At 39.4% G+C, this 41,752-nt stretch carries 40 protein-coding genes (2 of these 40 only partly in view); 15 read left to right on the top strand and 25 right to left on the bottom strand.

Annotated elements, in window-relative coordinates; translation table 11 throughout:
* Positions 1 to 55: 55 nt before the first annotated feature.
* From secF to queA, 5 genes are all read right to left on the bottom strand, one after another.
* On the bottom strand, positions 56 to 1,003 hold the full coding sequence (secF, locus tag GQR39_RS16175) for a protein translocase subunit SecF (RefSeq protein WP_024590595.1): 948 nt from the start codon (positions 1,001 to 1,003) through the stop codon (positions 56 to 58).
* 9 nt (positions 1,004 to 1,012) lie between these two features.
* Positions 1,013 to 2,872, bottom strand: a complete 1,860-nt coding sequence (secD, locus tag GQR39_RS16170) for a protein translocase subunit SecD (RefSeq protein WP_010554381.1) — start codon at positions 2,870 to 2,872, stop codon at positions 1,013 to 1,015.
* A 19-nt stretch (positions 2,873 to 2,891) separates the two neighbouring features.
* Entirely contained in the window at positions 2,892 to 3,227 is a 336-nt protein-coding gene (yajC, locus tag GQR39_RS16165) for a preprotein translocase subunit YajC (RefSeq protein ID WP_007586472.1), read from the bottom strand.
* A gap of 25 nt (positions 3,228 to 3,252) precedes the next feature.
* Positions 3,253 to 4,380, bottom strand: coding sequence for a tRNA guanosine(34) transglycosylase Tgt (tgt, locus tag GQR39_RS16160; protein WP_165736128.1), 1,128 nt, complete (start codon positions 4,378 to 4,380; stop codon positions 3,253 to 3,255).
* 183 nt (positions 4,381 to 4,563) lie between these two features.
* Complete coding sequence (gene queA, locus GQR39_RS16155; protein WP_010554380.1) at positions 4,564 to 5,595, bottom strand: tRNA preQ1(34) S-adenosylmethionine ribosyltransferase-isomerase QueA; 1,032 nt, start codon at positions 5,593 to 5,595, stop codon at positions 4,564 to 4,566.
* 187 nt (positions 5,596 to 5,782) lie between these two features.
* On the opposite strand from queA, the gene GQR39_RS16150 reads away from it, so the two are divergent.
* On the top strand, positions 5,783 to 8,314 hold the full coding sequence (locus tag GQR39_RS16150; protein WP_165722424.1) for a GGDEF domain-containing protein: 2,532 nt from the start codon (positions 5,783 to 5,785) through the stop codon (positions 8,312 to 8,314).
* A 181-nt stretch (positions 8,315 to 8,495) separates the two neighbouring features.
* A complete protein-coding gene (locus GQR39_RS16145) occupies positions 8,496 to 8,708 on the top strand; it encodes a hypothetical protein (protein WP_121953757.1) in 213 nt (70 codons plus the stop codon).
* Between the two features lie 24 nt (positions 8,709 to 8,732).
* Here the strand turns inward: GQR39_RS16145 and GQR39_RS16140 are convergent, their stop codons facing one another.
* The 7 genes from GQR39_RS16140 to GQR39_RS16110 form a co-directional block, all read right to left on the bottom strand.
* The gene (locus tag GQR39_RS16140) at positions 8,733 to 9,653 is read right to left on the bottom strand and encodes a hydrogen peroxide-inducible genes activator (RefSeq protein ID WP_007586467.1); all 921 of its coding nucleotides are present in this window, start codon (positions 9,651 to 9,653) and stop codon (positions 8,733 to 8,735) included.
* Positions 9,654 to 9,735: 82 nt separating this feature from the next.
* On the bottom strand, positions 9,736 to 11,004 hold the full coding sequence (locus tag GQR39_RS16135) for an inorganic phosphate transporter (RefSeq protein ID WP_007586466.1): 1,269 nt from the start codon (positions 11,002 to 11,004) through the stop codon (positions 9,736 to 9,738).
* A 39-nt stretch (positions 11,005 to 11,043) separates the two neighbouring features.
* Positions 11,044 to 11,721, bottom strand: a complete 678-nt coding sequence (locus tag GQR39_RS16130) for a TIGR00153 family protein (protein WP_024600191.1) — start codon at positions 11,719 to 11,721, stop codon at positions 11,044 to 11,046.
* Positions 11,722 to 11,871: 150 nt separating this feature from the next.
* Complete coding sequence (gene phoU, locus GQR39_RS16125; RefSeq protein ID WP_007586465.1) at positions 11,872 to 12,573, bottom strand: phosphate signaling complex protein PhoU; 702 nt, start codon at positions 12,571 to 12,573, stop codon at positions 11,872 to 11,874.
* 46 nt (positions 12,574 to 12,619) lie between these two features.
* Positions 12,620 to 13,447 (bottom strand): phosphate ABC transporter ATP-binding protein PstB, encoded by an 828-nt coding sequence (gene pstB / locus GQR39_RS16120; protein ID WP_007586464.1) that lies wholly within the window; start codon positions 13,445 to 13,447, stop codon positions 12,620 to 12,622.
* 27 nt (positions 13,448 to 13,474) lie between these two features.
* A complete protein-coding gene (gene pstA, locus GQR39_RS16115; RefSeq protein WP_024600192.1) occupies positions 13,475 to 15,124 on the bottom strand; it encodes a phosphate ABC transporter permease PstA in 1,650 nt (549 codons plus the stop codon).
* Between the two features lie 15 nt (positions 15,125 to 15,139).
* On the bottom strand, positions 15,140 to 17,374 hold the full coding sequence (locus GQR39_RS16110) for an ABC transporter permease subunit (RefSeq protein ID WP_165736127.1): 2,235 nt from the start codon (positions 17,372 to 17,374) through the stop codon (positions 15,140 to 15,142).
* A 361-nt stretch (positions 17,375 to 17,735) separates the two neighbouring features.
* On the opposite strand from GQR39_RS16110, the gene GQR39_RS16105 reads away from it, so the two are divergent.
* Positions 17,736 to 18,242: an ACT domain-containing protein gene (locus tag GQR39_RS16105; RefSeq protein WP_007586460.1), complete on the top strand. Its 507-nt coding sequence runs from the start codon at positions 17,736 to 17,738 to the stop codon at positions 18,240 to 18,242.
* Positions 18,243 to 18,431: 189 nt separating this feature from the next.
* Here GQR39_RS16105 and GQR39_RS16100 read toward each other — a convergent pair whose 3' ends face one another.
* The 7 genes from GQR39_RS16100 to GQR39_RS16070 all read right to left on the bottom strand — a co-directional run bounded on the left by GQR39_RS16100 (position 18,432) and on the right by GQR39_RS16070 (position 27,727).
* Positions 18,432 to 18,887 (bottom strand): hypothetical protein, encoded by a 456-nt coding sequence (locus GQR39_RS16100; RefSeq protein ID WP_007586459.1) that lies wholly within the window; start codon positions 18,885 to 18,887, stop codon positions 18,432 to 18,434.
* Positions 18,888 to 19,087: 200 nt separating this feature from the next.
* Positions 19,088 to 22,207: an efflux RND transporter permease subunit gene (locus GQR39_RS16095; protein WP_165736126.1), complete on the bottom strand. Its 3,120-nt coding sequence runs from the start codon at positions 22,205 to 22,207 to the stop codon at positions 19,088 to 19,090.
* 8 nt (positions 22,208 to 22,215) lie between these two features.
* Complete coding sequence (locus GQR39_RS16090) at positions 22,216 to 23,763, bottom strand: efflux RND transporter periplasmic adaptor subunit (RefSeq protein WP_165736125.1); 1,548 nt, start codon at positions 23,761 to 23,763, stop codon at positions 22,216 to 22,218.
* Positions 23,753 to 25,129 carry a TolC family protein gene (locus GQR39_RS16085; protein ID WP_165736124.1) on the bottom strand — a complete coding sequence of 459 codons (1,377 nt, stop codon included), beginning with the start codon at positions 25,127 to 25,129 and terminating at the stop codon, positions 23,753 to 23,755. The genes GQR39_RS16090 and GQR39_RS16085 overlap by 11 nt, the downstream gene beginning before the upstream one ends.
* A 258-nt stretch (positions 25,130 to 25,387) precedes the next feature.
* On the bottom strand, positions 25,388 to 25,750 hold the full coding sequence (locus GQR39_RS16080) for a hypothetical protein (protein WP_240918219.1): 363 nt from the start codon (positions 25,748 to 25,750) through the stop codon (positions 25,388 to 25,390).
* Positions 25,751 to 25,844: 94 nt separating this feature from the next.
* On the bottom strand, positions 25,845 to 26,459 hold the full coding sequence (locus GQR39_RS16075) for a paraquat-inducible protein A (protein WP_165736123.1): 615 nt from the start codon (positions 26,457 to 26,459) through the stop codon (positions 25,845 to 25,847).
* Between the two features lie 2 nt (positions 26,460 to 26,461).
* The gene (locus GQR39_RS16070) at positions 26,462 to 27,727 is read right to left on the bottom strand and encodes an EAL domain-containing protein (RefSeq protein WP_165736122.1); all 1,266 of its coding nucleotides are present in this window, start codon (positions 27,725 to 27,727) and stop codon (positions 26,462 to 26,464) included.
* A gap of 150 nt (positions 27,728 to 27,877) precedes the next feature.
* Between GQR39_RS16070 and GQR39_RS16065 the strand changes: the two genes are divergently transcribed.
* From GQR39_RS16065 to GQR39_RS16055, 3 genes are all read left to right on the top strand, one after another.
* Positions 27,878 to 28,627: a transporter substrate-binding domain-containing protein gene (locus GQR39_RS16065; protein ID WP_165736121.1), complete on the top strand. Its 750-nt coding sequence runs from the start codon at positions 27,878 to 27,880 to the stop codon at positions 28,625 to 28,627.
* 78 nt (positions 28,628 to 28,705) lie between these two features.
* Entirely contained in the window at positions 28,706 to 29,272 is a 567-nt protein-coding gene (locus GQR39_RS16060) for a PhnA domain-containing protein (protein ID WP_007586451.1), read from the top strand.
* 121 nt (positions 29,273 to 29,393) lie between these two features.
* On the top strand, positions 29,394 to 30,212 hold the full coding sequence (locus GQR39_RS16055) for an META domain-containing protein (RefSeq protein WP_101164326.1): 819 nt from the start codon (positions 29,394 to 29,396) through the stop codon (positions 30,210 to 30,212).
* Positions 30,213 to 30,319: 107 nt separating this feature from the next.
* Here GQR39_RS16055 and rlmJ read toward each other — a convergent pair whose 3' ends face one another.
* Positions 30,320 to 31,159 (bottom strand): 23S rRNA (adenine(2030)-N(6))-methyltransferase RlmJ, encoded by an 840-nt coding sequence (gene rlmJ, locus GQR39_RS16050; protein ID WP_024607886.1) that lies wholly within the window; start codon positions 31,157 to 31,159, stop codon positions 30,320 to 30,322.
* A gap of 238 nt (positions 31,160 to 31,397) precedes the next feature.
* Between rlmJ and GQR39_RS16045 the strand changes: the two genes are divergently transcribed.
* The 8 genes from GQR39_RS16045 to GQR39_RS16010 all read left to right on the top strand — a co-directional run bounded on the left by GQR39_RS16045 (position 31,398) and on the right by GQR39_RS16010 (position 37,134).
* A complete protein-coding gene (locus GQR39_RS16045; protein ID WP_007586448.1) occupies positions 31,398 to 31,628 on the top strand; it encodes a hypothetical protein in 231 nt (76 codons plus the stop codon).
* The gene (locus tag GQR39_RS16040) at positions 31,628 to 31,933 is read left to right on the top strand and encodes a cell division protein ZapA (RefSeq protein WP_007586447.1); all 306 of its coding nucleotides are present in this window, start codon (positions 31,628 to 31,630) and stop codon (positions 31,931 to 31,933) included. Before GQR39_RS16045 ends, GQR39_RS16040 begins: the two co-directional genes overlap by 1 nt.
* Positions 31,934 to 31,996: 63 nt before the next feature.
* Positions 31,997 to 33,019, top strand: a complete 1,023-nt coding sequence (locus tag GQR39_RS16035; RefSeq protein WP_165736120.1) for an MBL fold metallo-hydrolase — start codon at positions 31,997 to 31,999, stop codon at positions 33,017 to 33,019.
* A 55-nt stretch (positions 33,020 to 33,074) separates the two neighbouring features.
* Positions 33,075 to 34,544 (top strand): LysM peptidoglycan-binding domain-containing protein, encoded by a 1,470-nt coding sequence (locus GQR39_RS16030; protein WP_101164327.1) that lies wholly within the window; start codon positions 33,075 to 33,077, stop codon positions 34,542 to 34,544.
* Between the two features lie 66 nt (positions 34,545 to 34,610).
* Positions 34,611 to 35,099, top strand: coding sequence for a peptidylprolyl isomerase (locus tag GQR39_RS16025; RefSeq protein ID WP_007586440.1), 489 nt, complete (start codon positions 34,611 to 34,613; stop codon positions 35,097 to 35,099).
* A gap of 21 nt (positions 35,100 to 35,120) precedes the next feature.
* The gene (locus GQR39_RS16020) at positions 35,121 to 35,849 is read left to right on the top strand and encodes an SDR family oxidoreductase (protein WP_165736119.1); all 729 of its coding nucleotides are present in this window, start codon (positions 35,121 to 35,123) and stop codon (positions 35,847 to 35,849) included.
* 24 nt (positions 35,850 to 35,873) lie between these two features.
* The gene (locus GQR39_RS16015) at positions 35,874 to 36,713 is read left to right on the top strand and encodes an amidohydrolase family protein (protein WP_165736118.1); all 840 of its coding nucleotides are present in this window, start codon (positions 35,874 to 35,876) and stop codon (positions 36,711 to 36,713) included.
* A 49-nt stretch (positions 36,714 to 36,762) separates the two neighbouring features.
* Positions 36,763 to 37,134, top strand: coding sequence for a hypothetical protein (locus GQR39_RS16010; protein ID WP_165736117.1), 372 nt, complete (start codon positions 36,763 to 36,765; stop codon positions 37,132 to 37,134).
* Between the two features lie 94 nt (positions 37,135 to 37,228).
* On the opposite strand, the gene GQR39_RS16005 is transcribed toward GQR39_RS16010, so the two are convergent.
* The 4 genes from GQR39_RS16005 to GQR39_RS15990 form a co-directional block, all read right to left on the bottom strand.
* Complete coding sequence (locus GQR39_RS16005; RefSeq protein ID WP_007375956.1) at positions 37,229 to 38,404, bottom strand: mandelate racemase/muconate lactonizing enzyme family protein; 1,176 nt, start codon at positions 38,402 to 38,404, stop codon at positions 37,229 to 37,231.
* Between the two features lie 26 nt (positions 38,405 to 38,430).
* Positions 38,431 to 39,198, bottom strand: a complete 768-nt coding sequence (locus GQR39_RS16000; RefSeq protein ID WP_165736116.1) for a class II aldolase/adducin family protein — start codon at positions 39,196 to 39,198, stop codon at positions 38,431 to 38,433.
* A gap of 165 nt (positions 39,199 to 39,363) precedes the next feature.
* Positions 39,364 to 39,687 (bottom strand): c-type cytochrome, encoded by a 324-nt coding sequence (locus GQR39_RS15995; RefSeq protein ID WP_002957866.1) that lies wholly within the window; start codon positions 39,685 to 39,687, stop codon positions 39,364 to 39,366.
* 183 nt (positions 39,688 to 39,870) lie between these two features.
* Positions 39,871 to 40,410, bottom strand: a complete 540-nt coding sequence (locus GQR39_RS15990; protein WP_165736115.1) for a DUF2058 domain-containing protein — start codon at positions 40,408 to 40,410, stop codon at positions 39,871 to 39,873.
* A 198-nt stretch (positions 40,411 to 40,608) separates the two neighbouring features.
* Here GQR39_RS15990 and GQR39_RS15985 point away from each other — a divergent pair, with 198 nt between their 5' ends.
* A protein-coding gene (locus GQR39_RS15985) for an MFS transporter (protein ID WP_165736114.1) crosses the window boundary here: on the top strand, positions 40,609 to 41,752 show its 5' portion. 5 nt of this gene lie beyond the right edge of the window; the window shows 1,144 of its 1,149 coding nt (coding positions 1-1,144); the start codon lies at positions 40,609 to 40,611; its stop codon lies beyond the right edge, outside the window.
* Positions 41,724 to 41,752 carry the 3' end of a prolyl-tRNA synthetase associated domain-containing protein gene (locus GQR39_RS15980; RefSeq protein WP_165736113.1) on the bottom strand. 472 nt of this gene lie beyond the right edge of the window, so 29 of the gene's 501 nt are visible here — the last part of the coding sequence; its start codon lies off the right edge, out of view — the gene reads right to left on this strand; the stop codon is at positions 41,724 to 41,726. The two genes, GQR39_RS15985 and GQR39_RS15980, sit on opposite strands and share 34 nt — an antisense overlap.

Here is a 41,752-nt window from a genome sequence, read left to right as displayed (position 1 = left end):
CTTAACTGAATGGTGTTAGCTCAATGAGCGGTTTTTTAAAGTAGTTACAAAACCATTACGGCATTGCGTCTAGGTCTGCACCTTCTTTTTCAATTACTTCTGGTATTAAGTCTTCTTTGCTTACGCCCATTGCTATAGCAACAGAGCTCGCAACATAAATCGAAGAATAAGTACCAATAAACACACCAAATAGCAATGCAGTTGCAAAGCCATGAATGGTTTGTCCGCCCCATGCAAACAAAGCAATCAATACTAAAATAGTCGTGATTGATGTTACAAGTGTACGATTAAGTGTTTGCGTAAGTGAAATATCAATAATTTCTACAGTATCGTCAATGCGCACTTTGCGGAAGTTTTCACGTATACGGTCAGATACAACAATTGTATCGTTAAGTGAATAACCTATTACCGCAAGAATTGCCGCTAATATAGTTAAATCAAACTCTAAACCTAATATCGAAAATAAACCCACAGTAATAATAACATCGTGTAGTAGTGCACCTACCGCACCCACAGCAAAGCGCCATTCAAAGCGAAACGCAACGTAGATTAAGATACAAATAAGTGCAGTTAACATGGCAAGGCCACCCTGCTCTTTTAAGTCTTCACCTACACTTGGGCCTACAAACTCAATACGGCGCATTACTACGCTGTCGTCTGCTTTTTTAAGCGCATCAATTACTTGGTTACCAATCACTTCAGCTTTTACATCGCTACCGCGTGGTGCTAAGCGAACTAAAATCTCTTGGCTTGAACCAAATAGCTGCACTGATGCATCAGCAAAACCATTATCAGCTAGTGCATCACGTACTTTTTTAAGATCAGCCGGTTGTGAAAAACCCACTTCTACCGCCGTACCGCCGGTAAAATCTAAACCAAAGTTTAGGCCCTTAACAAAAATTGATGCAAACGACGCTAAAATTAATAACGTCGAAAAACCCATAGCCACTTTTCGAAGAGACATGAAACGAAGGGTTCTACTACCCAAACTTAAAATTTGCATGTCAGCTCCTTAAATCGAAAGTTTATCAATACGTTTACCACCAACAAATAAGTTGATTACCGCACGGGTACCAACGATGGCTGTAAACATTGAAGTTAAAATACCAATCGCAAGTGTTACTGCAAAGCCCGCTATTGGGCCGGTACCTACTGCAAACAGTATAATGGCAGCAATTAGCGTGGTGATGTTGGCATCGAATATAGTGCTAAATGCGCTATCGTAGCCAAAATGAATTGCTTGTTGAGGGCTTCGGCCATCGGCTAGCTCTTCACGGATACGTTCAAAAATAAGTACGTTAGCATCAACCGCCATACCTACCGTTAATACAATACCGGCAATACCAGGTAGCGTAAGTGTAGCGCCTGGAATTAAAGACATAACACCAACAATCAGTACTAAGTTAGCCGCAAGAGCAAGGTTTGCAACCATACCAAAGCCTTTGTAGTACACAAGCATAAACACAAGTACAAACGCAAAACCAAGTGCAACCGCAGTCATACCCGCTTCAATATTTTCTTGACCTAAACTTGGACCTACAGTGCGCTCTTCAACAATTTGAATTGGTGCTACAAGCGCACCTGCACGAAGTAGCAAACTTAAGTTATGTGCTTCAGCTGGGTTATCGATACCTGTAATACGGAACGAGCGATCAAGACGTGCTTGAATTGTTGCTACGTTAATAACTTCTTCAACCTTAATAGGCGGAAGCGCTTTACCGTCTGCATCTTTTTTACCTGATGGCTTATATTCAATAAATACCGTTGCCATACGCTTACCAATAGCACGTTTGGTAAAGGCATTCATTTTTGCCCCACCTTTGCTATCGAGCGTAATACTCACTTGCGGGCGTTGGTATTCATCAGCGCCAGATTGCGCGCCAGTAATATGACTGCCTTCTAGAATAATACGCTTTTTAAGTACAACAGGGTAACCGTCGCGGCTCATGATCATTTCAGTACCCGCTGGGATACGACCTTGAGCAGCAGCGCTGATATCAGCGTTTTCGTCTACTTCGCGAAATTCAAGTGTTGCTGTTGCGCCTAAAATTTCTTTAGCGCGTGCTGTGTCTTGAATACCTGGTAGTTGAACAATAATACGCTCAGCGCCTTGGCGTTGTACGTTAGGTTCTGCAACACCAATTTGGTTGATACGGTTACGAATAATCGTTTCATTTTGCTTGATAGCGTAGTCACGAATTTCTTTGAGTTTTTGCTCACTCATTGTCGCAAAAAATGCTTTATCGTTACTGCTGTCATCAATGTAGACATTTAGCGGGTAGCGAGTTTCTAAGAAGCTCTCTGCTGCGTCTTTATCTGCTTCGGTACGCATTTCTACACGCATACGATCGGAGCCTGCTACGCGGCGAACACTACGGTAACGTAGTTTTTCTTCGCGCAGGTCGCTACGAAAATCTTGTTCCATTTGCTCAAGCTGGTTATCAACCGCTGTTGCCATGTCGATTTCCATGGTGAAATGTACGCCACCACTTAAATCAAGACCTAGCTTCATAGGGTTACCACCAACCGCTTTTAACCAAGCTGGTTGAGCAGGTGCCATATTAATAGCAGAAATGTAATCGTCGCTCAGCGAATCACGCAGTAAGTCATGCGCTTTAAGCTGTTCTTCAACATTTTTTAAACGAACTAAAATTTGCCCATCTTCAAGTATTGTCGATTTAGCGGTTACATTATTTTTTTCAAGGATTGCGTTTACTTTGTCTACAACACTGAGATCGACATCAGCGCCTTTAGCACCTGAAACTTGTATAGCCGGATCACGACCATACAAGTTTGGAGAGGCATATAAAAGGCCAATGGCTACCACAGCTAAAACAAGTAAATACTTCCAAACTGGAAACTTGTTTAACACGGGGTCGTCCTTATTATTTTTATAGCGACTTCATTGTGCCTTTTGGCAATACTGCAGATACTGCAGATTTTTGTACTGTTACTTCTGCCTGCTCGTTTAAAGAGATAACGATGAAATCTTTCTCTTCAGAAATCTTCACAATTTTACCCACTAAACCGCCTTGGGTAAGTACTTCATCGCCTTTAGCCATCATACTCATTAAGCTTTTGTGCTCTTTAACGCGCTTAGCTTGCGGGCGGTAGATTAAAAAGTAAAAAACCAAACCGAAAATAGCTAACATTATTAGCATTTCCCAACCACCGCTTGCCGCAGGTTGACCAGCTGCTGCGTGTGCATTTGAAATAAATAAACTCATGATACTTCCTCTTTAATTTTAAAGTTTAATTTTTTATATCTACTAGCTCTGGCACGTCTTGGCCTCGGCGAGCATAAAAATCTTGTACAAATTCTTCTAATTTACCTTCGCTAATTGCATTACGTAAACCTTCCATAACACGTTGATAGTAACGTAAGTTATGAATTGTGTTTAGTCGCGCACCTAAAATTTCGTTACATTTATCAAGGTGATGCAAATAAGCTCGTGAATAGTTTCCACACGTATGGCAATCACACTCAGGATCAAGTGGCCCTGTGTCTGTTTTATGTACTGCGTTACGTATTTTAACTACACCTGTGGTAATGAATAAATGGCCGTTACGCGCATTACGTGTTGGCATAACACAGTCAAACATATCAATACCACGGCGAACAGACTCAACTAAATCCTCTGGCTTGCCTACACCCATAAGGTAGCGTGGTTTGTCTTCTGGCATTTTAAACGCACAATGATCAAGAATATTCATCATTTCGTTTTTAGGCTCGCCTACTGATAGACCACCTAATGCATAGCCATCAAAGCCAACTTCTTCTAAGCCTGCTTGCGATTGTGCACGTAATTCTGGGTACATACCACCTTGAATAATACCAAACAAAGCAGATGGATTGTCGCCATGCCCTTCTTTTGAACGCTTAGCCCAACGAAGAGATAACTCCATAGAATCTTTAGCTTCTTTTTCAGTTGCTGGGTATGGCGTACACTCGTCAAAAATCATAACGATGTCTGAGCCTAAGTCGCGCTGTACTTCCATCGACTTTTCAGGCGACATCATAATTTCATCACCATTTACTGGAGATTGAAATAACACGCCTTCTTCAGTGATTTTACGCATTGCGCCTAAGCTAAATACTTGGAAACCGCCTGAGTCAGTTAAAATTGGGAAATCCCAATTCATAAAGTCGTGTAAATCACCATGTTGCTTAATGATTTCAGTACCTGGGCGAAGCATTAAATGAAAGGTATTACCTAAACATATTTGCGCACCAGTGGCTTTTACTTCATCTGGCGTCATACCTTTTACAGTACCGTAAGTACCAACAGGCATAAATGCAGGTGTTTCTATTACACCACGGTCAAAAATTAAGCGGCCGCGGCGCGCTTTTCCGTCAGTACAATCTAATTCAAATTTCATATCATCCTCAATGTCGGAAAAACAGTCCAACAAGCTATAATTTAACCGCTCGATTCTACCCTTTTTGCCTCATTAATACTATTAGCTGCGATAAATTCAATCTTGCTTATTACGCTAAACAAAAACCCCAGCAACGAAGCTGGGGTTTTTAATGTTTTTTACTGAGTATTAAATAACAAGCTGTTACTTGCGTGTTAAAAACATCGCATCACCGTAACTAAAAAAGCGGTATTTTTGTTCAATTGCGGTATTGTATGCGCCCATAATATTGTCTTGTCCGCTAAAAGCACTTACTAACATAATGAGTGTTGACTCAGGTAAGTGAAAATTAGTGACCATGGCATCAACAACATTAAATTGGTAACCCGGAAAAATAAATATATCGGTATCACCAAAATACGTATCTAACTTGCCGCCGTGAACTTTAGCTGCCGACTCTAATGAGCGTACTGAAGTTGTGCCAACCGCAATTACACGCCCGCCACTTGCTTTGGTTTGTGCAACGGCAGCAACTACATCATCGGGCACTTCTATGTACTCGGAATGCATTACATGCTCATCAACACTATCCACTCGTACTGGCTGAAAAGTACCGGCGCCAACGTGCAAAGTAACAAAAGCCATGTTTACACCTTTATCTTTTAGTGCCGTCATTAACTTATCGTCAAAATGTAAGCCCGCTGTTGGCGCAGCAACTGCACCTGGCTTTTCTCCATAAACAGTTTGGTAACGCTCGCGATCAGCTTCGGTATCAGGTCGGTCAATATAAGGAGGCAGTGGCATATGACCAATATCATTAAGTATATCTAGCACGTTTTGGCTATGATCAAACTCAAGCTCAAATAATGTATCGTGGCGTGCAACCATTATTGCTTTAGCTTTGCCTTCAAGAATAACTTCGTTACCAACCTTAAGCGACTTGCTCGCGCGTACGTGCGCAAGTACGCGATGTTCATCTAGCACTCGCTCTACAAGCACTTCAACTTTGCCGCCAGAGGCTTTTTGACCAAACATACGTGCTGGAATAACGCGTGTATTGTTAAAGACTAACAAATCGCCTTCGTTTACTAAATCAAGTATGTCGCTAAACACTTTATGTTCTAGAGTTCCGCTTGGGCCATCTAAAGTAAGTAAACGGCTGCTAGTTCTGTCCGCTTTAGGAAAACGAGCTATTAATTCATCAGGTAAGTCAAAGCTAAAGTCAGCCACGCGCATAATTAGTAATCCACATCATTTAAAATCGCGCCAAGTGTATATGTATCGGATATTAAGCTCAAGAAATCAGCCAAACTTATAATATCTTGTTTGCGTGTTTATCATTAAATTTTCTTGTTCTTATGGTTAAATGTCACTATTCTTGTTCGGCTGAATTATTATAAGTTACATTAGGGGTGTTCAACACGTGCCAAACCAGCTTAAATTGCTAATATTAAACGCAAGTAGTGCTGAACGCCGCGCGATTAAAGGCACTTTAGATAGCTTAAATGTATTTACCTTTATTGATGCGCAAGATAGCCAACAAGCTTTAAAGCTTTTAAAACAACACCCTGTTGATATTATAATAACGGGCATTAATGTTGGGAAAATTGACGGCTGGCGCTTTTCGAGGATGATCCGCTCAGGATTATTAAAAACACCGAAAAACACCCCAATTTTACTTATTCCGCCAATTTACTGTGAGCGTATTGCAGAAACAACAGCCCGAAGCTACGGGATAGATGCTGTACTGCCGTTTGAACATAAAGACATGCTCCCTCAAGTACTTGCGAATGTTTTATCTACTCACTTAGAAAAAAGTAGCCGGCTAAACTTATTATTATTAGAGCCACTTCAAAATACGGCCGACAAAATAAGTGAACAGTTAAAGTTAAACTTTGCTATTACTCACGTTACCTCAGCCAAAGCAGCACTAAACGCTTACAACCAACAGCAGTTTTCAATTGTGCTACTCGATGCCACTACATCAAGTGCAGAGAGCTCGAGTGTACTCGTTGAAGAAATCCTACAGCACAATTCTAAACAAGCTATTGTTACAATTATAGAAAGTGATGATGCTGATTACGCTGAGCAGCTTTTGCTGTCTGGTGTTACCGATTTTATTAGAGCCCCATACGACCCTTCATTTTTAAATAAAGTGTGTGACCATGCCGCACGACGTGAAGATTTTATGGTGAGTTATGCTGAGTTTGCTTACAAAGTAGAGCAGCTAAGCGTGAGCGAAGTGCGTTACAAAGAGTTATTTTCGGCTCATCAGCGTATTTTATTGCATTTGAATACGGTTGTTTTAGAGCTTGATCAGCAAGGGCATATTCGTTTTATTAACCCTGCATGGGAGACATTAAGCGGTTTTGGTGTTAAATCATCACTACAAACCCCATTAAGCGCTTATTGTAATAACGAAGATAAAGGAAGACTAAATTATACTATTAATGACATTTTACATGGTGGCGAGCAACAGCAACAAATAGAAGTAAAGCTCACCCATAAAAATGGCAATTTAATCTGGGTCGAATGCAGATTACAGCTAATCAAAAATAGTCGTAATAACGCGACCATAACCGCCACTATCGACAACATACACGAACGTAAACAAGCAGAAATTCAACTACGTCATTTAGCACACCATGACCCATTAACTGGTTTACATAACCGTTATTACTTTGATCAACAGCTTAATAAAATATGCCAAGATAAATACACGTATGATGGCATAGAGCATGCTGTTATTTATATTGACCTCGATCACTTTAAAATAATAAACGACAGCAAAGGTCACCACCAAGGTGACATAGTATTAAAAGAAGTGGCGCAATTATTTAAAACAAATATTGGCGAAGACCATTTGGTGTGCCGAATAGGCGGCGATGAGTTTGCAGTCATACTTACCGATATGAATTTACTGGATGCACACCTTATTGCAGAAGGTGTGTGTAGTGCGATAGAAAAACATGCTTTTAAATCAGAAGATCAGATATACACTATTAGCTGCTCTATTGGTTTAACTCAAATCACGACACAAAATAACGACCCTAATGAGTGTTTAAAACAAGCCGATATTGCTTTGTATATTGCCAAAAATTTAGGGCGTAACTTAGTACATTGCTACTCAAAAGAGGACGCTCAAAACAATACGCTTCAAACTGGGCTTGAATGGGGTCACGAAATTCGACAAGCACTGCAGCAAGATAATATTGAACTGCATTACCAACCTATTTGGGATTTTAAAGAGTGTAAAGTTGCTTATTTTGAAGCGCTCTTACGCTTAAAACTCAAAGGTAAACTTGTGTACCCAAATCAATTTATTCCCTCTTTAGAGATGCTTAACGACACATTTTTGATGGATCAATGCGTTATACGTAATGCCGTTGCTTGTGTGTCTAAGCACCCAGAGTTAAACCAAGTTGCTATTAATTTGTCAGCACAATCATTCTTAGATGAACGCTTATTGCCATTAATTGAATCAAATCTTGAAAAGTATAACGTGCCCCCTTCGCGGATAATTTTTGAAATAACTGAATCAGCAAGTATTAACAACTTAAAAGCGACTCGTAAAATGATTGAGAAGCTTAATAGCTTAGGCTGTCATTTTTCTATTGACGATTTTGGAACTGGCTTTAGTACATTTAACTATTTAAAGCAGCTTCCAGCACAACATGTAAAAATTGATGGCTCATTTGTAAGCGACATGCTTAATGACCCTATAGACTTAGCGTTAGTAAAAGCAATAAATGATATTAGTCGGTCTCTCGATAAGCGCTCTGTAGCTGAGTACGTTGAAAACGAAGAGATATTTTTTGCACTAAAAGAGATAGGTGTTGATTATGGACAAGGCTACTTTATTGCACGCCCAGTACCTGTTGAAAAAGTAAAAGATGAGCTTGAAAAAATTTCAAAAAATAAAACGTTTTACCAACAACAAGCTAGCCCAAAATAAACAAAATTAAACAATTTGTTACTACCAATATTACCTTTCTTGCCTATACTTTCAGTATCAAATAAAAAATGTCGTGCATTTTAATGCATTTCACTTTAAAAACATGACATTACCTTTTCGCGACGTAGTACTGATATTTATAGTGGGTTTCAAAGCTATTTAAGCTTTTAAGGAGAAAGGTATGACACAGCTAGTTATGTTATTACTGATTATACATTTTGCAATCGCGTATCAGTGTTATCGTTACGCAAATATTAAAGGCTACCCAGTTAAGGTTTTTACTGTATTAGGTTGCGTGCCTTACTTTAACTTGGTGGTATGGATTTATTTACTATTTTTACCCGAACTTGAGCCTTTTGAAAGCCATTTTAAAAATCAAAAGCAGCCTTTATAGGCTGCTTTCATTCATTTACTATTCTTATTTAGAAAAATCTAAACTACATTGGCGCTTTAAAAATATCTCAAGCTGTTGACTAAATAACTTAAAGTCGCGGATCCGCCCCGTAGTTTTCCGCCACAATATGCCAATATCTCTATATGCATCGCTTTGTGATGGTGTTGCCACCATATTTTTATTATCTAAAATTCCGGCGTTAATCGCCATTTGTGGTAAAAAAGTCACCCCGAGCTGATGCTCAACCATACTCAATAATGTATGCAAGCTTGCTGCTTCAAATGGGTTAATACAACTAGCACGGTTTAAATGACATGCACTAAGCGCATGGCCTGTCATACAGTGCTCACGCTCGAGTAAGAATACGCTAGCCTCTGGTAATAGATTAAAGTCGACTACGCCCTTTGCAGCGCTGTAGTCCTTATGGTGCACTAAACTAAACTGATCTTTTGCCAATACTTGTGTATGAAATTTATCGGTTTCGTATGGCAGTGCAAGTAGCGCTAAATCAATATGCCCATGCTCAAGTTTATCCAGTAGCTTATCACTCGTATCTTCTATTAATACCAGCTCTAAATCACAAAAGGTTTCTTTACAAAAGTGATACAGAGGAGCCGCTATAAAGCTAGCAATTGTAGGTATAACACCCACCGTTAATTTACCACTCAGTGGTGTTAAAAAGCTTTTAGTGAGCTCTTTTAAACTAATTGTATCGTTAATTATTTTACGAGAGCGCTCAACAACCTCTTCACCAATACTGGTAAACATAAGGCTGCGATTTTCGCGTTCAATAAGCTGGCAACCCAACGTTTCTTCAAGATTTTGAATAGCACTGCTTAAAGTAGATTGCCCAATAAAACAGGCACTGGCAGCTCTGCCAAAGTGCTGATGTTGATGAACAGCTAATAAATACTGTAGCTGTTTGATACTTGGAAGATTGGTCATTTTTTCTTTCCACAAATAAAAAGACCCCAACACCTAGGGCATTGAGATCTTTTCAAGCTAAAAGTCTTTGAGTACTTTTTTGTTAAACCCCAAATGCGGTTCTTAGTACGTAGAAAATAACAATAGCAAGGGCAGCGCCAACTGGCAATGTAATTACCCAAGAAACTACAATGTTTCTGATAACACCCATGTTAAGTGCACCAATTCCACGTGCCATACCTACACCTAATACCGCACCTACTAAGGTTTGAGTAGTAGAGATTGGCATACCAGTACCTGATGCAATAACAACGGTAGAAGCAGCGGCTAGTTCAGCAGCAAAACCACGGCTAGGCGTTAAATGTGTAATGCCTTCACCAATCGTTTTAATTACTTTTTTGCCCAAAATAGCAAGACCCGCAACAATACCAAAACCACCTAGAGGTAGAATCCACCAAGCAATAGCCGCTTTTTTAGCAATTTCACCATTGTTTTCAACAATATTTACAACAGCAGCTAGTGGACCGATTGCATTAGCAACATCGTTAGAACCATGTGCAAAGGCCATACAACATGCTGTTAATACCATAAGAACAGCAAACACTTTTTCAACATTGTTGAATTGCATTTGTTTATCTGCTTTTGGATCGATATTTAAACGAGAAATAGCAATTTTACCAATTATAGCAACGACAACTGCTACAGCTATTGCTAAGGCGTACCCTTCGGCTGCACCTAAATCAACACCAACATGCTTTAAGCCTTTTTTAATTGTAACCAAGGCCATTATAAAACCTGCTAAACCCATATAAAGTGGTACATAGCGTTTAGCATTTTTTAGTGGTGCATCTGTATTAAAAATAAGTTTTTGTGCACTCATAAATATTAAGTATGCAATAAAGCCTGATATGGCGGGCGTTATAATCCAACTACCAACAATACCACCTACTTTATCCCATTGAATCGCCTCAGTACCAACAGCAACTAACGCAAAACCAATGATTGCACCAATGATTGAGTGAGTCGTTGATACTGGCCAACCCAAGAACGAGGCCATTAATAACCAAGCACCCGCTGCAAATAAAGACGAAATCATACCCAGAACCATAAGTTCAGGAATGTCTGCAAATGGTGCGGCATCGATAATTCCTTTACGAATTGTTGATGTAACCTCACCACCTGCTAAGTAAGCGCCTGCAAATTCAAAAATCATCGCTATAAAAATAGCTTGTTTGATTGTTAGCGCTTTTGAACCTACAGATGTGCCCATGGCGTTCGCTACGTCGTTCGCGCCAATACCATAAGCCATAAAAAAGCCGACTGCTGCGGCAATTAAAATTAATACCGTGCCGTAAGATGCAATGATATCCATTGTAAAACCTTAATCTTTCGTGTTTGAACTGATTTTAAATTAACGAGCTAACATCAGCTCAAGACGTGATCCTACGCGCTCTGCAATATCTGCAAGCTCGCCAACCCATTCAATGATTTTGTACAAAAACATAACATCAATTGGATTTAACTCACCCTCTACATCACGTAGCTGGCGGCGTACTTTTATCTGCATTTCGTCCGTGTCTTGTTCTATGGCATCCAATTCAACTAACATTTTTTCTACTAAGGTGACTTCTCGACCTTTAAAACCCGTTTCTAGCAATTCTTCTAACTCGTTAATTGCCTTTGATGCTTGTTTAGTCGCATCTACACAACGTGTTAAATAAGCTAAAAAGTCAGTTTGCATAACTTTTGGAATGGTCATTTCACGACCAATCACTCGCCCAGCTATGTCTTTCGCTTTATTGGCAATTTTATCTTGTTGAGTTACTAATTCGAGAAGATCTGTACGCTCTACCGGCATGAATAAACCACGCGGTAACTGTAAACGTATATCTCTTTTCATATCATCAGCTTCACGTTCTAAATTGCGAATAGTGATGCGAAGCTCTTCTGCCTGTACCCACTCTTCTTTAAATACGTGATTAAAAAAAGGTATCAAAGCTTTACTTGCTTGATGAACCTTCTTGATGTGTTCTTCCATTGGTTTGATAGGAGATTTTGCAAATACTCCTAAAAACGCGTTTGTAGGCATAACTGACCCTTTAATCAAATTGATATGCTTTGCAGCATGAATTTTACAGTATTAACCAAGATTGTGAACGCTTTTTATTACTTCACTAAAGCTTGCAATACACAAAGCGGCACTAAGCCGCTTTAATAGAAATACATGATGGATGAAAAATCATAGTGATTTTTCTATATCTTCTTGAGATGTATGGCGAATATCTTTGCCATTAACAAAATAAATAATGTATTCAGCAATGTTCTGACAGCGATCACCAATACGCTCTAATGAGCGAACAGACCAAACTAAGTCCATGATTTTAGGGATTGAGCGTGGATCTTCCATCATGTAAGTCATTATTTGACGTGTGATAGCTTCATATTCGCGGTCAACTTTTGCATCTTCTTTATGTACTTGAAATGCGCGTTGCACATCCATACGCGCAAATGCATCTAGTACGTCGTGTAGCATTTTTAAAACTTGACGGCCCATATTTTCAATATTTACTAATAAATCTTGCTGATCTTTAGTAAATGAGTCTAGTGCAACTTTAGCAATTCGCTCAGCTTCATCGCCAATACGCTCTAAATCAGCAATTGTTTTTGCAATTGCAATCACTAAACGTAAGTCGCTTGCTGCAGGCTGGCGACGCGCAATAATACGCGTACATTCTTCATCAATGCTTACTTCCATAGCATTCACTTTATAATCGTTCTGACGTACCTTTTGTGCAAGCTCTGCATCGTTACGACTCACCGCATCAAGCGCACTATTTAATTGCTGCTCAACTAAGCCACCCATACTTAATACATGATTACGTACATTTTCTAGTTCTTGGTTAAAACGCCCAGAAATATGTTTATTAATATTATGTTCCATAGTTACCTTCTCTCTTAATCTTGCACAACACGCTACAACGAGCTAATTAACCGTAACGACCGGTAATATAATCTTCGGTCTTTTTCTTCGTTGGTGTAGTAAATAAGGTATTTGTGTCTGAGTACTCAATCAATTCGCCCATATACATAAAGGCTGTTTGATCAGATACACGTGCTGCTTGTTGCATGTTATGTGTAACAATAACAACGGTAAATTGGTTTTTTAAATCGTTTATTAGCTCTTCAATTACCAAAGTAGAAATAGGGTCAAGTGCTGATGTAGGTTCATCTAATAAAAGAACTTCTGGCTCAATTGCAATTGAGCGAGCAATAACTAAACGCTGTTGCTGACCACCCGATAAGCCAAACGCGCTATCGTGTAATCTATCTTTTACTTCATCCCATAAAGCAGCACCACGAAGTGATTGCTCTACCACTTCGTCTAACTTACGCTTCTCTTTAATGCCTTGTAAGCGTAGGCCATAAACCACATTTTCATAAATTGATTTAGGAAATGGGTTAGGACGCTGAAACACCATACCTACATTACGACGAAGTGCTGCTACATCTACGCTCTTATCGTAAATATTTTGACCGTGAAGTAATATTTCACCTTCAATACGACAAATATCAACCAAATCGTTCATGCGGTTAATACAACGTAATAACGTTGATTTACCACAACCTGATGGTCCAATAAACGCAGTTACTTGGCCTTTTGGAATGTTCATATTTACTTTATTAAGCGCTTGCTTATCACCGTAGTAAAGATCGAGATCTTTAATCTCTAGCGCTTTTTGGTCATCCGTTAAATTTTCTAGGTCTAACTTCTGGCCTATATTAGCTTGGTTTACTTTTGGAGCGACTGTAATCATTTTTGTTACCTATAAAATCTTTACTAATTAGTGTTCAAGCGATCTGAATTTTTCACGTAAATGGTTACGTATACCAATGGCCGTTATGTTTAGGGTAATAATCACCGACACCAATAAAAAGGCCGTTGCGTATACCAGCGGGCGTGCCGCTTCAACATTAGGGCTTTGGAAGCCAACATCGTATATATGAAAGCCTAAGTGCATGAACTTTCTATCTAAGTGAAAATACGGGAAGTTGCCATCAAGTGGTAATGTAGGGGCCATTTTTACGACACCTACCAGCATTAACGGTGCAACTTCACCTGCAGCACGCGCAACTGCCAGTATTAAACCTGTCATAATTGCAGGGCTTGCCATTGGAATAATTATGCGCCATAACGTTTCTACTTTTGTTGCGCCAAGCGCTAGTGAACCATCACGTACGGTACTTGGAATACGAGATAAACCTTCTTCAGTCGATACAATAACAACTGGCAGCGTTAGTATAGCGAGCGTTAATGCCGACCACATTACACCTGGCGTACCAAATACTGGCGTTGGCGACGATTCTGGATAAAATAGTTGGTCTAAGCTACCACCTAACATGTATACAAAAAAGCCAAGGCCAAATACACCATATACAATTGAAGGAACACCAGCCAAGTTAATCACCGCGATACGAATCATTTTAGTGATTGCATTTTTAGCGGCGTACTCGTGTAAGTAAATCGCAGCAACAACGCCAAACGGTGTCACTATCACAGCCATCAACATAACCATAAACACAGTACCAAATATAGCAGGGAACACACCGCCCTCTGTATTTGCTTCACGTGGATCATCAGATACAAACTTACCTAGCTGTACAAAATAGTGACCTAGCTTTGCAAAAAAGCCCATATCGTTTGGAAACCAAACATCAAGTACTTGATACATTGGTATCGTTACAACCTCACCGCGCATATCTTTTACAGTTACGTGGTCACGTTTAGCTTGTTTGCGTAGTGCAAATAAATCTTTTTCAAGTACACCATACTGTGCACGTAATTCAGCACGCTCTTGAGCAAGCTCAGCAACACGCTCATCAGTAAGTGCATTATCGAGTAAGTAGCCCTTTTCTTTTAAACGTAAGCGTTCAAGTGCGTAGTTAATATGCCCAATGTCACCATTTTGCAAATCAAGTGCTTCGTCATTTAAGTCCACTGCACGCTCTACAAGCTCATGTAGCGCTTCAATCTTATCGCCTTCGACTGGTTTACCATCTTTAATTACACTTTCAACATAACCATAAAAATTACCGTTTTTACTACGCTCAAATACAGCAAGCGCCGCTGGTGCTGTTTTATTTTTTATGTCGGTTTCTAATATCCAACGAAAATCTAAATCTACATATTCGCGGTTACCTGTTTTAATAAGCAAGCGCTCTATTTCTTCTTTTTCAAATTCGCTAACATCAATACCTGTCGCGGCTAAACGCGTTTTTGGTACTAATTCACGGTCGTAAACTTCGCCAATCACGGTTTGCTTTGCAATCGACCCTTCAAGTTCAAATTGCACAACTTCCGAAGGCCAAAAAAAACTTAATCCCTTCCAGGCTATCATTGCTAATAAGCCTAAAACTGAAATCAAACTGATGCTCACTGCACCACCGGTCATCCAAATCCAAGGAGAACCAGACTTAAACCACTGCTTTACCATGTCATGTCTCTCCGCTTACATCGAGCTGTATTTTTCACGCAGTTGCTGGCGAACAAACTCAGCTACTGTGTTAAAAATGAATGTGAATATGAATAGTACAAAGGCCGCTAAGAACAGTATTCTATAATGTGAACTACCTACTTCAGACTCTGGCATTTCAACTGCAATATTTGCCGCAAGCGTTCGCATACCTTGGAAAATGCTCCAATCCATAATAGGTGTATTACCCGTGGCCATAAGTACAATCATGGTTTCGCCAACTGCTCGGCCAAGTCCCATCATTACCGCTGAGAAAATACCTGGGCTTGCTGTTAGTAATACAACACGTATTAGTGTTTGCCACTGCGTTGCACCTAATGCTAATGAGCCGTTTGATAAATGCTTTGGAACACTAAATACAGCATCTTCTGCAATTGAGAATATGGTAGGAATAACCGCAAAACCCATCGCAATACCTACAACAAGTGAGTTACGTTGATCGAATGTCATACCCAGCTCATTTGTTAAGTACTGACGTACATTGCCGTCAAACATCCAAAGTTCAACAAATTCGCTCATAGCAAACGAAAACCAACCAATAAGTAAAACGACCGGAATAAGGATGATTGAATGCGAACCATCAGGAATTCTATGGCGTATTTTTGTTGGTAATTTAGTCCAGGCTAAACCTGTCGCTAACATACCTAAAGGTAATAATATGAGTAACCCAACAATGGCAGGTAAGTGCTCTTCTATTAATGGGGCTAACCAAAGACCCGCTAAAAAACCTAAAATAACGGTTGGTAATGCTTCCATTATTTCAACGGTAGGCTTAACCACTTTACGTAATTTGCTCGACATAAAGTATGCCGTGTAAATAGCCGCCGAAAGCGCGATTGGTACGGCAAACAACATCGCATAAAGTGCTGCTTTTAATGTACCGAACGAAATTGGCACAAGTGAAAACTTAGATTCAAAGTCGTCACTGGCTGATGTTGACTGCCAAATATAACCTGGCTCTGGGTAACCTTCGTACCACACTTCTTGCCAAAGTGCTGACCAAGTAACTTCTGGGTGCTCGTTATGAATGTCTAATACTGTTAGCTTATTATCCGCTAAAATTAACGCAGCATTTGAACGTGGTGCAATTGCAAAGTTCTCTATTGCGCCTTCACTTACTTTCCCCTGCCATAATTTTGCTTCACTCGTTGTGTAATAAACACCTAGCTCACCATTATTGCCAGTAGTAAAAAAAGTACGACGGTAAAACTCAGTAAATATATTTAATTTACTTTGCTTAGTTGTTTCAAATGAGCGAATTTTTTGATATTCACGGCCTGTGTCAGTGTTTACTTCAAACCACTGCGAAATCTCGCCGTTATCATTAGCAAGCATGAGTGAGTTTGCGCCCGCTAGCAGTTGTGCAGATACAATATTTGCATTTTCTTCGTTAGCCGAAAGCAACTGAATTTGCTCTACATCACTTGGGTCACGCGTATCGTATACATACACTTGATTAGCAGAACGTACAAAAGTACGTGTTGTATCAGGCGACATTAATAACTCGTCTACACGTCCATCAACATCAAGTTCTGTGCGCTCAACAACCCACTCTACTTCACCGGTAAACATATTCTCTTCAGCAATAAAGCTGCTAAATAATACACGCTTATCTTCTGTAAGAGCTACAACCGCTGTTTTGTCTTCATAGTGACTAAATGCAAAGCGTTTAATAGCTGCACCTTGTTCATCTACTTCTAAAGCCATTTCCCCTAGAGGAAAACCTAAGCGAGGTGTTAATTTACGCTCGTTGTTTGGAAAGGTAACTAAAAATTTAGGTGCAACAACCATTACGGTGCCATCTTCTAAACCAAACGCATAATGCCCTTGAAAAGGCGCGCTTGTTGCAAAGCTTGTTGCATCACTTGGTAAATCTGCATTAAGTGTTTTGAGTTTTTTACCAAAACTACCTGACTCAACACTGTAAAAATCAACCTGACCTTGCTGACTTAGTAAATAAGCAACTTCAGTTTGCTCTTCTACACCTAAGCCTACTATTTGCTGTGAATTAGCAACATGAAAGCTATCGCGTTTTTCTACTTTTGCTGATTCAAAAATTGGCTGTACTACATAAAGAAGGTAAAAGAATATTAATAGCAGCGCTACCAATACCATTATCCCACCTGCGGTTATCCCAAATTTAGCAAACCGATCTTTAAATAGACGGCTTCGATCCGTATTAAAAGTCGGCTTATTCGGATTTGAAGTCATCAAAACACCCTTAAATCTTAACGTTGCATAAATTATATTTCATCAAGATGACAGTATTGTTACAACGGTAACAATAAGCACTTTAAAACGGTTTTAAATAATACTAGGGAGATAAATGTCTAAATTAACTTCAAATCGATGATTTATAAGTGAACTAAATTATAAAATAATTGGACAAAGTATTTATCGAGGTCAATACTAAAAGAGTACTTAGTAAATAATAATGACGATTAATACTGCGTAGAAGAAACACAACCACATCCACTTTTATTAATTTAAAATCAAATATTTACAAAAAAGTACAACAACATACTTAATGCCTATGCATTTACTTTCTTTGGGCTTAAAAAGAGAATTATTTATGAAGCAGTTGGTTATAACTATTTTAGGGAAAGATCGTCCGGGTTTAGTAGAGAGCATCTCATCAGTCGTATTACAAAATCATGGCAACTGGCTTAGTAGTAACTTAAGCCATTTATTAGGTCATTTTGCAGGTATTATTCAACTTGAAGTTGCTGAGGAGCATTTTCAATCATTACAAAGTGCTTTAAATAAGTTACCTAAGTTAGACGTTCGTATTGAAACTGGAAACACAGAGATTGAACCATCAACACTAGAGCAAATTAATCTAGTTATAACAGGTAACGACCGTCCTGGTATTGTTCAAGAGCTGGCAAGTGTAATACGTCATAAAGGCGCTAATATTACTCACTTAAATTCAAGACAACAAAGTGCACCTAATTGGGGAGTGCCTATTTTTAGCGCTGTTGCTACCGTTACTTTGCCAAATGGTATGGATAAAGACGAAGTTATTGAAGCATTGGAATCAATTACAAGTGATTTAATTGTAGATACGGAAGAAGTTTAACCTCCATTTATGCGTGCCATACAACTGACACGCATAACTGACACGCATACCATTTTAGTCCATCAAAATGCTCTGCAGATTATTTAACGCAGACATAAAATAAGCCGATGCAAGCATCAGCTATTTTAAATAATCACCTTAAAGCTAATAAGAGCGAGATAAACTCAGTAATCCCGCTCTTTTATAAAGCTACATATCCATATGACGATTAGTACTTTGCATCATTTGCTTTATACCTTGCTTTTCAAGCTCTAATATTTGTTGAAGCTTTTCTTGCCCACTTTCGGTTTCGGCGCGTTCAAGTAAGTATTCATATAACTCAATCACTTTTTGATGTTGCTGTGCTAAATAGCCTTGAATGACTTCTTCATCGAATTGCTGATCTTTACTAATGTCTTCAAAAGTAATTAGCTCAGGATTTTTAGCAAAGTATTCATAACTGTACGTATCGAGCGTATTTATTTCAGTTATCGCTTTAAACCCGACTAAATCTTCGGCGAGTTTTTTTTCGTAATTTAGGTAGTAGTCCACCAGCATTGCATTATGTTCATCGAGTAAATCCTTTACGCTATAAAAATTAGCCGCCATTTGCGTATGAAACAAAACGGTCCAATCGTATACCTCTTTAATTGTTTTAACTTGCATGTGCATTCCTTACTTAGTTGACTGTATAGGTAATACACTGCGTAAAGCGTGCCAATTAAAAAGCTATTTAAAAACAGTTAGTTAATTTAAATATGAGTAATAACTAGCTATTTAATAGAACAACTTACAAATTATAGGTAATTTTTATAGAGCAATGCGTGAGTAGTAACCGCACTGCTCTATAGTCTTGTTGTTTTATATTATTTAAGTCCTTGTTTGCGCCACAGCAAGTAAACAGCAGGAATAACAAGTAAGGTGAGTACAATTGCACTGCCCATACCGCCAACCATAGGCGCTGCTATTCGGCTCATTACTTCGCTTCCGGTGCCTGTACCATAAAGTACAGGTAATAAACCGATAATAATTGTCGCGACAGTCATCATAACCGGGCGTACTCGAAGCCCTGCTCCTTCAATGATAGCTTGCTGTAATTGCACTAAGCTAAGCGGTTTTCCGGCTTGCTCTGCTTCGAGGCATTTTTCTTGATAGGCTTGGTTTAAATACACCAACATAATGACCCCTATTTCTACCGCAACACCGGCTAAGGCAATAAAGCCTACACCTACTGCAACTGAAAAGTTAAAGCCCTCTAAATACATCAGCCATACGCCACCAATCATTGCCAGTGGCAACGTAGCCATAATAATAGTGACCTCAGCAAAGCTTCTAAAATTAAGGTAAAGCAATACAATAATAATCGCTAATGTAAGTGGTAATACATAAGTCAGTTTGTCTTTAGCGCGCTGCATGTATTCATACTGCCCAGCCCACGTAATTGAGTAACCAGCAGGTAGTATTAGGTCTTTATCGAGCACTTGCTGAGCGTGCTCAACGTAAGTACCAATATCAACGCCATCTATATCAATAAAACTCCAACCGTTTAAACGTGCATTTTCGCTTTTTATACCAGGCGGTCCATCTTCAATAAATACATCGGCTACATCACCAAGTGCTATACGCTGCCCTGTAGGCGTTACAATAGGTAACAACATTAACTCTTCTGGCGAGTCTCTGTATGCTTGCGGATAACGTAAATTAACAGGGTAACGCTCTTGCCCTTCTACCGTTTGTGTTACGTTTGTACCACCTATTGCAGTAGATACAACTTGCTGTACGTCGCTAATGTTTAAGCTATAACGCGCGGCTTTTTCACGATTTATATCTACTTTTATATAACGTCCACCGGCTACTCGCTCTGAGTAAACCGATGCGGTGCCTTGCACATCTTTTAATAGTACTTCTATTTGTTGACCAATTTTTTGAATTTCGCTCAACTTTGGTCCCGCAACTTTAATACCCACGGGAGTTTTAATACCGGTTGCGAGCATATCAATACGTGTTTTAATTGGCATTACCCACGCATTTGTTAGCCCCGGAAACTTAACCAAACCGTCGAGTTCTTTTTTAAGTTTTTCAAGAGTCATCCCTTCGCGCCATTCGTCTTTTGGTTTTAACTGAATAAACGTCTCTATCATTGTAAGCGGCGCAGGATCTGTTGCAGTTTCTGCTCGCCCAACTTTACCAAATACTGTTTTAACCTCGGGCACTGTGGCAATTAGCTTGTCGGTTTGCTGTAATATTTCGCGCGCTTTACCTACCGATAAACCAGGATACGTTGTGGGCATATACATTAAGTCGCCCTCATCAAGTGGCGGAATAAATTCACTGCCTATTTTGTTTACCGGGTAAAAGCCAATAACAGAAACAACCACCGCGAGGACCAGTGTCATTTTTGGAAATTTAAGCACCCAGTTAAGTAGTGGACGATACGCTGCGACGAGTAATCGGTTAACTGGATTTTTTTGCTCCGAAATGACTTTACCTCTAATAAAGTAACCCATTAATACCGGCACTAAAGTAATAGCAAGCCCAGCAGACGCAGCCATAGCGTAGGTTTTAGTGTAAGCCAGTGGCGCAAACATACGCCCTTCTTGCGCTTCTAAAATAAATACCGGCATAAAACTGACAGTAATAATTAATAAACTAAAAAATAATGCAGGCCCTACTTCACTTGCCGATTTAGCAACTACTTCCCAGCGGTTTTCGTCGGTGAGTGGTGTTTTTTCCATATGCTTATGCATATTTTCAATCATCACTATAGCACCGTCAGTCATTGCACCTATGGCTATTGCAATTCCTCCTAAAGACATAATATTGGCGTTAATCCCCTGCCAATACATAATTATAAATGCTGTTAAAATTCCAAGCGGTAATGTAATAATCGCCACCAGCGATGAGCGCACATGAAACAAAAACACCACACACACTAAGGCAACTACAATAAGCTCTTCAATTAGCTTACTTGTTAGGTTATCTACCGCGTTATTTATTAAGTTGGAGCGATCGTACACAGGGACTATTTCAACACCCTCTGGTAATCCCTTTTTAAGCGATTCTAATTTTGCTTTTACAAGCTCAATGGTTTTTTGTGCATTTTCGCCATAGCGCATAATAACAATGCCGCCGGTTACCTCGCCTTCACCATTCAGTTCTGCAATACCACGGCGCATTTGCGGTCCGACTCTAATATCGGCTACATCACGTAATTGCAGCGCAGTACCGTTGGCGTTTACACCAAGCGGAATAGCTTCCAAGTCGGCAACACTCTTAATGTAGCCTGTGCTTGTTACCATGTATTCTGCTTCAGCCATTTCAACTACTGAGGCGCCCATCTCTTGGTTGCCTTGTTGAATAGCGGTTTGAATGAGGCTAAGCGGAATACCATATGCGCGTAATTTATCGGGCTCTACATTGACTTGGTATTGCTTAACCATGCCACCAACAGCAGCCACTTCAGATACACCGGGCACAGTTTGTAGCTCAAACTTTAAAAACCAATCTTGTAAGCTTCGTAGCTGACTAATATCGTGTTTATTTGTTTTATCAATTAGTGCGTATAAGTAAATCCAACCTACGCCTGTTGCATCAGGGCCAAGCTCTGGCGTAGCGCTATCGGGTAATCTACTCGCTACTTGGCTTAGGTATTCTTGTACTCGGCTACGCGCCCAATACAAATCGGTTTTTTCGTCAAAAATAACGTAAACGTACGAGTCTCCAAAAAACGAAAAACCCCTTACAGTTTGTGCACCCGGCACAGAAAGCATTGCTGTGGTGAGCGGAAATGTAACTTGGTCTTGCACTACTTGCGGCGCTTGCCCCGGGTAAGTGGTTTTTATAATGACCTGAACATCAGATAAGTCAGGCAAGGCATCCACGGGAGTATTTTTTACAGCAAACAACCCTCCACCCAGTAAAATTAATGTAAGCAACAACACAAAAAAGCGATTGCTAACAGACCAGCGAATAATGGCAGTTATCATAATGGCTCCTAGTGAGAACTATGTTGCATAGTAGAATGATCAATCGGCTCTGCGTTTTGCGCTTTAGTAATTACAAATTCATCGTTAATAATGCTAAAAGTAAAATTAATATACTGGGCATTTTCAAACTGACTAATATCAATATCTGGCGCTAATACAAAGTCCATTGTGGCGGGTTCTCGATTCCATTTTTCAATGGCTTCTCGGCTAATATTAATAATGCGATTTTGTGTATCTATGGCATTAATAGTGCCGTTAACCGTGGCGTTTTGTGGCTGCATATCCATGTTCATATTCGAGCCTGAAACAGAACTCATACCTGAGCTAATACTAGAACTAGGCATTTCCATTCGTTTAAAGTCGGAGCTTTTACTCGATTCAGAGTCTATTAAAAATTGCGCTGAAGTAACTACCGTGTCACCTGTCATTACACCTGACAAAATGACCGCTTCATTACTATTAATTTGCCCAACTTCAACTTCTACCGATTTAAAACGCCCCTCACCTAATGCAATAACCACACGGTTTTGATGCTGCGTGCGGATTACCGCTTCTTTAGGGACTGTAAATTGCGCCTTACTCGCTTTAGCGTGAATGCTCACTTGTGCAAACATATTTGGTTTTAACCGATGATCTACATTTTCAAACCTAAGCCTTACACGCAGAGTCCGGTTTTTAGCATCAAGCGCGGGGTAAATATAATCAACCTTACCTTCCCACTTTTGACCTTTTAAGTAATCAAGCGTCATTGTAACGGGTAAACCAACGCTCACTTGTTCTGATTGGCGCTCGAACACTTCTGCCTCTACCCAAATTTCATCAAGCTGGGCAATACTCATCATTGATGTGCCTGGTTTAACGTAAAAGCCTTCTCGTACTGTTAGCTCATCTACCACACCACTTTGCTTTGCGTAAAAAGTAATATTTTGCATTATCTTTTTATTTTTTTGTAAGCGCTCGATAAATCCATCAGACACATTTAAAGACTCTAAACGCGCCTTTGCAGCGCGAATTAACACGGTATTATTACGATTAACCGCCAATAAAAGCTCTTCCTGTGCGTTCACCAATTGTGGTGAATACAATGTATATAAAGGCTCACCGGCTTTAACTTCTGCGCCTTGTGCTTTAACGTATAAACTTTCAATCCAGCCTTCTACACGCGGATGAATGTGAATAAGTTGGTCTTGGTTATATTGCACATAACCCACAGTATTTATATCTCTGTGAAGTGTTTTAAGCTGCACTTTGGCAGTTCTTACACCAAAGTTATTAACGACTGCAGGCGAAATAGTTACAGCACCTGGTCCATCCTGAGCCTTGCTAGCGTTTTCATACACAGGTACTAAATCCATTCCCATTGGCGAAAGCCCTGGCGCGTCACGCCTGTAATTACTATCCATAGGGGCTACCCAATATAAGGGCTGTTTTTCAGCGCTTTGCTGTTCATTCATTGCCGAGTTGCTAGGTAAAAACTGCATTACTAAGCCGCCTATTAACCCAAAGGCGCCTGCGCCAACTAAGGCGGCAACAAGTAACTTTAAATTAGTATTCATTGTGTAATTCTCCAGTTTGCTCGCTCATTACTTGGGTGTCTAAGCTACTTGCATAATAATTAAGGCGGGCGGTAATAATATGTTGATCTACTTGAATATTCAGTGCATCAATTTTGGCGTTAAGTTCACCAATGCGCGCGCGCATCACGTCAGAAAAATCCCCGTCGTCGCGTGTATAAGCATTTAGTGTTGCCTGAGATTGCTCTGACATTTGCGGTAATAACGTATTTTGATAAAGCGCATCGCGTTTTTGCAAACGAGCGAGTTGGCTAAACTCCTTAAAGTACATGCCTTTGAGTTTTTGAAGCGCCACCAGCTTTTGTGTTTTAGTAGCTTCTGCACTAGCAATAGCCGATTTAACCTGTTGATCTTGTCTGTTATCAGTAAACAATGGCAAATCAATACTAAACCCTACAGAGAGTAAATCAGCTCGCGACTCACCCATCGGGGTATCATCTCGGTAACCATAACCCACATTAACGCCCATTTGAGGTTTGTAGCTTTGCTTAGCGAGCGCAACTTCGGTTTGCTTTGCCGTTACGGTTTTATCTATCGCAATAATTGCGGGATGCGCCATAAGCAACTGTATTAGCTCATCAAATTCAAGGCTCGCAAAATCAACCAGCCCTGTGGTTTTAGTAAACTCAGTATTTAAAGGCTGCATAAGCATATTCATAGGTAACCACTGTGCTAAACGGTTTTTAGCACTTTCAAATTGCTGCTCAAGCATAACCAGCTTATCTTCAAGACGGGTGAGTTCTAATTGCGCACGAATAATATCTTGCTGACGTGTTTTACCTAAGGTGCTTGCGTAGCTTGCTTCGGTAATGTCAATAAGTTGAGTAAATAGCCCTTTATCTTGCTCAATTAAAGCAATACTTCGCTGAGCACGATACGCGTTTAACCACGACTCAATCACAATTGCTTTTACTTGTGCTAAGCGATCGGCGCGCTGCCAAGGGTATTGTTGAGCAGACTGTGCTAATGCTTTTTTTCTAAGCGCTAAACTATTCCCTCGGCTAAACTTTTGGCTCAAATCAACTTTAAGCTGCGTCATCCCTTCTTGGTCAAACGCATAACCGTTAGTAGGTAAGTTGAGTAAGCCAACCGTTAAAACAGGATCGGGTAAGGTGCCTGCGGCAATGCTTTGCGCTATTGCTGCATCTTCTTGGTAGCCACTCGCTTTTAGCCATGGCTCATACGTTAGCGCATAATTAAGCGCTTGCGTTAAGCTAAGCGTTTGCTCATTACTAGTTTGCTTTAGTATTTCGGTATTTAGGTTATTTTGATTGTTTTGCGCATTAACAGCTGTGCTAAATAACACAACACTACATAATACGACTTTAATACTTACAGCGTGGTTCATCACCTGCTCCATCTAAAAATAAAAGAAAATCTTAAATTAGGAAGCAAAAAAGGTGTTTAGGAGTTTTACAAAAACCTTTTATATCAATTGCATTGAATTAATGATCTATTATTGCGGTAGGGAAATAGCTCTATAACAAGGAAAAAATTACGCAGTATAGTTGCTTTATATAAGTAATTTTTAACGCAGTTAGAGAGTTATTTAACTCGCTAGAATGAGCATGTTTTCAATAAAATTGATATTACACCTATCCTGCTATTAAGCAGACATAGGAGGGCGGTAGAGTGAACGAGGTATATTAATTTGTGTAGTAAATACACGTACATTTACTTTTTCAGATTCAAGTAAAGTAACGCTAAATAAAGTATCAACATTAAGCATTGAGTTAGCAGCGCAGCCACTCATAGGGCATTTACAGTCATTTTGTGGCGTACTTTCGTCGTCGCAACAATCCATCTGCATCATATTTTCAGACATGCTAACGACAGCTGTTACATCACTACTTTGTGTCATTGGCATTTGGGCATGCGTTGCTGTCTTAGTTGGCATATGTGGCATTTCGCATACCATAGCTACAGACGCAACTGCCTGACCCACAAAAGTGAGCAGTAAAGTTATCATGAGTAAACTAGAGTAAAAACGTTGCAACATTATGCCTTTTAATAAACTTTAAAATGATTGTAAGGCAACCTAACGGCAACCACAAATACTTTAATTATGTAGACTGCGGTTTATCAGGTGTTTTAATTAAGTTACTCACGATAATTGCAAATATACAATATGCGCTAAAATACCAAAACCCTTCACCAAATTGTGCATTCATAACAAGTAGCTCACCACTTTTACCATGGGCGTTACCTGCTAAGTAAGTCACTATTAATGCAATAACAAATACATCAACCATGCTCCACTTACTTAATGCACAAATAACCAGACCGAGCTTTTGCTTAAACCCATTCAAAGGTAGGCAACAATAAAGCAACTGTAATAATAGCTTTAAGCTTGGAATAACAATAGAAAACAACCCCACTAAAGCGGCTACAAATAAATTATTATTGCTAGCAAGCTCTTTAACTGTGCCTAAAATACTTTGTGTTTTGTTATAGGCGCTAATCTCACCTTCTAACTTATCAAGCCCTAGCATGTTCGAGAACATTATTAGCATACTGCGAGTTCGACCATCGCCCTCTTCAGCCAGCATTTCAATACCCGCTTGCGCTAGTTTTGATTTATCTATGTTGCCCTCTATTGTTAATACTGGTTTTGTAATACCAGGAAACAATAAACAAAGAGCAACCACTACACTTATAACCGACAACCAATTACGCATATTTATTCTGCTATTGCCTCAATAATATCGTCACTGTATAAAACAGCATCCAGTAAAAAATTAAATATATCGCCAATGTGTAGCTCTGAGTTTATGTTGGCCAAATGGACCATAGCTTCATCTACATTATCTAATTCAAATTCTTTTATAAGCGATAAACAGCTCCCTAAAATGCCGCTCTCTAATAGTAACGCATCAGATATAGCTGCATCTAAGGTAAACTCTTTAACTATGTCTTTTAAATCAGCATCTAAAATAGCATCAAGCACCGAGAACAAACCCACTAGATACCCTTGCTCGGTCAGCTCTTTATTATTTTGCTCTAAAATAAGCGACATAAATTGAGCCCGCGTTAAAGCAAGCTTAGTTAATTCGGTTGGTTTTTCGACCCCCAACTCACTAATTGCTAATACACGAACAAATTGCCTTATTGTATCTTCACCTAAATAAATAACCGCTTGTGAAATAGAAGTAATAACTAAATTTGCTTTTCCTGAACGCGCGTTTGCCAGCTTTAAAACCCTGGCTGTTATGGCTACATCTCTGGCCACTCGTTGATAAACTTCTTTAAAGCAAAGTTTTTGTTTTGCTGTAAAACGCAATAGATCAAAAACAGTTAACTTTGAAGGCTCTACACCTTTATACGTAATCATTTCTGGGCGAGAAAAAAAGAACCCCTGAAATAAATCACAGCCTGCCAATTTTAATATATTAAATTGTTCATGCGTCTCTATTCGTTCAACAATTATTTTTGCATGTGGATTTGCGCGTTTTATTTTTTTAATGCGCATATTGGTTTTAATAACCGGATCATCTATCTCAATTTTTATGTAATCAACATGTGCTAATAGTGGCTCCCATTTTGGATCGCCATCGTAATCATCAAGTGCAAAAACATACCCTTCTTTTTTAAGTTCTTGCACACGCTCAGCAACCGCAGGAATATTGCCCGTGCGCTCTACTATTTCAATAACACTATTTTCTGGCAATAAAAGTTTGGGAAAGTTATCGAGAATAGTTTCTGATGACAAGTTTATAAAAGCTAAATGATGCGCGGTAAGTCTATCTAAACCTACCAACATTAATGCATTAAAAAACAGGCGGCTTGTCGCATGCACATCAGAAGTGCCCACAGGAAACGCATTGTTGGCTGAGTCTCGATAAAGCAGTTCGTAAGAGAAAACATTCTGCTCTATATCAAAAATAGGTTGCCGCGCGACAAACTGAGTTATTTTTTGTACCTCATCAGGTATGTTATTTAATTTCACTTGGCTCTAAACCTATAAATAAGAGATGGCAAAACAGCCAATAATATGTGTACTTTAATGCAACTCGCATAAGATAAACATAGTCGTCATTGCAAAAATGTTAAAATTACATAACACTAATATAAAAATATTAATATAAAAGGTGGAGATTTGGCTAACTTTATTCGGTTATTAGTACTGAGCCCTCTGCTATTTGTATTTTTTAGCTATGCCAGCATTAACCCTACTCCTCTCAAATACAATGTTAGCGCGTCAGGTAGTCATTATCCATATTATACAAATGATCCAGAAAAGCCTGGTGTATTACCCGAAATTATTGAAAAAGCACTCGATGATGCAAATATTGCAGCTTCTCATATCGACCTACCCACAAAGCGTATTACCAAATATTTACAAGATGAAATAATCGATTTTGATGTTATTTCATTAGAATGGCTTCCAAAGGATGAGAGAAATGACTCTCGTTATGTTTTTTCAGAGCCCCTTATTTATGCCACAGAAATGATTGTTACCTTGCCTAAAAATGCCCGGAACTGGCAAAGCGCTGATAGCTTAAAGGGCAAAAATATAGGAACGGTACTAGGTTACTATTACTTTAATGACAACACCTTTGAGCGTGTTGACTTTCCATCCGAGAAAGAACTTATGACCGCTCTATCAAGAAACCGTGTAGAAGCAGCACTAATAGGTAAGTTAACTGCGCTCTATTGGGCAGAGCAGTTAGAGATAAACATTGCCTTTGGCGCACAGCATTCCCATGGGTTTTTAAGAATTCGTTTATTGAGCAAACATAAAAAATTATTGCCACAAATAAACCTAGCAATTAAAAACCTTCATACTCAAGGTTATATAAAAAGTATTGAAGATAAGTATATGAGTAATATACCCACACAAAATTAAGGGACTAATGGCGCAGAGCTCGTGTTTTGGAGTATAATAGCAGCAAATGTTAACTCGACCAGAACCAGAAAGAGCCCCATGAGTATTGAAAAAGCCTTAATCGAACGTAGTAATAATCAATGTGAATTGTGTGCAGCCACCGAGAACTTATCTGTTTATGAAGTACCACCGGTAACTGAAACCCACTCAGATAAATGTATTTACACGTGTCAAACATGTAAAGATCAAATCGAGAATAACAGCGAAATAACGCCTACACATTGGCACTGTTTAAACGATAGCATGTGGAGTCAAACTCCTGCAGTACAAGTTGTAGCTTACAGAATGCTTTCGCGTTTAGCGCCTGATAATGGCTGGGCACAAGATGCGCTAGACATGATTTACCTTGAAGAAGACACGCTAACCTGGGCTAAAAAAGCACTTGCCGAAGATGACGATTTAAAGCATGTAGATAGCAACGGTGTAGTACTTCAAGCAGGCGATACTGTTACCCTAATTAAAGACTTAGACGTTAAAGGCAGTAGCCTTACCGCTAAACGTGGAACAGCTGTTCGTAATATTGGCCTAACCAGCAACCCTGAACATATTGAAGGGCGAGTTGACGGCCAGCGCATTGTTATTTTAACTAAGTTTGTTAAAAAATAATCGTTTGTTTTTAATTATTAAAGGCGCTAATGCGCCTTTTTTTATGTTTAAAATAAGTTAAGGAATGATTAAGTAACTAGGTAATACACTAAGGACATAATATTGAGTAAGGATAACCAACATGGAAAAGCATCAAGCAGTATCTTCGCGTAAAAAGGCAGTTGCAGGGATTGGCTTATTGGCGCTTAGCGCTTTTGCAGTAACTGGCTGCGGTGAGCAAACTAAATCGACTGAAAACACAGAAATTGCAGAAGCAATAACCAGCCTAACTATCCAAGCTAGCTACAAAGATCGCAGTATGCTTCGCCCTGGCTCGCAATTAATAGTTACGCTTTCCAATGTATCTAAAATGGATGTAAAAGCCGATATAATCACACAAGAAGTGATTGATGTAACCCAAGCCCCGCCATTTACCGTTGAGCTAATTTATGATGCCAGCAAAATTAGCGATAAACATCGCTATAGCCTAAGCGCCAGAATTATAAATAAAGACAAAGTGCTTTACACAAGTACAACAAATCATGACCCGTTTGCAGAATCACAGTTAACTACCCCCTATAAAATTGAGCTTTCAAAAGTGTCGACTCAAAAACCCGATGTAACACTCACAAATACTTACTGGAAAGCAATAACAATAAATGCTCAAACTGTGAATGTTACAACTAAAGAACCATTCATTCAGTTCAATAAAGACCACCGCGTTAATGGCTTTTTAGGCTGTAATAATTTTAGCGGAAGCTATAGTACCGAGCAGCAAACAATTACACTTAGTCAGCTAGCAAGTACAAAAAAGATGTGCTCGGATAATATGAGCCAAGAAGCGGCTATGTCTGACGTACTTAGCAAAACTTCAAAGTGGGAAATAACAGGTGAATCACTAAAACTTAAAAACAGTCGCGGTAATACACTTGCTACTTTTAGTGCGGTTTATTTTAATTAATATTTAGCTCCCTTATATAAATATTACCTAACACATTCGTATTGATTTTAAATAAAATGCCCAGCAAAGCCGGGCATTTTATTATTCGTTATAAGCGCTATTTAAAGTTACTCATCAACGAGTTGTTCACTTCGGTAAAAACCACTTGGCTCACTTAACAAACCAACAAGCTCAGGCATTATTGCATCCATTGTTTGCTTTAGCTTCCATGGAGGATTAATTACAATCATGCCCGATGCTGTCATACCGTGTACGTCAGTATCCGCTTCAGTGCCTAATTCAAATAACTGAATGTTGCGCATTCCTGAATCAATTAAGCCCTGCTCCATATTATCAATGCGTTCTCTATCAACAACCGGATACCAAATCATGTAAGTACCTGTAGCAAAACGCTGATAAGCTTTAACTAAGGTTTTTACAACCGTTTCGTAGTCATCTTTAATTTCGTATGGAGGGTCAATTAACACACACGCTCTGCGAGATGCTGGTGGTAATAAACCAACTAAACCTGCAAAACCATCCTCTCCACGTACACGAATAGATCGCTTACCTTGCATGTTTTCTTCAAGTAATAATAAATCGCGCGGGTGCAGTTCAAAAAACCAACCCTTATCTTGGCGGCGTAAGTAGTGCTCTGCAATTTTTGGTGAACCTGGATAAAACGCAAGTTCGTCAGTGTCGTTAAATGACTTAATTAATTCAATGTATTCATTAAGCTCAGCATGCTCACTTTTATGATGCCAAAGTTTTTCAATACCATCTTGATACTCTTGCGTTTTTTGCGCATCGGCAGCTGCAAGTTCAAAAAAGCCAGCACCTGAATGTGTGTCTATATAATCAAGCGGTTTATCTTTAATTGTTTGATAATTTAGCACTTGTGCCAGTACTAAGTGTTTAAGTACATCGGCAGGATTACCCGCATGAAATGAGTGTCTGTAACTAAGCATTATTTATTTTCGCCATACGCAATTTAATATCGTAAGTGAACCATAAGCACTAGGCTTTGGCAACTTACACCAAGATAAGAGAGTGTTTAAGTGAACCATTTCTGAATGAAAAAGCCCATATGCTGAATTATCCCTTAACGCAAAAGAAAAATCAGCTAAAACCACCGTAAATGCTGGCAAATCAACACACTTTGCTTTACATTTGCATGACATTAATTACAGTTATATGAGCGCCTTTATGAATAACACTACTCTTCAACAACTCGAACAACTGATCGATTCTTTAATCGAACGTAATAACCAATTACAAACAGATGTTGTTACTTTAAAAGAACAGAACACTAAACTAAGCGATGACAACGAATTGCTACAACTTGAAGCTTTAGAAAATGAAGAAAAGCAAAAAGATGCCAGCACTACTTTATCTGGTCTTCTTGATAAGTTACAAAGCGCACAACAGGCTAGCTAATGTCTGAGCTGCAAAACCAGCGGGTCACTGTTGAGTTGCTAGGTAAAGAGCAGCAATTTGCTTGCCCTGAAGGGCAGGAAGATGCATTAATAGCAGCAGCTAAAAATCTAAATGACTTAGTTGAGCAAATGAAGCAACGCTCAACCGTTAGAAACGATCAAAAAGCCCTACTAATGGCAGCATTAAACTTAAGCCACGAATTGCTAGAAGCAAAAACACAGGCTACAGTTGAGCAACAGCATCAAGACCAAATGATTGATAAACTCAGTCAGCATTTGGCAAATGACCCCAAACACCAAAAATAAAAAGCGCATACTGCGCTTTTTGTTTATTATTAAAGTAATTAAACATCAGCGTAGAGATAATAAATGAAGTTAAAACTTTCAAACATAGCCTCTTCATGTAAGCACTTACTATTAGCATGCACTTTATTATCAATAGTACCTAACACCTATGCTGCCGTCACTTGGAATACAATAAACCCTCATATTCAGTTTTTAAAGCAACAAGACAAGCTTCGCTTTTACGACTCTAACCAAGTATTAATTGAAGGCGAGAAATGTGCCCTACTTGTTGATACGAGCGCCAATTTTGCTGCAGTTGAACAACTTGCTGAAGATTTAAAGAACCGCCTTAAAACACCCTTATGCTATTTAGTGGCTACCCACTACCATGACGATCACTTGCTGGGCATGGCGGTTATGCAAAATTTTTACCCTGATGCTAAGCTCATTGTTCATCAGCAGGTAAATAAAAATTTTAACCTTTATCAAACAGCATATACCGACAAACTAGACACGTATGAAAAGAGCATTGAGCTGAGCTACCAACGATTAGCGAATGTGCCCAAAGAAGAGCAAGCTAAATGGCGAAATAAGTTAGAGCTTGCAAAAAAACGACTTTTTCGCTGGCAGGAGTATCAGCTTAGCAAACCAGAAATAGTAATTGATAGTCGTAAAGTTATCGACCTTGGTGATTTTGAGGTAACGCTTGAGCCGCAACAAGCCCATACTAACGGCGATTTAACTATTACTACTAATGATGGCAGTGTGCTGATTGGTGGCGATATCGTTGACTGGCTTCCTTACCCTGGACACGGTGAACTTAAAAGTTGGCAAACGTTGCTTAAGCAATATATTAACGACGAAAAGCTCACTATTATTTTACCTGGGCACGGCGGCACATTAACAAAAGAGCAGCTGAAACAGCCTCTATCATTTTTAACAGCCATAATAGAGCACGTTAAAAACAATAAAGATCAAAGTATTGAGCAGTTAATGCTATCGTTTCCTGAATCAGTTATTGAGCCTTATAAACAAGAAGCGCTTAATATAAAATCGAGTAACTTCTTTTTACAAGCTGGCCTAAATCGCGCAAAAAGCGCAGAATAACTCAACACAACGGATTGTGTTAAAATAATAAAAGGAATTTACAAAAGTGATCACTATGCGCAGTTTGGTTTTATGTTGTTTGGGTATTTTGTTATTTGGTTGTCAATCAACGGAGCAAGAACCACAAGAGGCTCCACAAATATTTACTCATTTTGAGCCTGACTATACTTATGATATTGATGATGAAGTAGCTCAAACGCCCCAAGTTAGTGAGCACGTTACACCACTTCAATTCAAAAAAACAATCGTAAAAAAGCGCCCACCAAAAACCACTGATCTGTGGGTGCATATAGCCAACAATCTACACTTTACGGTTTATCAAAATCGCGCGTTAAAAAAGCGTATCAGCTGGTACGCAAAGCAACCTAACTACTTACAAACTGTGAGCAAACGCGCAGCGCCTTACCTGTATCATATCGTAAAAAAAATTGAGCAAAAGCAATTGCCTATGGAGCTCGCTTTACTACCATTTGTAGAAAGCGATTTTAGACCAACGATAGCCTCATCACAGCAAGCTGTTGGTGTTTGGCAGTTAGTTGGCGCAACAGCGCATCACTTTGGAGTTAAGTCAGACCAATGGTACGACGGTCGCCAAGACGTACTTGCTTCAACCGATGCTGCACTTGATTACTTAAGCTACTTACATAAACGCTTTGATGGTAATTGGCTACATGCTTTGGCTGCTTATAACAGTGGTGAGGGCCGTGTTAAACGCGCAATCGAAAAAAACAAAAAACGCGGTAAAAGCACCGATTACTGGTCACTCAGTCTGCCAAAAGAAACTGCTGACTATGTCCCCAAGTTACTCGCTTTAAGCTATTTAGTTAAGCACCCACAAAAGGGCATTAAACGCCCAAAGCTTGCATATAAGCCATTTACAACACAGATGAATATAGGCCAGCAGTTCGACTTTTCAGTCATCGCCAAGCTCTCTGGTATAGGTTCAAAGCAGTTACACGCAATTAATCAGGGATATTTAAAAAATCAAAGCTCACCTAACGGGCCGCATACTTTACTGCTTCCTATAGGGCAAGAGGCTCTATTAAAAAGTCAATTTTTTAAATCAAACTTTGCTGGAGAGTACATCGTTAAACAAAACGACACGCTTTACGGTATTGCTAGACGTTTTAGTATGTCGGTAAAAGCTTTAAAACAACTTAATAACAAAAATAATAATTTAATAGGCGTTGGAGAAAAGTTATTAGTTGGACAACCTAAAACCCTGCCAAGCACATTAACTGTTGATTACAAAATCAGCCCTTATTTAGAACACCAAGAGATTGCGATTCCCACCATTGAAATAGATTACGAAGTTAAGTCGGGCGATAGCCTTTGGAGTATAAGTCAGCTTTACGATGTACCTCATAGCGACTTGGCAAAATGGAATAAGTTATCTGCATCGAGCATTTTAAAGCCAGGTACTCAATTAGTACTGTTTATACCACAGGCTGAAAAGCAAAAAGCAGCCCCAACAAAAAAAGATTTTCTGCTAAATTTACAAAAAACACTAAATCAGCCACGTTAAGTTTATAAACAAGTATATTTCGCGTAAAATTGCGCCCTAACATAGTTATTATTTGAAGAGACAAGCATGCAAATTAGCAAAAATTCAGCAGTTGAATTTCATTACACCCTTAGCGAAGCGGGCGAGCAAATTGAAAGTAGCACAAACGAAGCGCCACTTACTTACATTCATGGCAGCGAAGGCATGCTTCCTGGTTTAGAAAAAGCACTTGAAGGCAAAGAAGCTGGCGAAAAATTTAGTGTAACTCTAGAGCCAAGTGAATCATACGGCGAGCGTGTTGATGACTTAATTCAACGTATTCCGCTTAAGCATCTACAAGGTGATGTTAAAGTATGGAAACCAGGTATGACAGCAATGGTTAGCTCTAACCAAGGTCGTCATCAGGTTACTATTGTTAAGGTTGGTCGTTTTAACGCAGATTGTGATTTAAACCACCCATTTGCTGGTAAAACGCTAACGTTTGACGTTGAAGTTATATCGGTACGTGAAGCAACAAGTGAAGAAGTTTCTCACGGACACGTGCACGCTGAAGGCGGCTGTGGTCACTCTCACTAGTTAGCAATAAAGGAAGTAAGTATGTCTAAAGTTGCAGTTGTTACAGGTGGTACAAAAGGTATTGGCTTAGCCGTAGCTAAGCGTTTGCTAAACAACGGCTATGAAGTACATAACCTTGATATAGAGCTGAGCGAAATAGGTATATTTCATCAGTGTGATGTAAGTGATGTATCGGCGGTACAAAGCTGTATCAACGCTATCTGTAAACAAAGCAAACGTATTGATGTACTTGTTTCTAATGCTGGAAAACACTTAAGCGCAAATATAGAAAGCACCGACGAGCAAACTCTCGATGCACTTTTTGCGCTTAATGTTAAAGGCGCTTATGCCGCAATACAAAGCGTATTGCCAAGCATGAAAGCGCAAAATGGCGGCGCTATTATATTAGTCGCTTCCGATCAGGCAATTATAGGTAAGCAAAACTCTTTTGCGTATAACCTAACAAAACATGCCCTTGCCTCAATGGCTAAAACAACAGCGCTTGATTACGCGAGTTTTAATATTAGAGCAAATGCGGTATGCCCTGGCACAATAGAAACCCCGCTATTTCATAACGCGATAGATGCGTACTGTGCAAAAAGTGGCGCAAACAAAGCTGAAATAGTTGCCGAGGAAGCAAGTCTGCAACCGCTTAATCGATTAGGTCAAGCCGACGAAGTCGCGGCTCTTGTGAGCTTTTTAGCAAGCGACGATGCCTGCTTTATTACTGGCAGCCTACAAAGCATTGACGGTGGTTATACAGCGCAATGAATACCGCCCAATGAGTAATGTGCAATGAGCCTAAAAATTATTGACCCACACGTACACTTTTTTAATTTAGTAGAAGGTCAATACTCATGGCTACAAGGTGCTAACCCACCAGCGTGGCCTAACCTAGAAAAAATTAAACAACCAGTAAGTGCACAGCAACTTGTTAAAAGTACTGACTTTGAGCTAGTAGGGCTTGTTCATATAGAAGCCGGATTCGATAACACCTCCCCTATTAACGAGCTAAACTGGCTAGACTCGCATTTAAAAGGTATTCCATTTAAAGCCATTAGCTACAACCAAATTGACTCATCGGCTGATGAGTTTATAAACTCGTTAGAAGCTTTAGCCCATCTGAGTTTGTGTGGCATTAGAGATATAACCGAAGGTACTGACGCAAAGCGTTTATTAGATGCTAATAGCTTTAAAAACCTAACAACGTTATCAGATACCCGACTGCATTTTGAAGCTCAGTTTGATATTGAAAATAGCGAAATAACCAAACAAATAACTTACTACGCTAAGCAGCTACCGCAACTTCAAATTATAATTAATCATGCAGGGTTGCCGAGTAATTTAAATGATTGGCGACAAGGTGTTGAGTTACTTGCTCAGCATGCCAACATAGCAATTAAATTCTCTGGTTTTGAATTACTACAACTCACCAGCGAGCAACAAGCCGCGTGTTTTAGTTTTCTTTTTAATCACTTTGGCCAGCAGCGTATTATGTTTGCTAGCAACTTCCCTGTGTGCCAAATAAATACAAGCTACAACAATCTATGGCACTGCCATAAGGCGTTATGCTCAAACGATAAGACATGGCATAACCTTAGCTATACAAACGCTAAGCACTACTACCAAGTGTAAGTAAAACTAGTTATATTAAACTCTCTTTTTGTGATAATACGGCCAATTTATGAAAATGTACTTTTTACTAATCGTTGTATTTTCAGCGCTTCTTCTCAATGGCTGCATATCTCAAAACCCAGACCCGACACCTAAGCTGCAACATGCCCTACTGGCAAAGCCAAATAAAACAGCCGTTAGCAAAGCAATTAAAACACTTGTACATATACAAGAGACTCAATTAGCTGATGATGTATTTACTACCAGCAGCACAGTAACCCTTAGCAATGTGGATGGTAATAATATTATCGACACGCAAAGTCGCAATACACCCGATCAGTTTGAATTGATGATTAAAGGTAATCAGTGCTACATACGCCATCTCGATAGCAAAGCAACTATTGAACTTAAAGACGTGGAATGTAAAGTCAACGAGTTATAACAAGCTTTACCTCCCCCAAAAAAGTAAAAGCCGGTAAGTGACTAATCACTTACCGGCTTTTTAATGCATAACCTAAAGTTAGGTTAAAAGGCTATTATTTTATTTCTACGCGTTGAGAACGCATAACAATCTCATCGTTTAATTCAATACCTAACCCAGGCTCTTCTGATACTTCAAAGAAACCATTTTTAGGTTGTGGGTCTTGTAAACATAACTCGCGGTTCCACTTTTTAATCGCATAAGTATGGTGCTCATGAATCAAAAAGTTAGGGATAGCCGTTTCTAAGTGCAGTGATGCTGCTGTTGCAACAGGCCCGCCACATACGTGAGCTTGAATACGCACATCAAAAATATCAGCGTAATCACACACTTTTTTGGTTTCGGTAAAACCACCACATAAACCAATATCTGGCTGTAGTACATCAATACTTTGATCTTCTAAATACGGGCGCACACCCCAGCGATTATACAAACGCTCACCACCAGCAATTGGCACATTAACTTTATCTGCTACTTTTGCATGTAATGAATGGTTTAAATAGTTAACTGGCTCTTCAAAGTACATGCAGTCAAATTCTTCTGCAATTTCACCCAACTGAATAGCTGTTGTCACACCAGGTAAGCTGTGGCATTCAAAAATAATATCTACTTCGTCACCTACCGCTTCGCGAATAGCTTGCATACGTGCACGGTATAACTTCATTTCAGTACGTGAGATTATTTTTGTACGGTCATAATAAGTATTGCCGTCTTTATCGTACTGAATTGGGTCTACTTTTACTGCATCGTAACCTTCGGCCATCGCCTTTAAAGCCGCTTCTGCATATTCTTGCGGTTGTACTAGCGCTTTAAATTCGCTATCCCAGTCAAACTGTAATTGCGAAGCGTAAGTGCGTAGTTTGTCGTTAACCTTACCGCCTAATAACTGGTATACAGGTAAACCAAGCGCTTTACCTTTTATATCCCAAAGTGCGGTATCAATTGCGCTCATTGCAGCATAAACAACAGGTCCGCCACCTAAGCCCCAAAAGCTCTCACGTAACATACGAGACCATAGTTTTTCTGTTTGAAACGGGTCGTGGCCGATTAAAAAGGCATCGGCCATTTCCTTAATCATAGCCGCTGCAGCACTGTGACCTAAATCGTATGCAAGGCCCGCTTCGCCAACACCACTAATACCTTCGTCAGTATGAATACGTACAAACACAGGTGTCCAAGAAGGTCTATCAGGACAGTGAATATCAAATACTTCAACGCGATTTACTTTCATTAAAATTCCTTATTAACCGCTATGGGTTATTTTGCAAAACTAGAGTCAAGTCGATACGCTTTACGTAACATCGCAGGCCACGCAAGTTGCCCGCCAGTGCTGCCACTGTGTACTACGTTTGCTTGATTATAAATATTGTCGATTATAGGTTGCGGTACTTCAATCACCTCTTGCGAGCTTGATTGTAGTGCTAATTGAATTTCACACGCTCGCTGTAAATCATAAAAGCGCATAAACGCATCGCCTACCGTTGGGCCTACTGTTAAGCCACCATGATTTACCAATAACATATGGTTAGTGCTGCCCAAATCATCTTGCAGCACTTTTCGCTCATCGTTGTTTACTGCAAGCCCTTCGTAGCCATGATAAGAAAGCGATGGCAGTGAAAACATTGAATACTGGCTAAGCGGTAATAAACCATTTTTTTGTGTAGCGACTGCGATTGTTTCTTTAGTATGAAGGTGAATAACACAATGAGCGTCTTCGCGTACCTCATGAATCGCACTGTGAATAGTAAAACCAGCTGGGTTAATACTAAATGGCGTATCGTCAATAATATTGCCGTTTAAGTCGACCTTCACTAAATTAGAGGCAGTTACTTCATCAAAGGTTAAACCAAACGCATTCACTAAGTAGTGGTCGGTGCCAGGCAAACGTGCTGATAAATGCGTATAGATTAAATCCCCCCAACGAAAGTGCTCTACCAGTCTATAACACGCGGCTAAATCAATACGAAGTTGCCACTCTTGTGCTGATACTTTATTTTTTAAATCGAGTTGGGGTAAATCAAACATAATGAGCCTTTTAAAAACGTACATTATTAACCTGTACGAACAGATGTTTAGAAGTCTAAAGCAGTCTCTATTTTATAGCAAACACCAAACAAAACAGCCACACTATTGTGTGGCTGTTTGTAAAACTAAAATACCAATTGCATTAAAATGGTATGGCTGCGTAAATTATTTTACGTTAGCTAGGTAATCTGCAATTGCTTCAAACTCTTCATCAGTTACCGTTGCAACCATTGCTTTCATAGCCATGGTCATACCGTTATTACGTGCACCTGATTTGATGTCTTTCATTTGCGCTACTAAGTAGTCTTTGTTTTGACCGTTTAGTTTAGGGTACATACCCATAATTGGTGCTTTACCTTCAGCGCCATGACAAGTTTGACAATTTTTAGCGGTATAAAGTGCAGCGCCATCGGCAGCAGCTGCATTAAACGAGAAGCTTGCGGCTAAAGTAATACCCGCGCCTAATAGTAGTGTTTTCATCTTGCTCATTGTATTTACTCTTCTTTTTTGACGGTTAGAAAAACTGTTCTATTGATTGTAGTAAACAATCAAATAAAAAGCATACGTACGAAACGACGCTAGACGATCAACTTAACCAAAAACCGCTAACTCGTTTCTGTCTCACTTTTATATACTTTAGCAAATAAAAATGAGCTTACCCTTAATGGACTATTACCACACTATATCATCTGGTACTTCAAAGTCTGCGTACGGGTCATCTTCATCTTTTGGTTTGTTTTCTGGCTCTACATGAAAAACAATATACTTTTCGTCAACTTCAGCCACTTTGCGTGCTGGTTCGTCGTCTAATACGTAAAATTGCTCTTCTAGTACACAAATAGCTAAACGACCGCCCGATAACGCTTTTTGCGTTTTCTCGTTTACGTCGATATTTTTTACTTTATTTTGATAAGTAAAATTAAATGTGCGCTCACCACGAATAGCGTCTTGGTTGTGGTGCTCTAAAATTTGTTTAACACGCGCTTCTTGCTCGCGCTGCTTTAAGCTTACTTGGCGTGTTTGGTTAAGCTCTTCAGCTTTTTTTTGCTGCTCTAGCTTGGTTTGTTGAATATGCTTTTGCAGATCACTTGGGTTGCTAGTAGCCCCTTTCTTTTGCTTTTTTTGTTGCTTACGCTTTTCTGATTTAGCAACTTTAGCATTATGCGATGTTGTTAATCCTGCTTGAAGCAATTGGTCTTGTAATGAACCCATGGCTTTGTTCCACTAAAAACTAATATTATCGCTATTTTAATCACCAACGAGTTCAAATAACAGCGCTATCGACATTAATCTAGCAAACTAGTTAAAACAAACCATGATATGGCGCAAAGAGCATGGTTTTAATTATCAATTAAAAACAATTTTTAATACAATGCCACGCAACCAATCAGCAAATGCACAAGCCATATAATGCGTTTACCTCATCTACTCGTTTGCTCGGTATTTATATTTTTTGTGCTTTATGCACCGCAACCCCTACTTAGCCTTTTTGCGAGCGAATTTAATGTAGCACCTGCGGTAGCTGGCAGCTTAATGACTGCAACTATGCTGCCCTTAGCCATTGCCCCGCTCGTTTATGGTTTATTTTTAGCAAAAATAAATCCATTACTTATATTACGTATTGCAATGGTGCTTTTAGGCCTTAGCTGCTTACTTTTTATTTATGTACCTAGCTTTGAGCTTTTATTATTAGTCAGATTTTTACAAGGTCTAACGCTCCCCGCAGCTTTAACAGCAATGACTAGCTATATAGGTATGAGCTATAGCGCTGATACACTTCAAAAAAATATGACCCTATATATTGGTAGCAGTATAGTTGGTGGTTACTTTGGTCGTGTGCTCGCAGCTTTGTTTAGCGACTTATGGAATTGGCAGAGCTTTTATTACGTAATTGCTTTTATGCTTATTTTTTTAGCTTTAACAATCAAACATTCTCGCTTTACAAACCCAGCTACACTGTCGCAGCTCTCCCCTCTGGATTACATTAAACAACTTAAAGAAGGCGCTATCCTTAAAGTGTACGGCGCCGTCTTTTGTATGTTTTTTTGTTTTGCTGCATTACTTAATTACTTACCGTTTATATTACAAAACACGTTTTTAATTACCAATACTCGTGACATAGGTTTAGTTTACAGTGGTTATTTAGTTGGTGCCCTCGCCTCTATTGCTGCACCTTGGTTGCTTAAAAAAGTCCCTTCGCCTTGGCATTTATTAACTGCGGTATTTAGTTTTTATAGTGTGAGTATTGTTTTATTAATGAGCCACCAGCTTAGCTTATTTTTAATCGCATTTACTTTGTTTTGTGGTGCTATGTTTGTGATTCATTCAACTGCCGCACCGCTCGTTAATAAAATAAGTAAAGCCCCGCCAAGTGTAACCAATGGCGGATATGTATCGTTTTATTACAGTGGTGGGGCATTGGGGTCGTTATTACCCGGTGTGGTATACCAACATCATGGGCAAACAGCGTTTATGTTTACGCTGCTCGCGGTTTGCTTATGCGGTTTATCGTTAATTATGTGGGCTTATTTTGAGGGTAAAAATACAACGCGCG

Source organism: Pseudoalteromonas sp. C8, assembly GCF_011378685.1.
GTDB classification, from domain to species: domain Bacteria; phylum Pseudomonadota; class Gammaproteobacteria; order Enterobacterales; family Alteromonadaceae; genus Pseudoalteromonas; species Pseudoalteromonas arctica.
Note: the sequence above shows the minus strand (reverse complement) of the source record. Positions and strands in the feature narration are given on the sequence as shown.

What these genes read in the sequence shown, in the direction of transcription:
- secF (WP_024590595.1), bottom strand. Translation starts at nt 1,003, where the DNA reads ATGCAAATTTTAAGTTTGGGTAGTAGAACCCTTCGTTTCATGTCTCTT.
- yajC (WP_007586472.1), bottom strand. Translation starts at nt 3,227, where the DNA reads ATGAGTTTATTTATTTCAAATGCACACGCAGCAGCTGGTCAACCTGCG.
- tgt (WP_165736128.1), bottom strand. Translation starts at nt 4,380, where the DNA reads ATGAAATTTGAATTAGATTGTACTGACGGAAAAGCGCGCCGCGGCCGC.
- queA (WP_010554380.1), bottom strand. Translation starts at nt 5,595, where the DNA reads ATGCGCGTGGCTGACTTTAGCTTTGACTTACCTGATGAATTAATAGCT.
- GQR39_RS16145 (WP_121953757.1), top strand. Translation starts at nt 8,496, where the DNA reads ATGACACAGCTAGTTATGTTATTACTGATTATACATTTTGCAATCGCG.
- GQR39_RS16140 (WP_007586467.1), bottom strand. Translation starts at nt 9,653, where the DNA reads ATGACCAATCTTCCAAGTATCAAACAGCTACAGTATTTATTAGCTGTT.
- GQR39_RS16135 (WP_007586466.1), bottom strand. Translation starts at nt 11,004, where the DNA reads ATGGATATCATTGCATCTTACGGCACGGTATTAATTTTAATTGCCGCA.
- GQR39_RS16130 (WP_024600191.1), bottom strand. Translation starts at nt 11,721, where the DNA reads ATGCCTACAAACGCGTTTTTAGGAGTATTTGCAAAATCTCCTATCAAA.
- phoU (WP_007586465.1), bottom strand. Translation starts at nt 12,573, where the DNA reads ATGGAACATAATATTAATAAACATATTTCTGGGCGTTTTAACCAAGAA.
- pstB (WP_007586464.1), bottom strand. Translation starts at nt 13,447, where the DNA reads ATGATTACAGTCGCTCCAAAAGTAAACCAAGCTAATATAGGCCAGAAG.
- pstA (WP_024600192.1), bottom strand. Translation starts at nt 15,124, where the DNA reads ATGGTAAAGCAGTGGTTTAAGTCTGGTTCTCCTTGGATTTGGATGACC.
- GQR39_RS16110 (WP_165736127.1), bottom strand. Translation starts at nt 17,374, where the DNA reads ATGACTTCAAATCCGAATAAGCCGACTTTTAATACGGATCGAAGCCGT.
- GQR39_RS16105 (WP_007586460.1), top strand. Translation starts at nt 17,736, where the DNA reads ATGAAGCAGTTGGTTATAACTATTTTAGGGAAAGATCGTCCGGGTTTA.
- GQR39_RS16100 (WP_007586459.1), bottom strand. Translation starts at nt 18,887, where the DNA reads ATGCAAGTTAAAACAATTAAAGAGGTATACGATTGGACCGTTTTGTTT.
- GQR39_RS16095 (WP_165736126.1), bottom strand. Translation starts at nt 22,207, where the DNA reads ATGATAACTGCCATTATTCGCTGGTCTGTTAGCAATCGCTTTTTTGTG.
- GQR39_RS16090 (WP_165736125.1), bottom strand. Translation starts at nt 23,763, where the DNA reads ATGAATACTAATTTAAAGTTACTTGTTGCCGCCTTAGTTGGCGCAGGC.
- GQR39_RS16085 (WP_165736124.1), bottom strand. Translation starts at nt 25,129, where the DNA reads ATGAACCACGCTGTAAGTATTAAAGTCGTATTATGTAGTGTTGTGTTA.
- GQR39_RS16080 (WP_240918219.1), bottom strand. Translation starts at nt 25,750, where the DNA reads ATGATAACTTTACTGCTCACTTTTGTGGGTCAGGCAGTTGCGTCTGTA.
- GQR39_RS16075 (WP_165736123.1), bottom strand. Translation starts at nt 26,459, where the DNA reads ATGCGTAATTGGTTGTCGGTTATAAGTGTAGTGGTTGCTCTTTGTTTA.
- GQR39_RS16060 (WP_007586451.1), top strand. Translation starts at nt 28,706, where the DNA reads ATGAGTATTGAAAAAGCCTTAATCGAACGTAGTAATAATCAATGTGAA.
- GQR39_RS16055 (WP_101164326.1), top strand. Translation starts at nt 29,394, where the DNA reads ATGGAAAAGCATCAAGCAGTATCTTCGCGTAAAAAGGCAGTTGCAGGG.
- rlmJ (WP_024607886.1), bottom strand. Translation starts at nt 31,159, where the DNA reads ATGCTTAGTTACAGACACTCATTTCATGCGGGTAATCCTGCCGATGTA.
- GQR39_RS16045 (WP_007586448.1), top strand. Translation starts at nt 31,398, where the DNA reads ATGAATAACACTACTCTTCAACAACTCGAACAACTGATCGATTCTTTA.
- GQR39_RS16040 (WP_007586447.1), top strand. Translation starts at nt 31,628, where the DNA reads ATGTCTGAGCTGCAAAACCAGCGGGTCACTGTTGAGTTGCTAGGTAAA.
- GQR39_RS16035 (WP_165736120.1), top strand. Translation starts at nt 31,997, where the DNA reads ATGAAGTTAAAACTTTCAAACATAGCCTCTTCATGTAAGCACTTACTA.
- GQR39_RS16030 (WP_101164327.1), top strand. Translation starts at nt 33,075, where the DNA reads ATGCGCAGTTTGGTTTTATGTTGTTTGGGTATTTTGTTATTTGGTTGT.
- GQR39_RS16025 (WP_007586440.1), top strand. Translation starts at nt 34,611, where the DNA reads ATGCAAATTAGCAAAAATTCAGCAGTTGAATTTCATTACACCCTTAGC.
- GQR39_RS16020 (WP_165736119.1), top strand. Translation starts at nt 35,121, where the DNA reads ATGTCTAAAGTTGCAGTTGTTACAGGTGGTACAAAAGGTATTGGCTTA.
- GQR39_RS16015 (WP_165736118.1), top strand. Translation starts at nt 35,874, where the DNA reads ATGAGCCTAAAAATTATTGACCCACACGTACACTTTTTTAATTTAGTA.
- GQR39_RS16010 (WP_165736117.1), top strand. Translation starts at nt 36,763, where the DNA reads ATGAAAATGTACTTTTTACTAATCGTTGTATTTTCAGCGCTTCTTCTC.
- GQR39_RS16005 (WP_007375956.1), bottom strand. Translation starts at nt 38,404, where the DNA reads ATGAAAGTAAATCGCGTTGAAGTATTTGATATTCACTGTCCTGATAGA.
- GQR39_RS16000 (WP_165736116.1), bottom strand. Translation starts at nt 39,198, where the DNA reads ATGTTTGATTTACCCCAACTCGATTTAAAAAATAAAGTATCAGCACAA.
- GQR39_RS15995 (WP_002957866.1), bottom strand. Translation starts at nt 39,687, where the DNA reads ATGAGCAAGATGAAAACACTACTATTAGGCGCGGGTATTACTTTAGCC.
- GQR39_RS15990 (WP_165736115.1), bottom strand. Translation starts at nt 40,410, where the DNA reads ATGGGTTCATTACAAGACCAATTGCTTCAAGCAGGATTAACAACATCG.